This window comes from Marichromatium bheemlicum (assembly GCF_012276755.1).
Classification (GTDB): Bacteria; Pseudomonadota; Gammaproteobacteria; order Chromatiales; family Chromatiaceae; genus Marichromatium; species Marichromatium bheemlicum.
This window is the reverse complement of the sequence record NZ_JAAXKX010000002.1, coordinates 1-55500: the sequence shown is the minus strand read 5'-3', so window position 1 is coordinate 55500 and position 55500 is coordinate 1. Positions and strand designations below refer to the sequence as shown.

Here is a 55500-nt window from a genome sequence, read left to right as displayed (position 1 = left end):
ACGCCCGACGATGGCCACGCGCAGCGGCTGGGCGACCTTGCCCATCTTCACCTCGAGTTCCTCGGAGACGCGTTCGACCACGCGCTTGAGGTCGTCCGGCTGCCAGTCCTCGTAGGCCATCATCTCGAAGGCCGCGCGCAGTCGCTCCAGCGGTTCACGGGCGACCGGGCGAAGGTGTTTCTTCGCCGATGTCTCGTCGAATTCGTCGAAGTCCTGGTAGCAGAAGGTGCTGATCCGCGCCAACTCGGCGAGGGTCTTGGCGCGCGCGGCCTGGGCCTTGACCACATCGGTCAGCTCCGGGCCGGTGCTGGGGTCGACCCCCAGCTGTCCCAGGTGCGGACTGAGCAGCCGGGCGATGCGGGCCGGCTCGGCGTGGTGGAGATAGTGCTGGTTGAGCCAGTCGAGCTTGTCGGTGTTGAAGGCCGAGGCGGCCTTGTTGACCGCGCTGATGTCGAACAGCTCGATCATCTCCTCGAGCGAGAAGATCTCCTGGTCGCCGTGCGACCAACCCAGGCGGACCAGATAGTTGAGCAGGGCCTCGGGCAGGTAGCCTTGCTCGCGGTAGGACATCACGCTCACCGCGCCATGGCGCTTCGACAGCCGCGCCCCGTCGTCACCGAGGATCATCGGTACATGCGCATACTTGGGGATGTCGCAGCCGAGCGCGCGCAGGATGTTGATCTGACGCGGGGTGTTGTTGATGTGGTCGTCGCCGCGGATGACGTGGGTGATGCCCATGTCGGCGTCGTCCACCACCACGGTGAGGTTGTAGGTCGGGGAGCCATCGCTGCGACGGATGATGAGGTCGTCGAGTTCGGCATTGTTGAACGGCATCCGCCCACGGATCATGTCGTCGACCACCACCACGCCATCGGCGGGGTTCTTGAAGCGGATCACGTGCGGCTTGTCGGGGTCGACCTGGCGGTTGCGGCAATGCCCGTCATAGCGTGGTTTGACCTTGCGCGCCATCTGATCCTCGCGCAGTTGGTCGAGTCGCTCCCGGGGGCAGTCGCAGCGATAGGCCAGCCCCTTGTCGAGCAGCTCGTCGATGACCTGGTTGTAGCGGTCGAAGCGATGGGTCTGGTAGAAGGGCCCCTCGTCGTAGTCGAGCCCGAGCCAGGTCATGCCCTCGAGGATCGCGTTGACCGACTCCTCGGTCGAGCGTTCAAGGTCGGTGTCCTCGATCCGCAGCACGAACTGCCCACCGTGCCTGCGGGCGAAGAGGTAGCTGAACAGCGCGGTACGGGCGCCGCCGACGTGCAGATAGCCGGTTGGAGACGGTGCGAATCGGGTACGAACGGTCATGGGATTCCGGATCGGTTGTGATGGGAGTGAGCGCAGATTCTAGCAGAGCCGGTCGCCGTAAACGCGGATCGCCGGCCATTGGCCGCCTGGTCGCGCCGAGAGGGTGTCGTGCGCTCGGGAACGCGGCGATCGGTACGCCGGTGCCCGTCTGCGCGGCGGTGTCTCGTCCAGGCCACGCCCGCTGAGGATCGGCGCCACAATAGCGGCAGTCGGCCGTGCGACCAAGCTGACGCCCACGAGCGGGCGCGATAAAATGTACGGTTTGTCGTCCAACCCTTCGACTCCCTGAGACATCATGACCGACGCTGCCGAGCCGACCCGCACCAATTTCATCCGCCAGATCGTCGAAGCGGATCTGGCCGCCGGGACCCACGACCGGGTGGTGACCCGTTTCCCGCCCGAGCCCAATGGCTATCTGCACATCGGCCACGCCAAGTCGATCGTGCTCAACTTCGGGCTGGCCGAGTCGTTCGGCGGGCAGTGCAACCTGCGCTTCGACGACACCAATCCGCACAAGGAGAACGTCGAGTTCGTCGAGGCGATCCAGGCCGACGTGCGCTGGCTCGGCTTCGAGTGGGGCGGCCAGGCGTTCTTCGCCTCGGATTACTTCGAGCGGCTCTATGGTTTCGCCGTCGAGCTGATCGAGCAGGGGCTGGCCTATGTCTGCGAGCTCGACGCCGAGCAGATGCGCGAGTATCGCGGTACCCTCACCGAGCCCGGTCGCCCGAGCCCGTGGCGCGATCGTCCGGTGGCGGAGAACCTCGAGCTGTTCGCGCGGATGCGCGCCGGCGAGTTCCCCGACGGCTCGCGCACCCTGCGCGCGCGTATCGACATGGCCGCGCCCAACATCAACCTGCGCGACCCGGTGCTCTATCGCATCAAGCACGGGGTGGTCCATCACCAGACCGGGGATGCCTGGTGTCTCTACCCGACCTATGACTTCACCCACCCGCTGAGTGACGCCATCGAGGGTGTCACCCACTCGCTCTGCACCCTCGAGTTCGAGGACCACCGTCCGCTCTACGACTGGTGCGTCGAGCACGTCTCGGTGCCGAGCCGGCCGCGTCAGATCGAGTTCAGCCGGCTCAATCTCGAGTACACCGTCACCAGCAAGCGTAAGCTCACCGAGCTGGTCGCCGAGGGGCACGTCGAGGGTTGGGACGATCCGCGCATGCCGACCATCGCCGGGCTGCGTCGGCGAGGCTATACCCCGACGGCGTTGCGCGAGTTCTGCGAGCGTATCGGCGTGACCAAGTCCGAGAACCGGGTGGAGATGGCGATGCTCGAGAGCACCATTCGCGACGACCTCGACGCCCACGCGCCCCGGCGCATGGCGGTGCTGCGCCCGCTCAAGGTGGTGTTGACCAATTACCCCGAGGACGAGGTGCTGAACATCAGCGCGGCCAATCATCCCAAGGACGAGTCGATGGGTCACCGCGAGGTCCCCTTCGGGCGCGAGCTCTATATCGATCGCGCGGATTTCGCCGAGGTCCCGCCGAAGGGCTTCAAGCGGCTGGTGCCGGGCGGCGAGGTGCGGCTGCGCAACGCCTATGTGATCCGCTGCGACGAGGTGGTCAAGGACGCTGCCGGCGAGCTCGTCGAGCTGCGCGCGAGCATCGACCCGGCCACCCTCGGCTGCAAGCCCGAGGGGCGCAAGGTCAAGGGGGTGATCCACTGGGTCGCCGCCGCGCACGCGGTGCCCGCCGAGGTGCGTCTCTACGACCGTCTGTTCCGGGTGGCGATGCCCGGCGCCGAGGGGCAGGACTATCGCGACGACATCAATCCCGACTCGCTCGAGGTGCTGGTCGGCTGCATGCTCGAGCCGAGCCTCGGCGGGGCGCGCCCGGGCGAGCGCTTCCAGTTCGAGCGCGAGGGCTATTTCGTCGTCGATCCCGACTCGACGGCGCAGCGCCCGGTGTTCAACCGCACCGTGGGGCTGCGCGACAGCTGGGGTAAGGCCAACGGGTGAGTCGACGCGAGACCGACGCAACCGATCCGGCGGGGCTGCGCCTCCCGGTGCGCAAGCGCCTGGTGCCCGGTCTCGCCCTGCGCGCCTATGCTGCGCTGGCGTCGCCGGGGGCGGTGTTGCGTCTGTTCCGCCGCGAGGCCGAGCTGGCCTGCGCCATCGCCGTCGGGCTCGACGAGGCGCGGGGGCGGTGCGCGCTGCGTATCCGTCGCGTCGCCGGACTCGAGCCCGGTGGGCGGGACTGGTCGGTCTACATGGTGCTCGATCACCTGGTGATGGTGAATACCGCCGTCACCGCGCTGGTCCACGCCCTTTGCGCCAGTCCGGGCCATCGCGTCGAGATCACGTCGGTCGACGCCACCCCGCACCTCGATGCCGGACCCGATCGTATCGATGCACTGCGCGCGAGCGTCGAACACCACACCGAGGTGATCGAGCGGCTCGGTGTACTCCATGGTCGCGAGTCCTACCCCATACTTGGCTCGGTCCCCTCAGCGCCCGTCAGTGGCGCGCCCGTCTCCATCGCGTGCAGATCCAACGCATCGCACGTCGTCTCGACTGATTCAACCGCAGGATACCGATGTCAGCCTTTATCTCCGCCGTCCCCGCCGAGGCCTCCCCGGCCGACCGGCTCGCCGCCCTGACCCGTCTGCACCATGCGCTCGAGGGCTGTCGTCGCTGCCCGGCGATGTTCGGCCCCTCGGTGCACAGTGCCACCCTGATCTCACCGGTGATGCTGATCGGTCAGGCGCCGGGTACCCGCGAGATCGAGCAAGGGTTGCCGTTCTGCTGGACCGCGGGCAAGACGCTGTTCCGATGGCTCGGCTCGATCGGTATGGACGAGCCCATCTGTCGCGAGCGGCTGCTGATCAGCGCCGTGTGTCGCTGCTTCCCGGGCAAGAACCCCAAGGGCGGGGACCGGGTGCCCGATGGCGAGGAGATCGCGCGGTGCGCCGAGTGGTGGCGCGGTGAGCTGGCGCTGTTGCGCCCACGGCTGGTCATCCCGGTGGGCAAGCTCGCCATCGCCCAGCTGATGGACTTCAAGCGGCTCAACGAGGTGGTCGGTCAGCAGTGGCGCTATCGCGACCCGGCCGGTTGGGAGGCGGACATGATCCCGCTGCCGCACTCCTCTGGGGCCTCGACCTGGTTCAAGATGGAGCCGGGCAAGACCCTGCTGGCCGAGGCGCTGGCGCTGATCGAGGCGCACCCGGCGTGGCGCGCGCTGCGCGCCGATCACTCCTTGGTGGTGAAGTAGGGGAGACTGATCCCCCAGCGGATCGCTGCCATGCGCAGCAGGAAGACCAGGCTCCCGCCGGTGACGGCGGCGACGCTGGGGTTGATCTCCAGCTCGAGCATCGCCAGGAGCACCAGGGCTCCGAGCCAGGAGGCGGTGGCATAGAGCGGGCCCTGGAACACCAGCGGCTCCTCGTTGCAGAGTACGTCGCGGAGGATGCCGCCGACCACCCCGGTGATCACCCCCATGATACTCGCCACCAGCCAGGGCGCATCCCAGGCGAGCGCGGCCTTGGTGCCGGTGACGGTGAACAACGCCAACCCGAGCGCGTCGGGGATCAGGAACAACCGTGCCGGTAACGAGAACACCCGCGCCAGGAAGAAGGTGAAGAGCGCCGCGCCGAGAGCGACGATCGAGTAGGTCTGGTCGGCGATCCAGAACACCGGGCGATCGAGCAGCAGGTCGCGCAGCGAGCCGCCGCCGAGTGCGGCGGCGAGCGCCACCACCACCATGCCGAAGAGGTCGAAACGCTTGCGCCCGGCCTCCAGTACCGCGGCGGCGGCCATCATCGCCACCGCCGCGAGGCTGGTGCAGTACATCAGCAAGTCGAGCGGGATGTGCAGTTGGGTCATGTCGTGACGGATCTAGAGGGGGCGAGAGGACGGCTGCGGTGGGTCAGTCCGCTGTCTGGTCGAACAGCTCGGGCTCGACCGGGGTGCGGCGGCGCAGCCCGAAGTGGTCGTAGGCGGCCTGGGTGGCCATGCGCCCGCGCGGGGTACGCATCAGAAAGCCCTGCTGGATGAGATAGGGCTCGAGCACGTCCTCGATGGTGCCGCGCTCCTCGCCGATCGCCGCGGCCAGGCTCTCGACCCCGACCGGGCCGCCGTCGAACTTCTCGATCACCGCCTCGAGCAGGCGTCGGTCCATGTGGTCGAAGCCCTGGGCGTCGACCTTGAGCATCTCCAGTGCGCGATCGGCGACGGCGGCATCGATGTGGCCGTCGGCACGGACCTCGGCATAGTCGCGCACCCGGCGCAGCAGCCGGTTGGCGATGCGCGGGGTGCCGCGCGAGCGGCGCGCGATCTCGGCGGCGCCGGCGGTGTCGGCGGCGATGCCGAGCAGTCGCGCCGAGCGCTCGACGATGGTGGTGAGGTCGGTCGCGGAGTAGTACTCGAGTCGCTGGACGATGCCGAAACGATCGCGTAGCGGCGAGGTCAGCAGCCCGGCGCGGGTGGTGGCGCCGATCAGGGTGAAGGGCGGCAGGTCGAGCTTGATCGAGCGTGCCGCCGGGCCCTCGCCGATCATGATGTCGATCTGGTAGTCCTCCATCGCCGGGTAGAGCACCTCCTCGACCACCGGGCTGAGCCGGTGGATCTCGTCGACGAAGAGCACGTCGCCCTCCTCGAGGTTGGTGAGCAGCGCGGCCAGGTCGCCGGGCTTCTCCAGCACCGGTCCCGAGGTCTGGCGTAGATTGACCTGCATCTCCTGGGCGATGATGTGGGCGAGCGTGGTCTTGCCGAGCCCGGGGGGGCCGAAGATCAGCACGTGATCGAGCGCCTCAGCGCGAGCCCGGGCCGCGCCGATGAAGATCTCCATCTGGTCGCGGACCGCCGGTTGGCCGACATAGTCGGCGAGCGTCCGGGGACGGATGGCGCGGTCGAGCATGCCGTCGTCGGTGGCGGCCTGGGGGCTGATGATACGGTCTGGGTCGGTCATGTCGCGGTTGGGTTTGGGCAAGGGGTTGGTGTTCGATGCGCCTATGATAGGGGATGCGCGTGTCTGCCGGTGGCGCCGCGTGCCGTGGGTCGTGCCTGGATCGACGTCCGTCCCGGGGTGGCGTATGGTCCGCGCGACGATGAGCGGAACGCTTACAGTGATCGTAACGAGGAGCGAGCATGCCTAACGCAAACAGCCGACTGTTGCTGGAGATCGACGCCGCGATTCGCGAGATCAATCGTCGTCACATCAACCCCGCGATCTCGGAGCTGACCCTGAGTGATCTCAACCCGGTGATCGAGATGGTCGCGCGCGCGCGTGCCAGCTATCTGAAGGCCTTGTTCGAGATCGCCACCAAGTGCGACGGCGAGCTGCCGGGCAAGGATGCGGTGGCGCGGTTGCACGCGCTGCGATTGCGTTATGAGGAGTTGGTCAAGGGGATGCAGGCGTTGGAGACGGCGATCGAGCGCGAGTACCTGGACGTGCGCCAGCGCTGAGTCGGCGCGCCCGGTCGGCGCGCCCCGTACGCCTAGCTCAATCGTGGAGTTCGCGCACGAAGACCTCGGGGTGCTGGACCTTGAGGGCGCTGCCCGGGAAGTCCTCGGGGTTGGCGGTGATCAGATAGTCGAGGCCTTGGGCCCGGGCGCACTCATGGGCCAGTGCATCGTCGAGATAGTTCCAGCCGAGGCGCATCGCCGCGTCGATGACGTGACCATCGACCGGCGCGATCTCGAACAGGTTACAGAGTTGGCCGAGGGTGCCCCGGGCGAGCGACTGCCCCTGGGTACGGGCGAAGAAGGTGTGCAGCTCGTCGATCGCGCTGGCACAGACATAACCGCGCACCTGTCCCCTGGTGACCAGGGCGAGGGCGGCGTATGCGGCATCGTCACGGTCGTCGTCGGCGCTCATGGCCGCGGTCAGTACGGTGACATCGAAGAGTGCCTTGGGTGTCTCGGACATCGTTCATTCCCTGTGGTGTCTGTCAGCCGCGTCGGGCCGTTGGCAGCGGGCTGCTGCGCTGTCGCGTGATCAGGCAGGTCAGACTTTCCATGTCCGGTTTGCATCGTTGCGGACCGATGCAATGCGCCCGATCAAGCGTTCCTTATACGCAAGGCATTATCGTGTGACAAGCGTCACTTTTTGTGTTCGGCGGGCCTCTAGGTGGCCGTCCCTCCGTCTGGCTCGACCGGCATCGGCGCGATCTTCCAGATCCGTTCGGCATACTCGTGGATCGCCCGGTCGGAGGAAAACCGGCCCATGCGTGCGGCGTTGAGGATCGACATCCGCGTCCAACGGGCGCTGTCACGATAGACGTCGCTGACGTGATCCTGCGCCTCGAGATAGGCGCGATAATCGGCCAGCACCATGAAGGGGTCGTGATTGATCAGCTGGTCGGTGAGGGGGCGGAACAGGCTGGTATCGCCGTGCGAGAACAGCCCGGAGTTGATCAGGTCGATGTCGGCGCGTAGTTCCGGATCGTCGTGATAGTGCTCCCAGGGGTGATAGCCCTCGGCCTGACGGCGCGCCACCGCGGCGGCATCCATCCCGAAGAGGAAGAAGTTCTCGGCGCCGACGGCCCGGCGGATCTCGATGTTGGCGCCGTCGAGGGTGCCGATGGTCAGTGCCCCGTTCATGGAGAACTTCATGTTGCCCGTCCCCGAGGCCTCCTTGCCGGCGAGCGAGATCTGCTCGGAGAGGTCGGCGGCGGGGTAGAGGCGCTGCGCGTTCTTGACGTTGAAATCGGGCATGAAGGCGACCCGGATGGTGCCGTTGACCGCGGGGTCGTGGTTGATCACCTCGGCCACAGCGTTGATCAGCTTGATCAGCAGCTTGGCGGTGAAGTAACCGGGCGCGGCCTTGCCGCCGAAGATGAAGGCGCGCGGGGTGATGTCGTGATTGGGGTCCTGCTTGATGCGCTGATAGGTACGGATGATGTGCAGCACATTGAGGTGCTGGCGCTTGTACTCGTGGATGCGCTTGGCCTGGATGTCGAAGAGCTGCGCCGGGTCGAGGTCGACGTCGGCGCGGGTGCGCAGCCACTCGGTCAGATCGCGCTTGGCGGCGGTCTTGATCTCGCGCCAGCGGGCCTGGAAGGCTGGGTCGTCGGCATGTTCCTCGAGTCGGCGCAGCTGCTCGAGGTCGCGCGCCCAACCGGTGCCGCCGCAGACCTCGCTGATCAGCCGTCCCAGCCGCGGGTTGCTGACCATGATGAAGCGTCGTGGCGAGACCCCGTTGGTGACGTTGGTGAAGCGCTCGGGCCAGAGGTCGTGGAAGTCGCGCAGGATGGTGGTGCGCACCAGCTCCGAGTGTAGCTCCGCCACCCCGTTGACCTGATGACTGCCGACCACCGCGAGGTGTGCCATGCGCACTCGGCGCTCGCCGTCCTCGCCGATCAACGACATCCGCGCCACCCGCGCATCGTCGGCGAAGAAGCGCACCCGTACCTGATCGAGAAAGTGCTGGTTGATCTCGTAGATGATCTCCAGGTGACGTGGTAGCAGCCGCTCGAACAGCGCCACCGGCCAGGTCTCGAGTGCCTCGGGCAGCAGGGTGTGATTGGTGTAGCAGAAGGTGCGGTGGGTGATGCCCCAGGCCTGCTCCCAGTCCATCAGGTGCTCGTCGAGCAACAGCCGCATCAGCTCGGCGATGGCCAGGGCCGGGTGGGTGTCGTTGAGTTGGGCGACGAACTTCTGGTCGAACTGCTCGAGTGGGCCGACGGTATTGAGATGCAGTCGGATCATGTCCTGCATCGAGCAGGAGACGAAGAAGTACTGCTGCTTGAGCCGCAGCTCCTTGCCGGCCTCGGGCTCGTCGTTGGGATAGAGGATCTTGGAGATGGTCTCGGCCTCGATCTTGGCGTGGACCGCGCCGTAGTAGTCGCCGATGTTGAAGGCCTGGAAGTCGAGCGACTCGGCCGCCTCCGATTTCCACAGTCGCAACAGGTTCACGTTGTCAGTGCCAAAGCCGAGGATCGGGGTGTCATAGGCCATGCCCTGGATCACCATCGCCGGTACCCAGCGGGTGCGCCACTGGCCATCGGCGTCGCGATAGCGTTCGGTGTCGCCGCCGTAACAGACCGGGAAGCAGATCTTTGGCCGCGGGATCTCCCAGGGGTTGCCATTGCGCAGCCAGTTGTCGCTGACCTCGACCTGCCAGCCGTCCTCGATGCGCTGATCGAAGATGCCGAACTCGTAGCGGATGCCATAGCCGATGGCGGGGATGCCCAGGGTCGCGAGCGAGTCCATGTAGCAGGCGGCCAGCCGCCCCAGTCCACCGTTGCCGAGCCCCGGTTCCTCCTCCTCCTCGAGCACCGTGGTGAAATCGAGTTCGAGGTCCTCGGCCGCCTCGCGTGCGGCTTGGCTGATGCCGAGATTGATCAGGGTCTTGGCCAGGTGCGGGCCGAGCAGGTACTCGGCCGAGAGGTAGCAGACGGTACGGGCATGGCTCGATTTGAACAGCTGCGCCGAGCGCACCCAACGCTCGAGCAGTCGGTCGCGCGCGGTATAGGCCGCGGCCATGTAGAGGTCGTGAGGGGTGGCGACCTCGCGAAAACGCCCCTGGATGAAGAACAAGTTGTCGATGTAGGCCTGCTTCAACGCCTCCTTCGACATCCCGGTGCGGGTCGGTTCGCGGGGCTCACAGGGCTGCTTGGGGGGATGCGCCTTGCTCATCGGTGACTGACGCCTCGGTATGGAATAGGGGGATGGCGGGAAGGGGCGCGCCGACGCGCGCCCCGGCTGGCTCAATAGGGCCAGGTCCAGTCGTCGATATCGGGCTTGTCGACACCATGCTCGAAGGCATAGTTGCGGCACTCGATCTGCATGTCGCGTAGCCGTTCCTTGACATGGGCGCCGGCCACCTGCAGTCGCGGTACCCGGTCGATGGCATCGATGGCGAGGCTGAAGCGGTCGATCTCGTTGTTGATCGCCAGCTCCAGCGGGGTGTTGATATTGCCCTTCTCCTTGTAGCCGCGCACGTGCATGTTGCGGTGATTGGTGCGGCGATAGGCGAGACGGTGGATTAGCCAGGGATAGCCGTGGAAGTTGAAGATCACCGGCCGGTCCTTGGTGAACAGGCTGTCGAAGTCGGCGTCGTTGAGCCCGTGGGGGTGTTCACCGGCCGGTTGCAGGCGGAACAGGTCGACGACGTTGATGAAGCGGATACGGATGTCGGCGAAGTGCTCACGCAACAGCGCGGTGGCCGCCAGCGCCTCCTTGGTGGGGATGTCGCCGCAGCCGACCATCACCAGGTCGGGCTCGCCGCCCTGGTCATTGCTTGCCCATTCCCAGATGCCGATGCCCTTGGTGCAGTGCTTGATGGCCGCGTCCATGTCCAGGTACTGCAGGTGGTTCTGTTTGTCGGCGACGATGACGTTGATGTCGTCGCGGCTGCGCAGGCAGTGGTTGACGGTCGAGAGCAGGGTGTTGACGTCCGGGGGCAGATAGATCCGCGTGACCTCGGGGTTCTTGTTGACCACCACGTCGAGGAACCCCGGGTCCTGGTGGGTGAAGCCGTTGTGGTCCTGGCGCCAGACGGTGGAGGTGATCAACAGGTTGATCGAGGAGATGCGGGCACGCCAGGGGATGTCCTCGCAGATCGACAGCCACTTGGCGTGCTGATTGTACATGCTGTCGATGACGTGGACGAAGGCCTCGTAGGTGGCGAAGAAGCCATGTCGACCGGTGAGCACATAGCCCTCGTACCAGCCCTCGAGGGTGTGCTCGGAGAGCATCTCCAGCACCCGACCGTCGGGCGAGAGTTCACCGCCGTCGGCGTCCTCCTCGCGATAGTCGCACAGCCACAGTTTCTTGCTCACCTCGTAGATGGCGTCGAGCTTGTTGGAGGTGTTCTCGTCCGGGCCGAAGACACGGAAGTTGTCCGCGTTACGCGCCATCACGTCGCGCAGCATCGCCCCCAGCGGTCGGGTGTTCATCGCCCGCTCGGTGCCCGGCCGGCTGATCGGCTGGGCGTAGTCGCGGAAGTCGGGCAGGCGCAGCGCCCGTCGCAGCAGGCCGCCGTTGGCATGGGGGCTGGCGCTCATGCGCATCTCGCCCCGGGGCGCGAGTGCCTTGAGTTCGGGGCGCAACCGGCCCTGTTCGTCGAACAGCTCCTCGGGGCGATAGCTGCGCATCCACGCCTCGAGCTGCTCGAGATGGCCGGGGTTGTCGTGCATCCCCGAGAGCGGTACCTGGTGGGCACGCCAGAAGCCCTCGACACGCTTGCCGTCGACCGCCTTCGGTCCAGTCCAGCCCTTGGGGGTGCGTAGCACGATCATCGGCCAGTGACAGCGACTGGCCTGGCCGCTCTCGCGCGCCTGTTGCTGGAAACCACGGATCTCGGCGATGCAGCGATCGAGCGTCTCGGCCATGCACTGGTGCATCGCCATCGGGTCGTCGCCCTCGACGAAGTGCGGCGTCCAGCCGTAGCCGCGCATCAGGCTGGCCAGCTCCTCGTTGGGGATGCGCGAGAGCAGGGTGGGGTTGTTGATCTTGTAGCCGTTGAGATGAAGGATCGGCAATACCGCACCGTCGCGGATCGGGTTGAGGAACTTGCTCGAGTGCCAAGAGGTGGCCAGCGGACCGGTCTCGGCCTCGCCGTCGCCGACGGCGACCGCGACCAAAAGGTCCGGGTTATCGAAGGCCGCGCCGAAGGCGTGCGAGATCGAGTAGCCCAGCTCGCCGCCCTCATGGATCGAGCCGGGGGTCTCGGGGGTGCAGTGCGAGCCGATGCCGCCGGGGAAGGAGAACTGCTTGAAGAAGGCGCGCAGGCCTTCCTCGTCCTCGCTCTTGTTGGGGTAGACCTCGGAGTAGGTGCCCTCGAGATAGATCGGGGCGAGTACGCCGGGGGCGCCATGACCGGGACCGGCGAGGAAGATGGCCGGCTGGTCGTAGGCATTGATGATGCGGTTGAGATGGACGTACATGAACGACAGTCCAGGGCTCGCGCCCCAATGACCGAGCAGGCGCTGCTTGAGATGTTGCTCGCGCAGCGGTTCGCGCAGCAGCGGGTTGTCCCGCAGATAGATCATGCCGACGGCCAGGTAGTTACAGGCGCGCCAGTAGGCATCGATCTTCGTCAAAAGCTCGGGGGACAGACTCGCGTCGGGATGCGCGACGGGGGTGACCATTGCAGACTCCTCAATCGATGATTGTGTGAGCTCAGGGGATCACGATAGACGATGGCCAGGGGGATGGCTAGAGACGGTTGATGACCACACGACGGGAGCGCACGGCGGTGCTCGGGTGCTAGTGGCACCCGGCGAGGCACGGATTGTGGGCGGTAGGGATGGCCTCGTGTGGTGTGTCGAGGCGTGTCCCGGCGTCGATCTTAATGACGCAGCGGTGAGAGTGCCGTGACCATCAGGGCGCGGATGCGCGACTGGGTCCGGTCACGCCAACAGCGCCACACATCGGCCATGATCCAGCGCGCGGCCTGCAGCTTGAGTCGACACAGCGGACAGTCGCCCCGCAACCGGCTGCGGGGGCTGCGACGTGAGGGCGATTTGGCATTGGTCGTGGGTTTTCGTGTACGATGGGGCGCGAGGACCGCCGCCGGGCGTGATTGATGGATCAATGGAGTCAGAGTGGAAGATATAGCGTCTGCATCCAAAGGATGGTGGGGATGATGCTCGACCACCAGGCTGGCGCAGGCAGGATTGCAGCGCACCTCCATCACCCCGGGCAGATCGCGCAGCGCCTTGCTGAGCGTGCGCCCGGTCCCCGGCTCGGCGAGCAGCAATGGAACACGCAGCCGGAGACGCCCCGGCACCTGGTGACAGATCGAAAACGGGGGCAATTGCCCCTGGTGTGCAGTAGGTGCGGACGGCATCACTGGTTCCTCCGAAGGACACTCCAACCATCTCGAGACTCGTCGAGTCTAATCCCCAATCGGCCTCTCTGCAAACGTGAATCGTTATTGTTTGCGATGAGTGGCTGCGTTACCTTTATCCCCCAATCAGGATTGGCCGCCGAGGTGTCGCGGCCGTCCCCGGTGTTCCATCGCCAGCAATCTGGCCCGTACCCGGGGCGGTGTGTTGCGCGAGACCAGCGGGCGCGTCCAGCGGCACCGTTGCAGAGACGGCGCCACAATCCATCCATCCAAATGGAGTCACCATGAGCGAACACACGTCAGAGGCGCAGCAACGGCCGGGAATGTCCGGTGGCGGTCAAGAGGGGGCGCCGACACGACACGGCGAGACGGGCCAGGGTAGCGCTGGTCCCGCGCCGGCCGGGGGCGCGCCCTGGCCCCAACAGGGGGCTGATGGCGGCATGGGGATGCATGCCGCCCGTCAGCCCGACTGGGGTGCGCCGGCGCCGGGATATGATCCCTACGCGCCTCAGGGGTATGCCTATGGTCCTCAGGCGCAGGGCGGCTATGGCCCTCAGCCTGGGCCGCAACAGCCGCAGTGGGGCCCAGGCATGGTCCCTCCGCCCCCTGGTTTCTACCCCGGGGCGATGCCGCCGCATGGGTTTGCCCCCCAGCCTGCGCCCCATCCGGAGTGGGGCGGTTATGGGGCTGCGCCCGGCGCCCACCATCCCGGTGCCTACCCGGGACAGGGTGCGGGCGCGCAGAACGGGGCCGGACACGGCCATGGCGTTGCCGAGTTGGTCGAGGAGCTGGCCAGTGGTGGTAACGGTCTCAATAGTCTTTCCAAGCTGGTCGACTTCAATGACACCGACTTCTGGAAGGGGGCGTTGCTCGGCGCGGCGGCGGTACTGGTACTGAGCAATGGCTCGGTCCAGCGCACCCTCTTCGGTGCCGCCGGCAAGGGGCAGGGCGAGACCGGGGAGCAGGGCGGATGAACCAGCCCCCCCTTGTCTGGCCGGCCTCCTCACCTGTGGCCGCTCCCCAGGCGCCAGCCATCAGTAGCGACTGTGGTTCATTGGTGCGCCTGGCTACCCTGGGCGCGGTGATCGGTGGCAGCCTGGCCGCAGCGCGTCAGTTCGATCGTATCCAGGCCGGTGAGCAGCTCCCCAACCTGGCCCTGGTCGAGACCGGCAAGAGTGCCGTGGCCGCCGGGGTAGCCACGGCCGCCGCCGGGGCCGTGGCCTCCTCGGTCGCCGACCAGGGGGCACTGCGTCTGGGGCTGATGTTCCTGGCTGGTTCGGCGGTCTTCTACGGGCTGCGTCAATGGACCGAGGGAGAGGGTGATGAGTGATCAACGTCAGCGTCATCAGCATGGGGTCAGAAAGAATCTCGCCGAGGGCATCGGCGGGCTGGTCACCGGCGCGGCCGTGGTGATGTTGCTGCGCGGTCTTGCCAAGGCGCGTGGTAACCGCAACCGGCAAGCGGTGCCGGACAACGAACGAACGACGACAGGAGATTCGGCATGAACAATCCGTACGGCTATCCGGGGCAGGGCGGCCAGGGCCACCCGGCGGGTACGGCCCAGGGACAAGCCCAGGGTGGACAACAGTATCAGCAGTATCACCAGGGGGGTCTACCGCCGCAGGGGCAGGGCTATTACCAGGGCTACCATGTGCCGCCGCAGGCGATGGCGCAACCGCACTGGTATGCCCAGCAGAACCAGCCGGGGGCCTTGACGACGCTGTCGCGCGACCGCTTCCTCAAGGGGTTGGTGATCGGTGCCGCGGCCACCTATCTGCTCACCAACGAGCAGGTACAGCGTACCGCGATCAACGGTATGGTCCGCGCTTGGGCGATGGTCCAGGGCGGCGTCGAGGAGATCAAGGAGCGCTTCGGTGATGCCGAGGCCGAGTTGCGTCACGCCACGCAGCGCCAGGATCCCTGAGCTTCGCCCATCCCAAGCCCGCGCGAGCGGTGGTGCGCCACCGCTCGCGCCCACCCCAGGACCCCAACTCGTGACCCCTTCCTTGCCTGCGCTGCGCTATCACATCGTCCATCAATTGCCCGGTCGCCTGCGGCTGCGGTTGCCCGCCCTGGGTGCACCGGGATGTCGCCCGGAGGCATTCGAATGCTGGTTCGAGGCCCTGCCCGAGGTGCGCGAGGTGCGTGCCGCGTTGGCGACGAAGTCACTGGTGATCGTGTTCACGCCGACAACGGAGGCGCGTCTGCGCGTACTCGAGCGACTGCGGGCCTATGTGCCCCATGTCGCCGAGGTGTCGCAGCCGTTGCCCGAGGCCGCGCCGGAATCGGGGTTGGCGCCAGTGGCGACCTCGCTGCTCGCGTTGGCCCTGTTGCCGTTGTTGCCGGCATCCTGGCGTCTGGGCGTGGCGCTGGCCAGTGCCGCGCCGACGCTGGCGCGCGGGGTCGACACCCTGGTCAACGAAGGGGTCAAGGTCGAGGTCCTCGACGCCGTAGCGGTAGGGCTCTCGGCGGCGCGTGGCGAGGTCTATGCCGCCACCGTCACCGATCTGTTGCTGCGCCTCGGCGCCTATCTCGAGGAGCGGACCGCGCACCGCTCCGACCGCATGCTGGCGCGGCTGCTGCGTCCCGACCCGGCACCGGCCTGGGTCGAGCGCGACGGTGAGCTGGTGCGTGTGCCCGGTGATCAGGTTCGGGTCGGTGAGGTCATCCAGGTCGGCCCGGGGGAGCGGGTCGCAGTTGACGGCCGGGTCATCGATGGTGTTGCCCTGGTCGATCAATCGGCGGTCACGGGCGAGGATGTGCCGGTGCGCAAATCGGTCTATCGACGGGTGATCTGTGGCTCGGTGCTGGTCGAGGGACGGCTGCGTATCGAGGCCACGCAGGTCGGTACCGAGACCACCTCGGCGCGGGTGGCGCAGTTCATCGGCGAGGCGCTGGCCAAGCGCTCGGTCACCCAGAGCGAGGCCGATGAACTTGCCGATCAGCGCGTGGCGCTGACCCTGGGGAGCGGCGCGGCGGTCTACGCCGCCACCCGTGACCTGCGGCGGGTGCAATCGGTGTTCTTGGTCGATTATGCCTGCGCGCTCAAGCTCGGCACCCCGGTGGCGATCAAGTCGGGGATGGCGCGGGCGGCGGCGAGCGGGGTGCTGATGCGCGGTGGTGATGCCATCGAGCAGCTCGCCGGTGTCGACACTTTGGTGTTCGACAAGACCGGGACCCTGACCCACAGCGAGCTGGCGGTCACCGATGTCGAGGTGTTGGCCACCCACCCGGGGTGTGGCGAGTGCGATCTGCTCGCGCTGGTCGCCTCGATCGAGGAGCACGCCTCGCACCCGATCGCTAGTGCCGTGGTCGATGCCGCACAGGCGCGTGGGCTCAAACATATCAGCCATGGCGAGGTCGATTATCTGGTCGCCCATGGGCTCTCGGCCGATGTCGCCGGGGGGCGGATCATGATCGGCAGCCGGCATTATCTCGAGGAACACGAGGGTGTCGACTTCGCACCCTTCGAGTCACGCATCGACAGCTTCCACGACGCCGGTAAGATCCTGCTGTTCGTGGCCAATCGTGAGGGCCCAGTGGGGTTGATCGCATTGCGCGATACCCTCCGACCCGAGACCCCGGCGGCGTTGGCGCGACTGCGTGCGCTCGGGATCGAGCGGTTGGTGATGATCAGTGGTGACCGGCGCAGCAAGGCCGAGGCGTTGGGGCGTGAACTTGGCTTCGACGCGGTGCATGCCGAGGTCGCACCCGAAGACAAGGCCGCGATCCTGATGCGCCTGCAGGAGACGGGGGCCAAACTTGCCTTCGTCGGCGACGGGGTCAACGACGGGCCGGCGCTCGCTGCCGCCGACGTCGGTATCGCCATGCCGCGCGGCGCCGATATCGCTCGCGCTACTGCCGACATTCTGCTCACCGACGACCGTCTCGACGCGGTGGCCGACGCTCGTGCCCTGGCGCTTGGCACCATGCAGTTGATCCGCAACAACTTTCGCGCCGCCGTCGGTATCAATACCGCGATCCTGATCGGGGCGGCGAGTGGCCGGATCTCACCCCTGGCCAGCGCCGTCCTGCACAACGGCACCACCCTCGGGGTGTTGTTCAATGCCCTGCGGGGTGTGAACGTCGACCGTGTCGAGGCGACCCGGCGTGACTGAGGGCGGGATCAGCCGGGCGGGAGGTGGGCGCGGACCGGGGCGCCGAAGAAGGCCAGTACCGTGAGGTCTTCCTCGATATCGAAGAAGGCGTGGCTGCAGGCGGCGTGCACGTACATCAGGGTGCCCTTCTCGACCAGCCGCACGGTGTCACCGACCCGTAGCTGCGCGCGCCCCTCGAGCACCAGATAGAGCTCGTCCTCCTCGTGGGCGCTGGCCATGTCCTTGGAACCGGCCGGTAGATGATAGACCGAGCAGGAGAGCGACGGGGTACGCAGGAATTCCTTGAGTGCGACACCGTTGTGATCGACGCTCGCGATCAGGTCGTCGAGCTGGAAGAGGAGCCAGTCTGCGTCTTTCATGAAATCTTCAATGCTCCGGCAGGGATGGGAAGGGGACACGCGCGTACACGCCTCCCGCTGATCCGTCCGAAAATAGCAAGGTTGCCGGCAAGAAACAAACGCGTACCCCTTGTTTCTGGATTGATTGATAACTATTATCGATAACTGTTCGCGTTCGCGCCTTCGGGTCGTCCCGCGAGGTCGTCCCTCGTTGTCCGATCACCCCGACGGGATCTGGTGGTGCGCGACGTCGACATGGATGCGGTGGTTCCTGAACCGATGATCGCCGGCGCCGGGCCAGGCACATCGATGACCTTCCTGCGACAAGAGTTCCGAGGCTTCCATGCGTCATTACATCCATCATGTCCCTGGGCGATTGCGGGTCCGTTCGGCAGCATTGCGTTGTCGCTCGCTACTCGACGGCGAGGCGCAGCGCCAGCTGTTGGCGCTCGAGGGCGTGCGTGAGGTGCGCTTCAATCCGCGCGCATCGAGTCTGACCCTGCTTTACGATCCCGAACGGATCGGCCGCGCACAGTTGCTCGCGGCGCTCGAGCAACACGGCTGTGTCGAGGTCGGGCCGGGCACGGGCACGCTGACGAACACGGCCGGTCACCTGTTCGGCAAGGCCCTCGTCGGCGCCTTCGTCAACAAGGCTGTCGAACGCTCGGCCTACAAACTGGTGAGTGTTTTTATCTAACCCCGCCGTTTGGCGTCCGTCCCTGAGCGGGCGGGCGCTCGGCGTCGCTGCTCAGTCTGCCCGCATCGGTCGAGCGAGCAGGTCGTCGATCTCGCCATAGGGGATCAAGACCCGCTGCGCGCCGGCGGCATAGGGGGCGACCGCATAGGGTGGGAAGATCACCGTCAGTCCGTCGGGGCCGGGTAAGAGCCACTGATAGTTCTCCGACACGGGCGCGGTACCCTGATGGATCCAATCGCTGTCGGCGCCGAGCAGATCGCGTTCGGCGAGTGCCGCGCGGCTGTGTCGAGCCAAGCGCTGGAGCCAGGCGCTGTCGGTGCGGAACAGTGCTGCCGGGTCGAGCGGGCGGGCCGTGGTCAGGTCCAGCAGCAGCGGCGCGAGCAGCGGCATGCCGTGCGCCCCGCCGTCGTATTCGTAGCCCTCGAACACGATCACCTGAAGCCACTCGGTGCGATGCCCCGCCTCGCCCTCGAGCGCGAACGACCAGGCCGGACCGAGCGGTGGCTCGGGCTCGGCCAGGCGTTCCTCGGTCCTGGCGAGAAAGCCGTCGACCTGGTCCTGGACGTACTCGCGCACCGCGCGATTGATCGCCTCCGCCGCCCCGGCGAAGCGCGGATAGCTGGCCTCGAGTTGGTAGTGCGGACCGCTATGAGTGAGCTGCGCCCGCGGTGGTGCCAGTGCCTCGAGGCGTTGCTGATAGTGCTCGCGCAGGCAGGTCCGATCCGGACCGCAGCGGTTGCGCGCGGCCAGCCAGCGGCGCTGGGCCTGGCGCAACGCCTCGCGCTCGGCGGGCGGGCGCCCCGCCTGCGCGGCGCGGTAGTGATCCGCGAGCCGGGCATCGAGGGCATCGAGTTCGGTATCGGTGCAGATGGCGTGCTCGACCGGGGTCGAGGCGCGATCGCAATCGAACCCGGCGGCGCCGGCGAGCGGTGGCAGCAGTACGATCCCGAGCAGTGCGGCGGTGGCATGGTGGGTCATCGTCATCCGTTTGCTTCCTCATCTGAGTGCGTCGAGCGTCTCGCGGGCCCAGTCGATGGCTTGGAGGTAGCGCGTCGAGAGCCATCCGGCGGAGACGACGAGGTCATCGGGGGGGCGCGCGTCGGGCTGCTCGAACCCCTCGATGATCTCCAGCGCCAGCCCCATGCTCCCTTCATGATTGAGCAAGGCCGTACGCAACTCCGCTCCCAGGCGCATCTGTTCGACGATGTCCTCGAGGGCGATGCCGAGGAAGCGCTCGAGCGCTGAGAGCAGCCCCAGGGTGAAGTAGCGCTGTGCCTCGTTCCCGGGGGCGAGCACGGGGGCGAGCAACTCGCCCATGCGGGCGCGTATCAGGATCTGCTCGATCGCCACCGGTGAGCCCGGGGTGCGGCGCAACATCAGCAAGAGCGCCCAGTGACGGATGGTGGTGCGGCCGAGCACGAAGAGGGCGTGCTCGATCGATTCGACCGGCTCCTGGCGGCGGAAGCGGGGGCTGTTGGCGAGGCGTAGGATCTCGAGACTGAGCGCCGCGTCGCTGGTGATGGTCCGGCTGATCTCGGTCACCGAGGCGTCGGGTCGTTGTAGGAGTTCGATCAGGCGCACCAATGCGAGCGCCGCGCCAGCCAGGCGCTGTCCCTCGACCACGTTGGGATAAGAGAGGTAGAACCCCTGGAAATAATCGAATCCGAGCCTGCGGCAGCGCGCGAGTGTCGCCTCATCCTCGATCTTCTCGGCGACCAGGGGGCGGGCATGGGCGCTGAGGCGGGCGTACTGCGTCTCGAGTTGCTGTGCCGTGCAGGCCCGGGCATCGAGCTTGACCAGATCGATGGACGCGAGCACGTGCGCTGGCGGTATTCTCGTGTCCGGGCAGCGCAGCGCGATCCTAAACCCCTGCTCTCTGAGCAAGCGGATGCCGGCCAGGGTCTGGGGGCCGATTTCACTGGTTGCTGGCAGCTCCAGTACGGTGCGTTCGGCGGGTAAGGCGGCGATCACCTCGCGCCCGATGAAGCGTGGCGAGAGGTTGATGAAGGCGAGTCGATCGCCGACCAGGTTCTCGACACCGATATCGACGAAGGCGGTGCGCAGCAGCTCGGTGGTGGCCCAGTCGGCGTCGTTGATCTCGGCGCTGTCGGTGTGTCCGGCGCGAAACAGCAGCTCGAAGGCGGCGATCTCGGCATTGGCGTCGAAGATCGGCTGACGACCGACGAAGACCGGGCGCATGTCGCTTGCGCCGTGGGGCAATCTTGACATCAGGGCGCCTCGCGTAGCGCGCCGCACGCGCGCAATTCCTCCAGGGTGTTGACGGCCAGGGGGCGCAGGCACGCGCGGGCGTGAGCGGCCGCCTCGAATTCCCCGGCGCGGGCGGCCTGTTCGAGTGTGGTGGCGGCGCGGGCGAGGGTGGTGGCGCCGATGTTGCCGGCGCTACCCTTGATGGCGTGGGCCAGTTCGCCGCACTCGCTCAGTGGCAGCGCCTCCAGGCGCTCGAGCTGTACGGGCAGCTGTTGGGCGAAGGTGAGGACGATGGCGTCGAGCTCCCCACCGAGCAGGTCGCGTAGCTCGCTGAGCGCCTCGGGGTCGATATGGGCCATGGTGATCTCCTCATGCTGATGACGCTGGTGGATGCCGTGCGACCCGCGGTCGTTTGCTTCGACCTGTCCTGCCTCAACCTTGGATCGCGTGCGATCGGGTGAGACGGAGGACTAGATGGGGACGCAAGCGCACGATACGCAGGGGGCGGACGTGCACGGTCGGGTGCTGGTCGTCGATGACGATGCCCCGACCCGGGGGCTGATTTGCGGTGCGTTGCGACGCCAGGGGTTCGTCGTCGAGCCGGCGGTCAGTGGTGCACAGGCGCTTGCGTGCTTTGCGCGCAGCCCGCCGGATCTGGTGTTGCTCGATGTCCGCATGCCGGGAATGGACGGGGTCGAGGTCTGTCGGCGGATCCGCGCCCTCGAGGTCGAAGGCGTCACGCCGGTGATCATGGTCACCGGGGCCGATGAGGTCGAGACCCTCGAGGCTGCGCTGGAGGCCGGGGCGACCGATTTCATGGTCAAGCCGATCAACTGGTCACTGCTGATCCAGCGCGTTCGCTATGCGCTACACGCGGGTGCGCTCAGCCTGCAGGTGCAGCGCAACCATCAACACGAGCGCGTGGCGCGTCGCATCGCGCGTCTGGCCTTCTGGCAGTGGTCGCTGGCCGATGATGCCTTGTCCTGGTCGGATGACGCGCCGGCATTGCTCGGGGTTGACCCGGAGGCACTCGGGCGACTGTCCTCGGTGTTGGCGCTGGTCCATCCCGCAGACCGCGCCCGGGTCGAGCGCATGGTGCAGATGGCTGGGGGCGGTCGGGGACAGCTCGAGTTCGAGTTCCGATTGTGCACCGAGGCGGGCGAGCGCCTGTTGCGGGTGGTCGGGGAGCGGGCCGAGTACGACACCGATCGTGTCCTGGGGGTGCTCCAGGACCTCACCGAGATGCGCCGCACCGAGGCCCTGGTCGACTATCTATCGCTGCATGACGAGCTGACCGGCCTGGCCAACCGGCGGCTGTTCCTGCGCCAGGCCGACGCGATGCTGCATGCGGCGGCTGAGACCGGGGTGCTGGTCGGCTGGATCGATCTGACCGAATTCCATCGTCTCAATGACGCACTCGGCGAGTCGACCGGCGACCAGCTGTTGGGTCGGTTGGCGCGTCGGCTCGAGCTGGCGGCCCCCCCGCCCGAGGCCGTCGCTCGGGTCGGGGGGGATGAGTTCGCGGTGCTGCTGTGTGGCGCCGATCTACAGACGTTGCAGGCGCGCTTTGCCCAGTTGCTGCGCGCACTCGGGCAGCCCTATCCGGTCGAGGGGCGTGAGCTGGTGCTGACCCTGAGTGGTGGGGTTGCCTGTTATCCGCGCCATGCCAACGACGCCAAGCAGCTGCTCGCGTTGGCCGAACAGGCGCAGCGGCTGGCGCGGGTGCGTGGCACGCTGAGCGAGGAGGCGCTGGCGGAGCCGCAGCTGCGCCAGGGGTTGTCGGCTGCGCTGGAGCTGGAGCGGGCATTGCACGGTGCGCTCGAGCGCGAGGAGTTCCATCTCCACTACCAGCCGCAGCTCGAACTCGACTCGGGGCGGGTCGTCGCGGTCGAGGCGTTGCTGCGCTGGCGCCACCCGCGCTGGGGCGAACTCTCGCCGGCGCGTTTCGTCCCGCTGCTCGAATCGCTCGGGCTGATCCAGCCGGTCGGTGCCTGGGTGTTGGAGCAGGCCTGTCGTCAGTGTGTTGCCTGGCGCGACCTGGGGCTGGGGGTTGCGGTCAATCTCTCGGCGCGTCAGTTCCTCGACCCCGGGCTGTTCGGGTTGATCGAGCGGGTGCTCGGTGAGACCGGGGTCGATCCCGGACGTGTCGAACTCGAGATCACCGAGCGCTTGGCGATGCAGGAGCCGGAGGCGGCCGTCGAGCTGCTCGGTCGCTGTCGCGCGCTCGGGCTCAAGGTCGCGATCGATGATTTCGGCATCGGCTATTCGTCGCTCGAGTATCTGCAGCACTTTCCGCTCGACGTGCTCAAGATCGATCGTGCCTTCGTCGCTACCGTCACCCGCGGGCGACGGGCGCGGGCGATCGTGCGTGCGATCACGGTGATGGGGCAGAGCCTGGGGTTGACGGTGATCGCCGAGGGCATCGAGACCCAGCGTCAGTACGATTTCGTCGAGGCGCTCGGGGTCGATCAAGGGCAGGGGTATCTGATCGGACGGCCGCTCGCGGCCGCTGCGCTCGAGGCGCTGTTGGACGCCTTCGAGCCGCCGGGAGTGGCGCGATGAAGGCGGCCTCGCCGGGTGATGAGACCGAGGTGCTCTATGCGCTGGCGATGGCCATCGGCGAGAGTATTGACCTCGAGCCCATGGTGCGCCGCTTCCTGGTCAGCCTGGTGCGCCTGCTCGAGGGCAACGGCGCGGCCGTGCTCCAGCTCGAGCAGGTCTCCTCGGCGACACCGCCGTTGTGTTGTCTGTTGCCGCGCAACCTCGCGCGTACCCCCTGCTATGCCGATTTCTGGGAGCGCTGGACGCCGCAGCGGCTGTATCAGACGCTCGCTCAGCAACCCGGTGGTCTGCCGTTGGTGGCGGTCGATTCACGCTGAGCCCTGCATGCCTTTCGTCTCGATGGTTTCGGGGTGCTGTTGCTGCTGCGCGGGGCCGATGTCGGCGTGCTCTCGAGCCAGTTCCAACGCGCCTTCGTGCCATTGTCGCGCCGCCTCGCCAATGCCGCGCGGGGCTGCCTGTCCGAGGCCGAACTGCGTCATCAGCGCGCGCGTCTGGAGTTGGCGGCGGCCATCGCCGGGCTCGGGGTGTGGGAGTGGCAGCCGCAAGCCAATCGCCTCGACTGGGACCCGCGCATGCTGGCCCTGTATGCGTGCGATGCCGAGTCCTTCGGTGGACGGCTGGAGGATTGGTTGCAACGCATCCACCCCGAGGACCGGGCGCGAGTGGCAGCATCATTGCGCGCGGCGAACCCTTTCGAGACCGAGCTGCGGGTGCTGCTCCCCGGCGGGGAGCCGCGTTATCAGCGCGTTCAGGCCTCGAGCTGTGGTCATGCGGATCGAGCGATGCCGTGTCTGACCGGGGTCGCCATGGACATCACCTCGTGGAAACGGGTCGAGACCGAGCTGCGCGAGGCCAAGGAGATGGCCGAGTCGGCCAACGCGGCCAAGAGTCGCTTCATCGCCAACATGAGTCATGAGATCCGCACCCCGATGAACGGTATCATCGGCATGACCGAGTTGGCGCTCGAGACCGAACTAACCCCGACTCAGCGCGATTATCTCGCCATCGTGCGCACCTCGGCCGGGACCCTCCTGACCTTGCTCAACGACCTGCTCGACTTCGCCAAGATCGAGGCCGGTCGGGTCGAGCTCGAGCACATCTCCTTCGATCTCGTCGAACTCCTCACTGGTACCCTCAAGCCGCTCGGCACACAGGCCGCGGCCAAGGGGGTCGAGCTGGTGCTCGAGCTCTCGCCGAGGCTGCCCCGGCACCGCGTTGGTGATCCGGCGCGGCTGCGCCAGGTGTTGGTCAATCTCTGTGACAACGCGATCAAGTTCACTGCCGCTGGTGAGATCCGGGTCAGTCTGGAGACGGCCGTATCCGCGCCCGCCGAGTGGTTGGTGCTCACGGTTGCCGACACCGGCATTGGGATCCCGCCCGAGCAGGTCGGGGGGATCTTCGAGGCCTTCGGCCAGGCCGATGTCTCGATCACCCGCCGTTACGGTGGGACCGGACTGGGGTTGAGCATTACCGCGCGTCTGGTGGCGTTGATGGGTGGCCGGATCGAGGTCCAGAGCGAACCGGGGCAGGGCAGTTGTTTCCGTGTTGAGCTGCCCCTTCCGCGCGATGCCGGTGTCGGCGCCAGTGATGACGACGATGCACCGCGTCTCCACGGCCGGGCGCTGGTGGTCGAACCGCATCCGCTGGCGCGGCGTACTCTGAGCGGTTGGCTCGAGGGCTTGGGGCTGAGCGTGGTGGGCACCGCGACGGAGGTCGCCGAGGGCGATGCCCGTGGCGTGCCCCCTTGGTGTTGGCACTGATCGCGGCGCGTGAGGATGGTTTGGCGCTGGCCGAGCGACTGGTCGAGACCGGTCTAGTCGCGCGCCACCGGTTGGCGCTGCTCGCCTATGGGCTGCAGGGTGAGGAGGCGCGTCGCTGTGCTGGCGCCGGTTTCGCGGTATTGACCAAGCCGGTGAGTCCACGAGAGATCTTCGGGTTGCTGCGGGCGCTCGATGGGCCGCGTCCGGCGCCCTCGAGCACCGTCGCCGTGGCGGCGTTACCCACGGGGACGCGGGTGCTGCTGGTCGAGGACAACCTGATCAATCAACGCCTGGCGCGGGCCTTGTTGGAGCGCTGGGGGTGTGAAGTCACCCTCGCCGAGCATGGTGCCGAGGCGCTCGCGCGGTTCGTGCCCGGGCGCTTCGATCTGGTGTTGATGGACATGCAGATGCCGGTGCTCGACGGGCTCGGGGCGACGCGCGAGATCCGTGCGCGCGAGGCCGATCAGGGCAGACGGGTGACGATCGTGGCGATGACCGCCAACGCCATGGCGAGCGACCGCGAGGCCTGTCTGGCGGCGGGCATGGATGCCCATGTCCCCAAGCCGTTGCGTCCCCGTCAGTTGCTGGCGACCCTGCGTGAGCAGCTGGCTGCGGGGCGTGAGGGCTAGTGCACCCGTCGCCGCGCGTGTGGCCAGTGGTCTGCCCGGAATCAGCCGTCGCGTCCCGGTGCGCGTGCCTGCGCGATCAGGGTGTCGGTGATCTCGAGCAGGTCGCGATAGCTGCTCGCCCCCTGACCGAGTACGGCATAGCGGCCCGCCACCGTGATCCGAGGGACGGCGCGGATGCGGTAGCGTTGGACGAGGCGATCACTGCGCGCGATCTTGGCCTGGATGTCGAAGCCGTCGAAGAATGCGGCGAAGCGGTCGCGTTCGACCCCCTGCGCCTCGACCCAGTCGAGGATGGCCTCCGGGGTGTAGAGTCGGTGACGTTCATCGTGCAATGCCTCGAACACCTTCTGATCGAGGCGGGGCAGCGCCTCGCTCGCCTCCAGGGCGTAATAGAGTCGGGCGAGATTGGCCCAGGCGGTGCGACCGAAGGTCACCGGGACACGACGGAAGGCCACGTCCTCGGGTTGGCGCTCACCCCAGGCCTTGATCAGTGGGTTGAGGTGGCGGCAGTGGGGGCAGCCGTAGGAGAAGAACTCCAGGACCTCGATCTTGTCGGGATCGTCGCCCGGCTGGGGTGGGTCGATGGGGCGCCAGTCGTGGCCCTCGACCAGCGCGTTGGCCAGCGTCGGCGGGGACACGGTGAGGGCGCCGAGCCCACCGACCAGGGTGAGGTTGAAGTGTCGACGGCTGAGCGGCATCGCAGTGCTCTCCAGGCTCGAGGGGCGGGGACGGCGGTGGCGTCCGCACCCCGGGGTTCGGGGTCGCCGGGCGGTGCCCGGCACGATCAATCCTGCCCGTCGTCGACGGGCGGACGTGCGGCGCTCGCAATGAGCGCCCAGGTGGCGGCGAGGGCGCCGAGGATGAAGGCGATCGCCCCCCAGTTGGCCAACGACAGGCCGAGGATCTGCAGCCCCGGATCCTCGCAGAAGCCGGTGGCCAGGAACAGCCCCGGGGCGTATTGGCCGAGCCACTCGATCAGCTGCTCGATGGGGCCGAGTTCACCACCGATGCAACTGACCGCGCCGGGCGGTTGTAGTTGCAGCCAGCTCTGATAGAGCGCGCTCCAGGCCCCGCCGAGGGCGGTGATCACCGTCAGATAGCCGAGGACACGCACGCCCAGTGCCGTGCCGAGTGCGAGCAGGCCGGCGAGGGCGAACAGCAGGCGTTGGAAGATGCACAGATGACAGGGATCGAGCAGTAACCACTCGGTGAGCGCCACGCTGAATCCGGCCACGCCAAGTCCTCCGATCGCCAAGATGAACCAGATCGAACGGGGCTTAGGGCGAAACATCGCGATGACTCCTCGGCGTGTGAGAAAATGATGCGCTTGACCGGCCGTGCTGGCGCATCAGCGCCGGGGCCGGATCGAGAAATCATACCGAAAACCGGTCTGGGCGCGCGCGCGCCGCTGAGACGTTTGCGAGGTTTGAGAGAGACTGATGAGTTTGGCCTTTGTCGCTGTGATTGTCGGTCTGGTGCTCCTGGTCTGGAGCGCGGATCGATTCGTCGAGGGGGCCGCGGCGACCGCCGGTCACCTCGGGGTGCCGGTGTTGCTGATCGGCATGGTGGTGGTCGGGTTCGGGACCTCGGCCCCGGAGATGGTGGTCTCGGCCTTCGCCTCGGCCCAGGGCAATCCGGGGCTCGCGCTCGGTAACGCCTATGGGTCGAACATCACCAATATCGCGCTGATTCTGGGTCTCACCGCGCTGCTCAGCCCGATTGCGGTGCACTCGCGGTTGTTGCGCCGTGAGCTGCCGCTGCTGGCGCTGGTTACCGCGTTGGCGGTCTATCAGTTGTGGGATGGTGAGCTGTCGCGGTTCGATGCCTGGGTGCTGTTGGCGGTCTTTGCGCTGGTGATGGGCTGGACCATCGTCCAGGGGATGCGCGGGCGTGGCGATGCGCTCGGCGGCGAGATGGCGCAAGAACTCGATACCCACCCGCTACCGCTGGGTCGCGCCCTGGGGCTGCTGGCGCTGGGGTTGGTGGTGCTGCTGGGGAGTTCGCGGCTGCTGGTCTGGGGGGCGGTCGAGATCGCCCACGGCTTCGGTGTCAGCGATCTGGTGATCGGTCTGACCATCGTCGCCATCGGTACCTCGCTGCCCGAGTTGGCCTCCTCGGTGGCGGCGGTGCGCAAGGGCGAGCACGATCTGGCGCTGGGTAACGTGATCGGCTCCAACCTGTTCAACACCCTTGCCGTGGTCGGGATCGCCGGGGCCATCCATCCGGCCGCGATCGCCCCCGAGGTGCTCTCGCGCGACATGGTGGTGATGGTGGTGCTGACCCTGTCGTTGTTCGTGTTCGGCTATGGCTGGCGGCGCCAGGGGCGGATCAATCGCATCGAGGGCGCGGTGTTGATCGCTTGCTATCTGGCCTATATGGGCTATCTGTTCGCAAGCGTTAGCGCGGCGGCGGGGGTGGCCTGATCCTGTGACGATCGACGCCTCTTGCTGTCTGTCGCACCGATCCATTGCAGGGTTGCCGGGATCGGGGTCCTGTAGCCGATAGCGAGATAGCGGGAGAGTGATGTGCTGAGCCGAGTGCGTATCAGTGTGCAGCTTGCCGTCGCCGGGGTGGCGGCCATCCTGGTGACGGTGGCGTTGATCCTGCCCAGCGTCTTCCATCATTTCGGCGCGCTCTCCGAGCGCGCCGAACAGCGCCAGCTCCAGGACCTGTTCCTGACCTTGCGCTCGACGATCGATCAGGAGGCGGCGCGTGCCGTCTCGCTCGCTGCCGCCGTTGCCAACCTCCCGGAGGTACGCGCCGCCTTCGCCGCCGGCGATCGTGAGCGGCTGCGTGCGCTGACCCTGCCGTTGTTCGAGCGTATGCATGAGCCCTTCGGGCTGGTGCAATTCCAGTTCCACACCCCGCCGGCAACCTCCTTCCTGCGTCTGCACATGCCCGAGAAGTTCGGCGACGATCTCTCCGGGTTCCGCAATACCGTGCTCGCCACCAATCGCACCCGTGCCTCGGTCAGCGGGCTCGAGGAGGGCCGCGCTGGGTTGGGGATCCGCGGCATCGAGCCGGTGTTCGCGCCCGACGGGCGTCATATCGGTTCGGTCGAGTTCGGGCTCTCCTTCGGTGAGCCCTTCTTTGCCGCCTTCACCGAGCGCTTTGGCGCCCGCGCCCAGCTCTGGTTGCGTCGGGATCAAGGCTTCGAGCCCTTCGCCAGCACCCTCGAATCGGACTCGCAACTCACCACCACGGAGCTGCAGCAGGTCATGGCGGGGGCGCGCATCGAGCGGCAGATCCGCGTCCAGGGTAGACCGCTGGCGCTGTTGGCCACGGCGATCACCGACTATGCCGGTGAACCGGTGGGGGTCGTCGAGCTGCGGCTCGATCGCAGCGAGGACGCCGCGGCCTTCAGTCGCGCAATTCGCGATGCCCTGTTGTTCACCCTGCTGGCGCTGCTCGTCGGGGCCGGGCTGACCTGGCTGCTGAGTCGTGCCATTGCGCGTCCGATCCGCGTGGCCGCGGCGCGGATGCACGATATCGCCCACGGCGACGGCGGCCTCACCCTGCACCTTGATGAGCGCGGCGGCAATGAACTCAGCGAATTGGCGGCGGCCTTCAATGCCTTTGTCGACCGCATCCACGACCTCATCGGCGAGTTGGTCGGGGGCAGTGATCGGTTGAGCGAGGCCGCCGCCGGGTTGTCGGCGACCAGCGAGCATATTCACGCCCAGCTCGAGCGCCAGCGTTCGGGGACCGATCAGGTCGCTACCGCCATGACCGAGATGACCGCCACCGTCGCCGAGGTCGCGCGCAATGCCACGCGCGCGGCCGAGGCGACCCGTGACATGGAACGCGAGGCCGGCGGTGGCGCGACGGTGGTACGCGAGACGATCACCGCGATCGAGACCCTAGCCGTGGCGGTGGAGGATGCCGCGAGCGTGATTACGCGGCTCTCTGACGATGCCGAGGCGATCGGTCGTATCCTCGAGGTGATCGGGGGGATCGCCGAGCAGACCAACCTGCTCGCACTCAACGCCGCCATCGAGGCGGCGCGTGCGGGCGAGCAGGGGCGCGGTTTCGCGGTGGTCGCCGATGAGGTACGCAACCTCGCCGGGCGCACCCAGTCGGCTACCCACGAGATCCAGGGGATGATCGAGGCGCTGCAGGGGGGGACCCGCGAGGCGGTCGCGGCGATGGCCGACGGTCGGGCCAAGGCCGGCGAGAGCGTGGCCCAGGCCGGGCGCGCCGGGGCGTCGCTGGAGCGGATCACCGGCGAGGTGAGCACCGTCAACGACATGAACGCGCAGATCGCCAGCGCCGCCGAGCAGCAGCGCGCGGTGGCCGAGGAAATCGATCGCAATCTCTCCGGGATCAGTCACGAGGAGGATGAGATCGCCACCGTCTCGCGACGCATCGCCGAGGCCGCCGAGGCGATGGCCGCCCTCGCCGCCGAACAGCAGGCGCGGGCGCGTCGGTTCAAGGTCTGAGCCTCAGCCGAGCACCCCGAGCAGGGCACGGCCCACGCCGCTGAGGCTCTCCCCGGCGATCAACCCGGCGGCCGTGGCGAGCAGGAAGCGCTCGGCCAATCGTGGGCGGTAACGTGCGAGGGCGTGCCCGACCAGACTGCCGAGACAGAGGGTGAGCGAGAGCGAGGCCGGAATCACCATCGCCAGACCCAAGGCCGCCGCGCTCGGCACCCGGTGTGGCCCGTAGCGCGATTCGAGCAGGGTCAGCGTGATCCCGCAGCCGGTGGCGACGAGGAGCGCCGTGAGTGCACTCGGTGGCAGTGCCGCAAGTCCCTGGTCCAGGGTTTCGGCCACCACCTTCCAGGTCGCCACCGCCGGGGCCGGCCACTGCTCGGTGATCAGCATCGTCGCCGGGTCCGGGATCAGCTGCAGATAGACCAGACTGCCGACCAGGCTGCCGACGGCCACCCCCAGGCACTGTGCGATCACCTGATGCCCCGGGGCGGTACCGACGGCGTGTCCGGCCTTGAAGTCGTTGAGCAGGTCGGCGCTCTGACCCGCCGCGCCGCCGGCGACATTGGCGCCAATCAGGTTGGCCGTCTGATCACCTGGTGCGGTGATACCGCTGCTGAGTTGCGAGACCTTGCCGATGGCGCCGATCGGCGGGATGCCGGTCTCGCCGACCACCCGCGCTGCCACCATCGCCAGCACGAAGGCGATCGGTACCGTCAACAGTGCGAGCAGCCAGTGGATGTCGAAGAGCAGGGTCTGGGCGAGTACCACCAGGGCGCTGGCGAGCGCCAGCCCGAACCGGCGCATCCGTATCGCGCCATCGTCCTCGCTGGCGTCCTTCGTGCGGGCGTTGTGCACGGCGCGCAGCTGGATCACCAACCGGGTCAGGGTCGCGGCGACCAGCAGCGCCACGCCTGGCCACAGCAGCCACTCGATCATGGTCGCGAACCAGCTTGCCGTCGGGTCGTTCGCGCCCGGCAGGATGAATCCCCCATACAACCCCAGTGGGCCGAGCAGCGCCCAGGCGATGAGCGCGCCGAGCAATAGCGAGAGCCCGGCGCGTACCCCGATGATGGCGCCGAAGCCGGCGAGCATCAGCGAGGGATCGAGGCTGAGGGTGAGATTCTTGGCGCTGATGGCCGGTGCACCGGCGAGGGCGCCACTGGCCGGCAACTCGAACCCGAGCCCCGGACGCGGCAGCGGCCAGCGCCCGCTGTCGAGCCACTTGATCGCTGCGGCCAGCGCGCCGCTACCGAGCAGGATGCGTAGCCTGAGCCGCGTCTCGTGGCCATGGCGAAACATTTCTTGCAGGGTCTCGGCGGTCGCTCGGCCGGTGGGGAAGGGCAGTGGGGTGCGCACGATCAGTCCGGCGCGTAGATACCAGGCGACCCAGATGCCGAGGAAGCTGACCGCGAACACCCAGGCGATCAGTTCGCCGGCGGGCAGGTTGTCGCCGGAGAGCATCGCCAGCGCGGGGATCGGCGCGACCAATCCCCCCGAGATGATGTTGGCCGCCGAGGAGGCGGTGGTCTGGGTGATGTTGCCCTCGCCGATGGCCAGCGGTGCGCTCAGGCGCAACCGTGCAAACACGGCCCACAACCCGCTGGTGATCAACAGCGCCACGATCGAAACATTGAACGACCAGCCGATCTTCAGTCCGGCGTAGACGTTGCAGGGGGTAAGCAGTGCACCGAGCAGGGCGCCGCTGATGAGCGCGCGGGTGCTCAGTTGTCGTTGCGTGTCCATGTGACTCCCCGGTCCTGGTCAGGGTAGGCATGGTAACCATGGATGCGAATGGGTGCGATCCGTGTTCGTTGTGACGGCTCAGGCCCTTCGGCTGTGTTAGCATGGCGCGCATCCTATGCGATGACTTCCGTCCGGGGCCCGGCCCTGGATCCTCTGCGGCGCGCACGCGCCCGGCGCTGGCGAAGCGCACACGACGGGCACCGTCACTTCATTCGCCAACCCCTTTGGATAGCCGTACCCATTTGGTTCTGCGTCCTCTTCTGACTATCCACAGAGGAGCTTTGTCATGTCCTACAACAATGCCCAGCCCCAGCGGGCGGTGGCGGCCAAGCCCGCCCGTCCGTTCCGTGTCCATACTCAGCGTACCCTCGATCGTATCGAGGCGTTGCGTGGACTCCCCGCCGACCACCGCTTCGCGATGAAGGTGGTCTCGACCGTGTTGCCGTTTCGTGTCAACGACTATGTGATCGAGGAACTGATCGACTGGGACCGCATCCCCGATGATCCGATCTTCCAGCTGGTGTTCCCGCAGCAGGGGATGCTCAGCGAGCGCCACTTCGATCGCATCGCCGATCTGCTGCGCGCCGAGGCCGAGCCCGCCAGGCTTGAGGCGGCGGTACGCGAGATCCGCGCCGCGCTCAATCCGCACCCGGCCGGACAGCTCGAGAGCAATCTGCCCAAGCTCGACGGCGAGCGCCCGCTCGAGGGGCTGCAGCACAAGTATCGTGAGACCGTGCTGTTCTTCCCCAGTCAGGGGCAGACCTGTCACGCCTATTGCAGCTTCTGCTTTCGCTGGGCGCAGTTCGTCGGCGACAAGTCGCTGCGCATCGCCTCGAACGAGGCCTCCGGGCTGCACGACTACCTGCGCCAGCATCGCCAGGTCACCGATCTGCTAATCACCGGCGGCGATCCGATGGTGATGAAGGCGCGTCATCTCGAGGCCTATCTCGAACCCTTGCTGCGCCCCGAGTTCGACCACGTGCAGAGTATCCGCATCGGTACCAAGGCGCTGACTTTCTGGCCCCACCGTTTCGTCGACGATGCCGACAGCGATCAGCTGATGGCGCTGCTCGAGCGCTTGGTGGCCCATGGTAAGCATGTTGCGCTGATGGCCCACACCAATCACTGGCGCGAACTCGACACCAACATCGCCCACGAGGCCGTCGCGCGGTTGCGTGCCACCGGTGCCGAGATCCGCAGCCAGGGCCCCTTGCTCGCCCACATCAACGACAACCCCGAGGTGTGGGCGCGGATGTGGCGTACCCAGGTACGACTCGGCATCATCCCCTACTACCTGTTCGTGCAGCGCGACACCGGCGCCCAGCACTACTTCGAGGTGCCGCTGGTGCGTGCCTGGGAGATCTATCGCAAGGCCATCCAGCAGGTCTCCGGGCTCGCTCGTACCGCGCGTGGGCCGAGCATGAGCGCAGGACCGGGCAAGGTCGAGATCCAAGGCGTGACCGAGGTCGCCGGTGAGCAGGTGTTCGTGCTGCGCTTCCTCCAGGGGCGCAATCCCGACTGGGTCAATCGCCCCTTCTTCGCCCGCTTCGACCCCAAGGCGACCTGGCTCGATGACTTGGTGCCGGCCTTCGGCGCGGATCGCTTCTTCTTCACCGACGAGTATCTCACCCGTTGGCCCAGCGCTCAGGCGGCGCGGATCGCCGCGGTGCGGGCGCCCGAGCCGCTGTTGCCCGAGGTCTCCGGGCTCTGATCCGGGGCGGTGAGCGCTCCTTGCGAACGCTGCTGGCGCCGCCCTCGGCTTGATCCCGGTCAGTCGGCCTGTTGCAGAGTCGGGGTGGGCGTTGACTTGCCTCCGCCGATCGGACTTAATCGGCGCCCTCGATTCCGCGGTGGCCCCTGGACGCAGCTCCGGGGCTGAAACGGGAAGACCGGTGCGCCGATCCTCGTCGATCGGCCAGTCCGGCGCTGCCCCCGCAACGGTAGACGAGTCAGGATGCGACTGATGCCACTGTGTCGATCATGGGAAGGCGTCGTGTCCGGGGCCGGCGTGGCCCGCTCGTGAGCCCGGAGACCGGCCTCGGAATCAGGACTACGCCGGCGCAACCTGGCCGGTGGGTCCGTCAAGCCGGGGCTGCGTGGGGAAGCCGGGCGGGGGGCAGGGTCGGCCGCGCGTATGCGTGGCGCGATAGCGCCTGTCCGCTGCTCATCCAGCCCTTACCGATGATCGATCCCTGCGGGTGAGCAGGGGTGAGTGAGGAGCCTGAGATGAAGCATCCCTTGATGCTGGTGGCGCTGGCCGCGCCGTTGAGTACCCCGGTCTGGGCACAGACCGATTCCCAACTGCTGGAACCGACGGTGGTCACCGCCACCCGTACCGCCGAGCCGGCGGGCGAGACCCTGGCCACGGTGAACGTGATCGATCGTGCCGAGATCGAGCGCCGTCAGGCCCGCTCGGTCCCCGAACTGCTGCGTACCCTGCCCGGGGTGAGCGTCGCCCAGAGCGGCGGTCCCGGCCAGTCGGCCTCGGTGATGCTGCGCGGCACCAATTCCGACCACGTGCTGGTGCTGGTCGACGGGGTGCGCGTCGGCTCGGCGACCCTGGGTACGACCTCGCTGCACGATCTGCCGGTGGCCCAGATCGAGCGCATCGAGGTGGTGCGCGGGCCGCGTTCGAGCCTCTACGGCTCCGAGGCCATCGGTGGTGTCATCCAGATCTTCACCCGTCGCGGTGGCGGCGCGCTCACCCCGCGCTTCAGTGTCGGGATCGGTGAGTTCGGGACCGCTACCGTCTCCGGTGGGCTCTCCGGCGGTGGCGAGCGCGCCTGGTTCAACCTCGGCGCCAACTTCGAGCAGACCGACGGGATCAATGCCTGCGCCGGTCGCGCCGTCCCCTATGCCGGTTGCGGTGTCGATCAGCCCGATCGCGACGGCTACACCAGCCAAGGGGTTAGCGCCCGCGCCGGTTATGCCTTCAGCGAGCGCGCCGAGGTCGAGTTCCATCTGCTCAGCGCCGAGAGCGCCAACGATTTCGACGGCTCGGCCTTCTCCGGTAATCAGGCGCGCGCCTCGCAACAGGTGATCGGCGCGACAGCGACCCTGCGCCCGCTCACCGCCTGGACCCTGAGCCTCGCTGCCGGGCGTAGCTGGGACGACTACCGGGTGTTCTACGACGCTGCCGCTGCGGGTGCCTTCGATCGCTTCGTCGACCGCTTCCAGACCGAGCGCGACAGCCTCTCGCTGCAGAACGACGTGACCATTGCCCCGGGGCAACTGGTGAGCCTCGGGATCGACTACGCCGACGATCGTGTCGGCGGTACCGTCGACTATCTCGAGGAGGCGCGCGACAACCTCGGTGTGTTCGGCCAATACCAGGGCAGCTTCGGTGCCTTCGACCTCAAGCTCAGCGCGCGTCAGGACGACAACCAGCAGTTCGGCAGCCATACCACCGGCAGCGCCGCGCTCGGTTATCTGTTCGCCAACGACATCCAGGTCGCGCTCTCCTACGGCACTGGTTTCAAGGCGCCGACCTTCAACGAACTCTACTACCCAGGCTTCGGCAACACCGCGCTCGACCCCGAGCAGTCCGAGAGCGTCGAGCTGATGGCCAACGGTCGGCTGCCGCTGCCCGGGCGGATGATCGGCGACTGGCAGTTGAGCCTCTACCAGACCGAGGTCGACGACCTGATCGCCTATGACTCGGCCACCTTCGCCCCGGCCAACGTCGACTCGGCGCGGATCCGCGGCCTCGAGGCCGCCGCCGAGGTGCGCTGGGACGACTGGACGCTGGCCGGCAATCTCACCCTGCTCGATCCCGAGAACCGCTCCGAGGGTGCCAACGACGGCAACCTGCTGCCGCGCCGCGCCGAGCAGAGCCTGCAGCTCGACCTCGATCGCACGCTCGGACGCTGGCGCGCCGGCGCGACGCTGCAACTGGTCGGCGAGCGCTACGACGACCTCGCCAACGAGGTCGAACTCGACGCCTATGCGCTGCTCGATCTGCGCGCCGAGTACGCGTTCAACGATGCCCTACGGTTGCAGGGGCGGCTGGCCAATGTCCTCGACGAGACCTACGAGACGGCCTATCTGTACAATCAGCCCGGTCGTGCGTTCTATCTGACGCTGCGCTACCAGCCCTGATCCCGGTGGTCGCCCCGGCACGGGGCGGCCCGCCCCGTCGAGCAGATCCGCCATGTCCTCGATCCCTTTCCGCCGCCGCGAGCGGTATTCGACCCCGTCGCGCCGATGCGCTGCGACGGCCCTCGCTCCCATCCATGAGGTGCGCCCATGACCCCGACCCTCGACTGGCTCGCCGAGCCCTGTCCCCCGATCGACCAGACCGCCGTGCAGCATGCGCTCGCGCGCCAGGACCAGCTCACCAAGCCACCGGGCTCGCTCGGGCGACTCGAGGAGCTGGCCGTGCGCCTGGCCGGGCTGCAGCGCACCGCCACCCCGGAGGTCGATCCGGTGCGGGTGCTGCTGTTCGCCGCCGATCACGGGGTCGCCGCCGAGGGGGTGTCGCGCTATCCCCAGGCCGTCACCAAGCAGATGGTCCGCAACATCGCCACCGGTGGTGCCGCGGTTGCGGTGATGGCCGAGGCGATCGGGGCCGGGCTCGATATCATCGAGCTGGGGCTGGCGAGCGGTTCAGAGGTCGTCGAGGGGGTACGCTCCGACCCTCTCGGGCCGGGCAGCGGCAACATCGCCCGCGAGCCGGCGATGACCCCTGAGCAGCTCGCCCGGGCGCTCGATAGCGGGCGCGACGCGGTCGATCGCGCCGTCGAGGCGGGCGTTCGACTGATCATCGGTGGTGAACTCGGTATCGCCAACACCACCGCCGCCGCCGCGCTGGCCTGCGCGCTGCTCGATCGTGCCGCCTCCGAGGTGGTGGGGCCGGGCACCGGGCTGGACGCGGCCGGGGTCAATCGCAAGGCCGAGGTGGTGGCGCGCGCCCTGGCGCTGCACGCCAGCGAACCGCGCGAGCCGTTGGAGATGCTGCGCCGACTCGGGGGGTTCGAGATCGCTGCGCTCACCGGCGCCTATGTGCGCGCCGCCCAGCGTGGCGTGGCGATGCTGATCGATGGCTTCATCGTCTCCTCGGCGGCGCTCACCGCGGTGCGTCTCCAGCCCACAGCGCGCGACTGGATGCTGTTCTCGCACCACTCGGCCGAGCCCGGTCATCGGCTGATGATGGAGGCGCTGGAGGCCGATCCGCTGCTCGAACTCGGTCTCCGTCTCGGTGAGGCGACCGGCGCCTGTGCCGCGGTGCCGTTATTGCGTCTGGCCTGCGCGATACACCGCAACATGGCGACTTTTAGCGAGGCCGGAGTGAGCAACGCGTGCTGAGCCTGCGCGGCCGGCTGATCGACCTGCTGCGTCACGGCGATGTCGAGGGCGGGAGCCGCCTGCGCGGCAATTGCGATGATCCGCTGAGCGCTCGTGGCTGGTCGCAGCTGCGCGCGGCCACCGCCGGGCTCGACGAGCCGCAGCTGGTGGTCAGCTCGCCATTGCAACGCTGCGCGGCCTTTGCCCGTGAGCTGGCCGCCACGCGCGGGCTCGAGCTGGTGCTCGAGCCCGCGCTGGCAGAGCGTCACTTCGGCGATTGGGAGGGGTGCTCGGCCAGCGAGCTCCCCGCCGATGAATTATGGCGGCTGTGGGATGATCCGCTCGGTTTCACCCCGCCGGGGGGCGAGCCGATGCGCGACTTCCTCGCCCGCACCGGCGCGGCCTGGCGCTCGCTGTGCGAGCGTGGCGGGCCCGATACCCTGGTCGTCACCCATGGTGGCGTGATCCGCGCGATCCTCGCCGAGGTGTTGGAGATGCCGCCGCGGGCGATGATCCTGCTCGAGGTCGCCCACGCCGGGCGCAGCCGCATCCGTGTGCCACCCTCACCGGGCCGTCCCAGCCTGGTGACCCATCGAGGTCCTTGATGTTCTCTCTCTCCCCCTTCTATGCCGCCGGGCGGTTGTTGACCCGGCTGCCCTTTCCCGACCCCGGTGTGATCGATCCGGTCGACCAGGGACGCTCGGTGGCCTGGTATCCGGCCGTCGGGCTGGTGCTTGGCGTGCTGCTCGCGCTCGCCGCGCTCGCCGCGCAGCACACCGATCCGCTGCTCGGTGCGGCGCTGTTGCTCGCCTTCTGGACTTGGTCGACCGGCGGGCTGCACTGCGACGGCCTGGCCGATAGCGCCGACGCCTGGATCGGCGGGCTCGGTGATCGCGCCCGCACCCTGGAGATCATGAAGGACCCGCGCAGCGGGCCGATGGCGGTGGCGGTGCTGGTGCTGGCGCTGTTGCTCAAGTGGAGCGCGTTGCAACTGCTCCTCGATGCTGAGGCGGCCTGGTTGCTGCTCTGGGTGCCGCTGCTTGCGCGCGCGGTGCTGCCGCCGCTGCTGCTCACCACCGCCTATGCCCGCGAGCAGGGCATCGTCAGCGAGCAGGTGGCGCACCTGGCCCGTACCGGGGCCTGGGCGACGAGTGGCGCCGCCTTCCTCGGTTGTGTGCTGGTGCTCGGTGGGCTGGGATTGGGGTTGGTCGGCTGCGCCCTGGCGGTGTTGTGGCTGGCGCGGCGCGCCATGCGCGCCCGGCTCGGTGGCTTCACCGGGGATACCGCCGGTGCCCTGGTCGAGCTGACCGAGGTCGCACTGGTGTTGTTCGCAGCGCTGTTGCTGGTGCCCTGATCGCCGTTATGACGGCGATCAGGTGAGGTCCTCAGGGTTGCTGTCGAGGTGGTGGGTGAGCGGCGGCGCAGGCCTCACGACACTCGCGATGGCGGTTGGTGCAGTAACCATAGAGGTTCTCGGCGCAGGACCACCCGGGGTAGCCGCAGTCCAGGTCGCCGTCGATACCGCCGGCGTCGGTGAGGCACCAGCGGTAGTCGCGGTAGGCGCGGACATAACCGGCCTGACAGTCTCGATAATCGGCGCGTGCGTCCTCGCGGCAGCGATCACGTTCGGTGTCGCAGTGGCTGATACAGCCGGCGATGGCGAGCTGGCGGGGGAGGGGCTGGTCCTTCAGCAGCGGATCGCTGCAGGCACCGAGCAGACTCAGCGTCAGCGCCAGCACACCGCCGCGCGCCAGGCGACGGGGCAGGTGCGATGACGATAGGCTCTGTCTCATCGGGGATGGCTCCGGTGATTGGCGAACGCGCCTGGATCCTGGCGCGGATGGCCACACTGTAGCGGCAATCGCGCCCCAACGCATCCGCATGGCATACAATGTGCGCTCTGTGGGTGCCGTGCGCCACCGGCTGCGCGGGCTCGAGGATGGCGCGAGTCGCGCGCCGCTGTCGCCGAGGGAGATGCTTATGTCCAGGATCGTCGTACTCATGGTGTTGCTCAGTCTGCTGGCCGGGTGCGCGGCCCTGGTGCCGCCGACGCGCGTCGGCGGTATCGCCGTCGATGTGCCCGCCGAGGAGTACGGTCGGCGGCTGTGTCAGCATCTCGAGATCGAGGCCTACGCCTCCTGTGTCAGTCAGGTGCTCGATCATCTCGAACGACCGCGCCCGGAGCTGCCGGCACCAGGCCGCTCGACCTCCGGCCCGGTGGTGGCGGTGGTCGAGGGCGAGGTGTTTCACGGCGACTATCGCTCGACCCTGTTCTCCGGCTCGCTGCGTCTGGCCAGCCCGCAGACCCGTTGTCGCGGTGGCTATAGTGCCTTTGCCGGCGATGCCGATGCGATCTACGAGTTCCACTGCGAGGACGGGCGTAGCGGCTGGGCCGATCTGATGCGCGATCTCAGCGGTCGCAGTGGTATCGGTCGGCTCGCCTTCAGTGATGGTCGTGCCGGCGAGCTGGTGTTCGGTCACGCCCCGCTGGGTAGCGCCGAGCCCTATCCCTACCGGCCCTGATCGGTGTCGCGCAGCCGTTCGGTGAGGCGTAGCATCTCGCGCTCCATCTCCAGGTTCTCGAACGGGCGCAGCGCCGGGAGCTGGCGCTCCATCAGCGCCTCGAGCAGGCGCTGGCTGGCGCGCACCAGCCCCACCAACTCGCCCGAGAGGCTGACCGTCTGATAGGTGTTCCAGGCCGTGGCGATGTCGCCGGCGAGCTGCGCGCGCGCGGCACGGATCTGGCGCGCCTGGTCCTCGAGATAGCCCCGATAGACCGCCGCCGCCTCGCCGGTGACGCGCTGTGCTTCGAGGTTGGCCTCGAGCAGTGCGGCGCGCTCGGGGTTCTGCGCCTTGAGCGTGCGGGTCTCGGCGCCGAGCGTGCGGGCGCGCTCGGCGATGGCATCGATGCGCGGCAGGTAGTCGTCCTCGATCTGGCGCTCGATGCGGCGGTGGAGGTGCTCCAGGGTCTGCAGCAGCACCACGTAGAGCCCGTAGTAGCGCCGAGCGCTCTCCAGATCCTCGCCGCTCTCGGCGACCAGCGCCTCGAGCTGCTCGGTGAGGGTGCGGACGTTGTCGAAGAGGATGCCGAGCTCGACGACGTTGTCGCCGACCACGGTCGAGAGCAGAAAGCGCACCTGCTCGTCATCGATGTGCAGCCCCATGGCGCGCAGCTCGGCGGCGAAGCCGCGCTCGATGGCGGTGATCTCGGTCTCGATCGCAGCGATCTCGCGCTGGTCGCGTGCGATCGCCGCGGCGTGGTCGGCGCGGGTCTTGAGCAGGGTCGATTGCTCGGGGGCGGTGAGTTGCTGCTGTCTGGACTCGGCGATCTGGGCGCGCAGCTCGACGATACGCGAGTTGAGTTCGCGGATGTGCGCGCGCTGGGCGAGCGCCGGCGAGACCGAGAGCAGCGCGACGGCGCGCTCGAGCAGGGCGTCGATCTCGGCCTGGTTGGAGTCGCGGTCGGGGCCGAACCAGGCGCGCTCGGGCAGTGTCGCCTGGCGCTCGGTGAGGGTCAGCGCCTCCTCCAGCTCGGGGCGCGCCCGCTCCCAGGCACGACCGAGATCGTCGCCGTCGTCGCCGAGCAGTCGTCGGGCGTCGGCCGCCGCCTGATCGGCGAACTCGCGCGAGCGTTGCCACCACGCGGCGGCGGTGCTCTGGGCACGCTCCCAGGCATCGGTCTCCGCCTCCTGCGCCAGGCTCGGCGCGGGCAGGGCGAGTGCGAACAGCAGTGGGGTCAGCAAGATCGGGCGCATGGCGGTCGGGGTCGGGCGGTTGCGGAACTCGCCCCACTCTAGCAGCGCCGCGCGCGCTTGCCGAGGTGAGGGTGGGGAAGGTTGAACCACAAAGGCGCGAAGGGAAAAAGCCACTCGCCGTCAGCCTCCAGTGAAGAGGCGGCCGGCCGATGATGACGACGGTTGAAAGCAAGCGCCCACTGGCGGCTGATGACTGGAGGCTGACTGCCCTCACTCCTCTTTGCGGCCTTGGCGCCCTTGTGGTTCAACCCGTCGGCGTCAGCTGGGCGCTGGTATGCCGTTTGTCTTCCGTGGCGCACTTTGTTAATCTCTCGCGCTCTTGTCGTCATCGTCTGATGGTTGCAAGAGCGTTATGGTGACCCGTGTCGGTCCCCTCGCAACGTGAGATCGTGAACCCGGTCAGGCCCGGAAGGGAGCAGCCGCAGCGGTTGAAGCGTGTGCCGGGGTGTGGCTGGCACGGGTTGCCGCCCCAAATTCCGCGTCGATGCCGGTATCACCCGAGGTGTCAGACGCCATCCTTTAGGAAGCTCCTCGCGCTCGCCAGCGTGCGCGCCCTGCAACAGAGTTTCGGCCGATTCGAGTCGCGCATGTCCTACCAGGTGCTTGCCCGTAAGTGGCGCCCCAAGTCGTTCGACGATATGGTCGGCCAGCAGCATGTGGTGAGGGCGCTCACCAATGCGCTCGAGCGTGGCCAGCTGCATCACGCCTATCTGTTCACCGGGACCCGTGGGGTCGGCAAGACCACCCTGGCGCGTATCCTTGCCAAGTCGCTCAACTGCGAACAGGGCGTCGGTGCGCACCCCTGTGGCCAGTGTGCAGCCTGTCGCGAGGTCGATGCCGGGCGCTTCGTCGATCTGATCGAGGTCGACGCTGCCTCACGTACCAAGGTCGACCAGACCCGTGAGCTGCTCGATAACGTCCCCTATGCCCCGGCGCACGGTCGCTACAAGGTGTATCTCATCGACGAGGTGCACATGTTCTCGGCGCACAGCTTCAACGCCCTGTTGAAGACGCTCGAGGAGCCGCCACCGCACGTCAAGTTCCTGCTCGCCACCACCGACCCGCAGCGCCTGCCGGTAACCGTGCTCTCGCGCTGTCTGCAGTTCAACCTGCGCCGGCTGCTGCCCGATGAGATCGGCGCGCACCTGCGCCATGTGCTCGAGACCGAGGGGCTGGCGTTCGAGTCCCCGGCGCTGGCGCAGCTCGCGCGCGCCGCCGATGGCAGTATGCGCGATGCCTTGAGCCTGCTCGATCAGGCGATCGCCTTCGGTGGCGGTCAGTTGGTCGAGTCCGAGGTGCGTGCCATGCTCGGCACCCTCGATGGCGAGGTGGTGTTGGCGCTGGTCGAGGCGCTGGCCGATGGTGACGGCGCCGCGCTGCTCGCCGAGGTCGATCGCGTCGCCGCCCGGACCCCCGACTATGCCGAACTCCTGCGTGAGCTCATCGCGCTGCTCCACCGCTTGGCACTGATCCAGCAGGTGCCGCAGCTGCTCGCCGCCGACGACCCCGATCGTGACCGCCTCGGCGCCCTGGCCGGGCGACTCGGCGCCGAGGACGTGCAGCTCTACTACCAGGTCGCCCTGACCGGTCAGGGCGATCTCGCCCTCGCCCCGGATCCGCGCGCCGGGCTCGAGATGGTGTTGCTGCGCGCGCTCGCCTTCCGCCCCGCCTCGCCCGCCGGGCATCCCGGCGGTGCGCCCGCCGCGCGCCAGGCGCCCGATCCGCGCCCCGTCCCCTCGGGCGCACCCAAGCCTCCGTCCTCGCCGCGCCCGAGCGCGCCTGCGCCGAGCCGTGGTCCGGGGCCCTCTGGCGCCCCCCCCTGGGAGGTCGCCGACCCGGCGCCGCCCCCGGCTCCCGAGCCATCGGCGCCCGCGCCTGCCTCTGGTGTGCCGCCTTGGGAGGTCGCCGACCCGCATCCGGCCCCTGGTCCGTCTGCGGCTGTTCCCGTCGCGCCTGCGCCTGCCGCCGTCCGTCCCGACCTCGGCTCTCCGGCACAGTGGCAGCAGCTCGTCGCCGGGCTGCCGGTTCGCGGGATCGCTAGCGAGCTGGCGCACAACTGTGGTTTTCTCGACTGGGCCGATGGCCGGTTACTGCTGACGCTGGATCCCACAGTCGAGCACCTGCGTGTGGCCACGGCCGAGCAGCGGCTGCGCGAGGCGCTCGAGCACGCGCTCGGCGAGCCGGTACGGCTTGAGTTCCAGGTCGCGCGTCCCGAGCAGGAGACACTCGCTCAGCGTCGCGAGCGCGAGGCCGAGATGCGCCAGCGCACCGCCGAGGAGACGATGCGCGCCGATCCGGTGGCCGAGCGGATGCGTGAGCAGCTCGCCGCCGAGTGGGTCCCGGGCAGCATCGAGCCACAGGGCTGATCCATGCCGATGCTGGGTGCCGGTCGCTGTAACGCCTCCCCGCGTCCGCCCGAGCCATGTATCCTTGCGTCCGGTCGTGACGCGCACACCGCCCTCGGGTCAGTCGCCGTGTCATGCGGTGTGTCCCCCTCCCGGGGGGCGCAATGCCCCAATCATCCGTCAACGAGGTAGATCCAAGATGAAAGCTGGACTGGGTGGCCTGCTGAAGCAGGCGCAGAAGATGCAGGAAGAGATGCAACAGGCGCAGGCGCGCCTGGCCGAGGAAGAGGTGACCGGCGAGGCAGGTGGCGGTATGGTCAAGGTGACCATGAACGGCAAGTACCAGGCCAAGCGTGTCGAGATCGATCCCTCAATGCTCGGTGACGATAAGGAGATGCTCGAGGATCTGATCTCCGCAGCGATCAACGACGCCACCCAGCGCGTCGCCGAGAAGATGAAGGAGACCATGTCGTCGGTGACCGCCGGCATGCCGCTGCCTCCGGGCATGAAGTTCCCCTTCTGAGTCCGGCGGTGGAACGCGCATGAGCGAGCGGGCGCTGCTCGATCAATTGGTCGATGCGCTGCGCTGCCTGCCCGGGGTCGGGCCGAAGTCGGCGCAGCGCATCGCCTTCCACCTGCTCGAGCGTGATCGCGCGGGCGGGGAGCGGTTGGCGCGGGTGATGGCCGAGGCGATGACCCGTATCGGTCGCTGCGAGCGTTGTCGTACCCTGACCGAGCGCGCGCGCTGTGCGATCTGTGCCGATCCGAGCCGCGACACTGGGTTGCTGTGCGTGGTCGAGCAGCCCTCCGAGGTCGTCGCCATCGAACAGGCGACCGATTTTGGCGGGCGTTATTTTGTGCTCGGTGGACGGCTCTCGCCGCTCGACGGCATCGGTCCGGCCGAGCTTGGGCTCGACCGGCTCGAGGCCCTGCTCGCCGAGGGTGGGGTGCGTGAGCTGGTGCTTGCCATCAGCCCCACGGTCGAGGGCGGGGCGACGGCCCAGTATGTGGCCGAGTTGGCCGCGGCACAGGGGGTCGCGGTCACCCGGATCGCCCAGGGTGTACCCCTGGGGGGAGATCTGGATGCACTCGACAGCGGTACCCTGGCACTCGCGCTCGCCGGGCGACGCGCGTTCTAGAAGGGCACCGGCGGGCGCTTGCGTCGTGCCGGTCGTCTCGCCCCAGTGCGGGGCATCATCTCGATCTTGGGAGCGAATATCAGGATGACCGATACCATCTTCGGCAAGATCGCCCGCGGTGAGGTGGAGGCCGACATCGTCTACGAGGACGAGGATGTCGTCGCCTTCCGTGATCTCAACCCGCAGGCCCCCACCCACCTGCTGGTGATCCCGCGCAAGCCGATCCGTACCCTCAGCGAGGCCGGTCCGGAGGACGCCGAATTGCTTGGCAAGCTGTTGTTGGCCGCCGCCAAGGTGGCCGAGCAGGCCGGGATCACCAAGGGCGGTTATCGTACCGTGATCAACTGCAACGCCGGGGCCGGCCAGACGGTGTTCCACCTGCACCTGCACGTACTCGGTGGCCGTGCACTGCAGTGGCCTCCGGGCTGAGTCGCGCGGGCTGACGGGCCGGCTCGCCCGGCGTCGCCTCATCAATGGGGTGTGGGGTGGGTGACGGCTCGTCTGTATCATCTATGCCGGCGCGCGCCGAACGGTTAGCATTGCCGCTCGACAGGGTGGTCGTCCGCCCGTGCCGCAGCGACCGGTGAGATCACAGCATGGAGACCTGGGGGCGCGAGACGCTCGAGATCACACTATGGCAGCGAATCCACAATCGCTCGAGGGTGAGGCCACGGCGGCCTTCGAGCTCAAGGCGGCGGGCTTCACCCTGCCGATCTTCAGGTTGCTCGGGGGCGACATGGAGGCGGTGGCCAACCAGCTCAGTGCCAAGGTTGGTCAGGCCCCGGATTTTTTTCGTAACACCCCGATCGTCATCGATCTGAGTGATTTTGCCGATGGCGAGGTCGAGTTCCCGCTATTGGTGGGATTGTTGCGTGGTTACGGCATGATCCCCTTCGGTGTGCGCGGGGGCAGCAAGGCGCAGCATGCCGCCGCCGAGACCATGGAGCTGGCGGTGTTGGGGGAGAGTTACAGCACGCGTGGCCCGCGTCCGGCTGCACGTGAGCAGGCGGACGACCCCGAGGGGGCGACCGACGAGCCCCGTCCCTCGATGTTGGTGGCGCGTCCGGTGCGCTCCGGGCAGCGCCACTATGCCGCCTGTGGCGATCTCTCGGTGGTCGGGGCGGTCAGCTCCGGCGCCGAGCTGATGGCCGACGGCAACATCCATGTCTATGGCCCGCTGCGTGGTCGTGCGATGGCGGGCGTCAACGGCGATCTGGCGGCGCGGATCTTCTGCCAGGACCTGCAGGCCGAGTTGGTCGCCATCGCCGGGCATTACCGGGTGAGCGAGAACATCCCCGCCGAGCTGCAGGGGGTCCCGGTGCAGATCTTTCTCGATCAGAAGATCCTGCGCATCGAGAAACTATGAATCGACCCGGGGACCGGCGAACGGAACACTCCCCATTAGGAGGCTGCTACTTTGGCGAGAATCATCGTAATCACCTCGGGTAAGGGCGGGGTCGGCAAGACCACCACCGCCGCCGCGCTGGCCATGGGACTGGCCCAGCGTGGCAAGCGCACGGCGGTGGTCGATTTCGACGTGGGGCTACGCAACCTTGACTTGATCATGGGGTGCGAGCGACGCGTGGTCTACGACTTCGTCAATGTCATCAAGCAGGAGGCGACCCTCAATCAGGCGCTGATCCGCGACAAGCGTTGTGACCATCTCTATATCCTCCCGGCCTCGCAGACCCGCGACAAGGATGCCTTGGCCAAGGAGGAGGTCGGGCGGGTGCTCGAGGAACTCTCCGACGGCTTCGACTTCGTGGTCTGCGACTCCCCCGCCGGGATCGAGCACGGCGCGACCATGGCGATGTACTATGCCGATGATGCCATCGTGGTCACCAACCCCGAGGTCTCCTCGGTGCGTGACTCCGACCGCATGCTTGGTATCCTGTCGAGTAAGTCGCGTCGCGCCGAGAATGGTCAGGAGCCGATTCGCGAGCACCTGTTGCTGACGCGCTATGACCCGCGCCGGGTCGACAATGGCGACATGCTCAGTGTCGAGGACGTACAAGAGATCCTGTCGCTGACACTACTCGGGGTGATCCCCGAGTCCAAGGCGGTGCTGAGTGCCTCCAACGCCGGCATCCCGGTGATCCTCGATCGTGAAAGCGATGCCGGTCAGGCCTACTTCGACACCGTATCGCGTTATCTCGGGGAGGATATCCCACACCGCTTCCTGGAAGCGGAGAGGAAGGGCTTCCTGAGCCGGCTATTCAAGGGGTGACCCATGGGCCTACTCGACTACTTCCGCTCTTCGCAGCCGAAGGGTTCCGCCAACGTTGCCAAGGAGCGGCTGCAGATCCTGGTGGCGCACGACCGGGCCGCGCGCGATCGTCCCTCCTACCTGCCCAAGCTGCAGCAGGAGATCATCGACGTCATCCGCAAGTACGTCGATGTCGACATGAACGCTGTCTCGGTCAACTACGAGCAGGAAGACGCCCACGAGGTGCTGGAGCTCAACATCGTGTTGCCGGAGGCCGCGCAGCAGCGCTTCGCCCCCTGAGGGTGGCGGGCGCTGCCGGGCCCTGAGCCTCAGGCGTCGGTCCCGAGCAGGCGCTCGAGGATGCCGGCGTAGACGTCGCTGAGCTGGTCGAGTTCCGCCACGCCGACGCACTCGTTGACCTGGTGGATGGTGGCGTTGCGTGGACCGAGTTCGACCACCTGGGCGCCACTCGGGGCGATGAAGCGTCCGTCCGAGGTGCCGCCGGCGGTCGACAGCTCGGTGTCGATCCCGCAGTGTTCGGCGATCGCCGCGCGCGCGGCCTCGACTAGGGCGCCGCTGGGGGTGAGGAAGGGTTCGCCCGAGAGTCGCCAGTCGAGCGTGTAGTCGAAGCCGCCGGCGTCGAGGATGGCGCCGACCCGACGCTGGATGGTGGCGGCGTCGAGCTCGGTGGAGAAGCGCAGGTTGAACTGTGCGGCGAGTTCGCCCGGCACCACGTTCTCTGCTCCGGTCCCCATGTTCAAGTTGGCGAGCTGGAGGCTGGTCGGCGGGAAGTGATCGTTGCCCTGGTCCCAGGTCTCGGCGACCAGATCGGCCAGCGCCCGGGCGCTCTCGTGGAAGGGGTTGCGGGCCAGTGTCGGGTAGGCCACGTGTCCCTGCTTGCCGTGCACCTTGAGAAAACCGCTGATGCTCCCCCGTCGTCCGTTCTTGATGGTGTCGCCGAGCCGTGCGCTGCTCGAGGGCTCGCCGACCAGCGCATAGTCGATGCGCTCGCCGCGCGCCCCGAGTCGGCGCATCACCTCTACTGTACCCGCGGTCGCGGGTCCCTCCTCGTCACTGGTGATCAGCAGCGCGATCGAGCCGCGATGATCGGGGTGGCGCGCGACGAACGCCTCCAGGGCACAGACGAAGGCGGCGATCGAGCCCTTCATGTCCGCCGCGCCGCGTCCGTAGAGCAGGCCATCGCGGATGGTCGGCTCGAAGGGGGGCGAGTCCCACTGCCCGAGCGGTCCCGGTGGTACCACGTCGGTGTGCCCGGCGAAGCAGAATAGCGGCCCCTGGTCGCCGCGACGGGCCCAGAGGTTAGTGACGCCGTCGCAGGGCATCGCCTCGATCCGGAAACCGAGCGCCGCGAGCCGCTCGGCGAGCAGTTGCTGGCAGCCCTGGTCGTCGGGGGTGACCGAGGGGCGGGCGATCAGCTCGTGGGCGAGCTGTAGGGTGGGGGAGAGGGTCATTGCTGGAACCAGGTCTCGTAGTCCGTGGTGCTGAAACCGACCCGGATGGTCTCGTCGTGCTCGATCAGCGGACGGCGGATCAGGGTGGGATGAGCGAGGATCAGGGCGCAGGCGCGTGTGGTGTCGAGATCGGCGCGTTGCTCGGGTCGGAGCTGGCGCCAGGTCGCCGAGCGGCGGTTGATGAGCCGCTCCCAGCCGAGTGCGTCGAGCCAGCGCTCGACCCGTTCGGGGTCGAGGCCGTCGCGGCGCAGGTCGTGGAAGCGGTGGTCGATGCCGCGCGCCTGCAACCAGGCGCGCGCCTTGCGCACGGTATCGCAGTTGGCGATACCGTAGAGCACGATCGACATCGACTCAGATGTCGCGCAGCAGCTCGTTGATGCCGACCTTGCCGCGGGTGCGCTCGTCGACCTGCTTGATGATCACCGCGCAGTAGAGGCTGTGGCTGCCGTCCTTCGCGGGCAGGCTGCCGGGGACCACCACGGCGCCGGGCGGCACCCGGCCGAAGCTGATCTCGCCGGTCTCGCGGTTGTAGATCTTGGTGCTCTGGCCGATGTAGACGCCCATCGAGATCACTGCGCCCTCGCCGACGATCACGCCCTCGACGATCTCCGAGCGCGCACCGATGAAGCAGTTGTCCTCGATGATGGTGGGCGCGGCCTGCACCGGTTCGAGCACGCCGCCGATGCCGACGCCACCGGAGAGGTGCACGTTCTTGCCGATCTGCGCACAGGAGCCGACCGTGGCCCAGGTGTCGACCATGGTGCCGGAGTCGACATAGGCGCCGATGTTGACGTAGGAGGGCATCAACACGCAGCCGGAGGCGATGTAGGCGCCCTTGCGCGCGGTCGCCGGCGGCACCACTCGCACCCCGCCGGCGCGGAACTCGCGCGAGTTGGTATCGGCGTATTTCGAATCCACCTTGTCGTAATAGTTGGTGAAGCCGCCCTTCATGAACGTGTTGTCGGTGATGCGGAAGGATAGCAGCACCGCTTTCTTCACCCAGTCGTTGACCACCCAGTCGCCGTCACGCTTCTCGGCCACCCGCAGCTCGCCGCGGTCGAGTCGTTCGATGGTGTCCTGGATGGCATCGCGCACATGGGTCTCGACCGCGCGCGGGGTGATCTCGGCGCGGCGCTCGAAGGCCTCGACGATGATGGATTGTTGCTCGGTCATGGGCTCGGTTCTCTCGTTGCTGAAGGGTTGGAATAGATGCGGTTGGGCGCGCCGGCTCACAGCCGCTCGATGCAGCGGCGGATGCGACGGGCGGCGTCGACGCACTCGTCGAGTGGGGCCACCAGGGCGAGACGGATGTGGCGTTCACCCGGGTTGTGGCCATCGGCGGTGCGTGAGAGGAAGCTGCCCGGCAAGACGGTGACATGTTCCTCGGCATAGAGCCGGCGCGCCAACTCGGTGTCGCTGATCGGGGTCTCGGGCCAGAGATAGAAGCCCGCCTCGGGGAGGCGGAGCGGGAGCGCGCCGTCGAGCACCTCGGCGACGGCGGCGAACTTCTCGCGATAGCGCACGCGATTCTCGCGCACGTGCGTCTCGTCGCGCCAGGCGGCGATGCTCGCGTGCTGGTGGTGCAGCGGCATGGCGCAGCCGTGATAGGTGCGATAGAGGAAGAAGCGCTCGATCACCTCGGCGTCACCGGCGACGAAGCCCGAACGCAGCCCCGGTGCGTTGGAGCGCTTGGAGAGGCTGTGGAAGACCACGCAGCGCGAGAAATCGGGGTTGCCGATGGCCGCCGAGACCTCTAGTAGCCCCGGCGGCGGCGCCTGCTCATCGAGATAGAGCTCGGAGTAGCACTCGTCGGAGGCGATGACGAAGTCGTAGCGGTGCGCCAGGGCGATCAGCTCGGCGAGGGTCTCACGGTCGGCCACCGCGCCCGTGGGGTTGCCCGGCGAGCACAGATAGAGCAGCTGGCAGCGTTCCCAGGTCGCCGCATCGACCGCCGAGAAGTCGGGCAGGAACCCGGTCTCGGCGGTGCAGGGCAGATAGCGCGGCTCGGCCCCGGCGAGCAGCGCCGCGCCCTCGTAGATCTGATAGAAGGGGTTGGGCATCAGCACCAGCGGGACCGGCGTGGTGCGTGCCACGCAGGCCTGGGCGAAGGCGAACAGCGCCTCGCGGGTGCCGTTGACCGGCAGCACCTGGCGCTCCGGGTCGATCGTCGCGCCGAGGGCGAAGCGCTGGTCGAGCCAGTCGGCGATCGCCTCGCGCAACGCCGGCAGCCCGCGGGTGCTGGGATAGCCAGAGAGCTGGTGCAGGTGCGCGATCAGCGCCTCGCCGATCAGGCTCGGCGTGGGGTGCTTGGGCTCGCCGATCGAGAGCGCGATGTGGTCGCGATCGAGCGGCGGCTCCAACCCCTGCTTGAGGGCTGCGAGACGCTGGAAGGGATAGGATTGGAGACGGTCCAGATCCGGGTTCATAAGGGCAAAAGACCTGCTCGCCGACGGGTCGCGAGGACGCGCCGGGCGCTGGGAAAAAGCGTTTAGTATAGGCGAAGGGCGGGGGCGGCTCCATGGGGGCAGTCGTCGCCGTCAGCGGATTGAACCGCAAGGCCGCCAGGGATGCGAAGGGAAAAACGGCCAGCTATCAGCGGTCAGCCACCAGCCACCAGCCACCAGCCACCAGCCGACAGTGGCGAGCGGCGTCGGCGTCTTGCACACCCAACCCCCTTTGCGGTCTTCGTGTCTTGGCGGTTCAATCTTCTGGCCGCTGGCCGCTGGCCGCTGGCCGCTGGCCGCTGGCCGCTGGCCGCTGGCCGCTGGCCGCTGGCCGCTGGCCGCTGAACCCGCGATGGGCACGCTGCGCTTTGCGCCGCCTACGCCAGGGGCGTTTCGGGTGGTTGGGGAAGGAGTGGCCGAGCGGCGTCGATGTTACGCCGCTCGGTGGTGTCCTCGCCAGGTCGCCTGACCCTTCTTGCCTTTTTAGCCCTTGGTGTCCTTTGCGCCTTTGTGGTTCAAGCTCTCGCTGGCCGCTTGGGTCAGCGTTCGCCGCGGGTGTGTTGTTCGAGCCGGTCGCAGATCTCGCGGCGCAGGCAGGCGAGGGCGTTCTCGCAGGTGATCGGGGTGTCGTCGGTGTCGGTGATGAAGAAGACGTCGTCGACCTCGGCGCCGACGGTGGCGATCTTGGCGTTCTGCAACCGCACCCCGCAGTCACGGAACACCGCGCCGACCTCGGCGAGCAGGCCGGGGCAGTCGAGGGTGCTCAGGCGCATGATGGTGCGGCGGTTGGGCTCGTCGGTGGCGAAGCTCACCCGGGTGTCGACCGGGAAGCAACGGTGGCGGCGCGGTAGTCTGCGTGCCACTCGGATCTCGTTGTCCTCCTCATGACGCAGCTCCTCGGTCAGCGCGGTGCGGATCTCCTCCATGCGCAGGGCGCCGTCGACCGGGGTGCCGCCCTGATCAAGAACCTGGTAGCTGCTCACCGCCATGCCGTCGTCGGTGGTCATGACCCGCGCGTCCATGATGCTCAGGCCGAGCTGGTCGAGCATGGCGGTGGTGCGGCCGAACAGGTTAGTGCGGTCGGCGGTGTAGATGAAGATTTCGCTGGCGCCACGCGCTGTCACGGGGCGGATCACCGCCAGCGGTAGGGCATCGGGGTCGGCGCAGAGGATCTGTCGGCTCTGCCAGGCGATCTCGCCGGGCGAGTTGTGCAGGAAGAAGTCGAAGCTGAACTTGCGCCATAGTGCGCGACAGGCCTCGGGGTCGGCGCCGTAGCGAGCGACCAGGCGTAGTGCCTCGAGCTGTTTCTGCTGGATCAGTTCGTCCTGGGCCTGGGGGTTGTCGAGTCCGCGTAGCAGGGCGCGGCGGGTGGCGTGATAGAGCTCGCGCAGCAGTGCGTCCTTCCAGCCGTTCCAGCGCTCGGGGTTGGTGGCGCGGGTGTCGGCGACGGTGAGCAGATAGAGATAGTCGAGTCGGTTGGGGTCACCGATGCGCTCGGCGAAGGTCTGGATCACCTCGGGATCGCTGATGTCCTTGCGCTGGGCGGTCATCGACATCACCAGGTGGTTCTCCACCAGCCAGGAGACCAGACGACTGTCGAAGGCGCTGAGGCCGTGTTGTTGGCAGAAGTCCCAGGCGTCGTGGGCGCCGAGCTGGGAGTGGTCGCCGCCGCGCCCCTTGGCGATGTCGTGGAACAGCCCGGCGAGATAGAGCAGCTCGATCTTGGGGATACGCCGGGCAATGGCACTGCACAGCGGGAATTCGGCGTCGTGCTTGGGGATGGCAAAACGGCGCAGGTTGCGGATGACGGTGAGGGTGTGCTCGTCGACGGTATAGACATGGAGCAGGTCGTACTGCATCCGCCCGACGATGTTGGCAAAGGCCGGGATGTAGGCGGCGAGCACGCCGTAGCGGTTCATCCGGCGCATCGCGTGGGTCAGTCCGTTGGGTTCGCGCAGGATCTCCATGAACAGGCTGCGCGCGCGCAGGTCGGCGCGGAAGCGGGTGTCGATGCGGTGGTGGTTCTCGCGGATCAGGCGGATGGTGCTGGCGCGGATGCCCTCGAGTTCGGGGCGGGTCTGGAGCAGGTGGAAGACCTCGAGCAGCGCGAGGGGGTAGCGCTGGAAGACACGCGGATTGACGACCTCGAGATAGCCGCTGCGCGACTGGAAGCGGCGGTTGATCGCCACTGGCGGACCGAGGACGTCGCGTAGCAGGATCGCTTCACGAAACAGCTGCAACAGCATCTCGTTGAGCCGGTTGAGTTCCTGCACGGTGCGATAGTACTGCTGCATGAACTGCTCGACGGCGAGGTTGTTGGGGCCGTCGCAGAAGCCGAAGGCGTGCGCCAGGGCGCGCTGGTGATCGAACAGCAGTCGGTCCTCGCGGCGCCCCGCGAGCCGGTGCAGCGAGAAGCGGATGCGCCACAGCAGGGTCTGGCCCTCGATCAGGGTGTGGTACTCGGCCTCGGTGAGGAAGTCGTAGCGCACCAGGTCGTGGAGCGTCTTGGCGGCGAAGTGGCGCTTGGCCACCCAGGCGATCATCTGGATGTCGCGCAGTCCGCCGGGGTTCTCCTTGATGTTGGGCTCGAGGTTGTAGGCGGTGCCGCCGTACTTCTCCCAGCGTGCCTGCTGTTCGGCGGTCTTGGCGGCGAAGAAGCGGGCGCTGTCCCAGAGTCGCCCCGGCCCCGTGGCCTCGAGCATGCGGGCATAGAGTGCGGCGTCTCCGATGAGCAGACGCGCCTCGATCAGGTTGGTCATCACGGTGACGTCCTGATCGGCCTCGCGCACGCAGTCCTCGACGCTGCGCACACTGTGCCCGACCTCGAGCCCGATGTCCCAGAGCAGGGTGAGTAGGACCTCGAGCTGGCCGGAGAGGCGGGGTTCGGCGTCGGGGGCAACCAGGATCAGGATGTCGACGTCGGAGGCCGGCTGTAGCTCGCGCCGGCCATAGCCGCCGACCGCGACCAGGGTCGCGCCCTCGGCGTCGCCGAGGTGCTCGGCCCAGAGTTCGCGCAGCACGCCGTCGATGAGGTCGCTGTGCGCGAGGACCAGCTCGGCGACCGGGGCGCCTTGGTCGAAGCGCGCGTAGAGCGACTCGCGCCCGGCCTGGAGTCGACCCCGGTAGCTGTCGATGCGGGCGCGGTGCGGCAGTGGCTCGGGCGCTAGCGGGGCGGGGGGCGCGGTGTCGTTCATCGGCTCAGGCCTCGGCCTGCTCGCGTTCCTCGCGTCTCAGGGTGAGGATCTCCGAGCCCTCGGCGGTGACCAGCAGGGTGTGCTCCCACTGTGCCGAGAGGCTGCGGTCCTTGGTGACCACGGTCCAGCCGTCGGGGAGCTGTTTGATGTGGCGTTTGCCGGTGTTGACCATCGGTTCGATGGTGAAGATCATCCCCTCGCGCAGCTCCATACCGGTGCCGGGCGAGCCGTAGTGCAGTACCTGCGGGTCCTCGTGGAAGCCGCGGCCGATGCCGTGGCCGCAGTACTCGCGTACCACCGAGAAGCCCTTGCCCTCGACGAAGCGCTGGATGGCGTGGCCGATGTCGCCGAGGGTGGCGCCGGGGCGTACCTGGTCGATGCCGATGAACAGCGCCTCGCGGGTGACGTTGACCAAGCGCCGGGCGAGGATCGAGGGTTCGCCGACGAAGAACATCTTGCTGGTATCGCCGTGGAAACCGTCCTTGATGACGGTGACGTCGATATTGAGCACGTCACCCTTCTTGAGGCGCTTGTTACCGGGGATGCCGTGGCAGACCTGGTGGTTGACCGAGGTGCAGATCGACTTGGGGAAGCCGTGATAGTTGAGCGGGGCGGGGATCGCCTGCTGCACCTCGGTGATGTATTCGTGACAGATGCGGTCGAGTTCGCCGGTGGTCACGCCAGGCTGGATGTGGGGTTCGATCATGTCGAGCACATCGGCAGCGAGCCGGCAGGCGACACGCATCTTCTCGATTTCTTCTGGAGTCTTGATCGGCACACTCATCGGCTGGTCACAGGAGTTCAATGTTAAATGATAATCGGTTTCTGTTGGCAGGCCATTGGCTGGATACCGGGTGCGGGCTGATGTTTGCTGGAGGAGCCCGGGCTCGGACGAGCCGGAATGGCGAGACGCCGGGGATTGGCGTGCGTTCCCCGGGGGTGCCGCGGCGTCCCGAGAGCGCCGGATGGCTGTCGGGTAATTGCTCGCAGCAAGCCGCTTATGCTATAAAATGCAGCGCGTTGCCGCAAACCGCATGGGCCTTTTGCCCGTCCATGTGAGGATGCGAGGCAGGCTTGCCAAGCGGAAAACTGCGGTTTTTCGCTTTCGTTTTTCAGGTCAAACCTCCAAAATACGCGCCGGTCGCGCTGACCTCGCGCGCGGGCCCTTGCCCGCTCTACGGTCGCTCGCCAACCACTGCTCACACACGCGTCGACACATACGACTGGGTGCCTGCCTGGCAGGTTGTCGTGTGGGATGCGTGGAGGCCCAACCCGTTACAAATAGGAATCATACCTTGAGCAAGATCACGATGCGCCAGATGCTGGAAGCTGGTGTCCACTTCGGCCACCAGACCCGCTACTGGAACCCCAAGATGGCCCCGTTCATCTTCGGCCACCGCAACAAGATCCACATCATCAACCTGGAGAAGACCCTGCCCCTGTATCAGGAGGCGGTCAACTTCATGGGTTCGCTCACCGCCAACGGCGGCAAGATCCTCTTCGTCGGCACCAAGCGCGCGGCGCGCGACGTGCTCAAGGAAGAGGCTATCCGTTGCGGGATGCCCTACGTCAACCACCGTTGGCTCGGCGGCATGCTCACCAACTTCAAGACCATCCGCCAGTCGGTCAAGCGCCTGAAGGAGCTTGAGGCGATGTTCGAGGATGGCTCGATCGAGCGCTTCAACAAGAAAGAGGCCCTGGGGCTGTCGCGCGAGCGTGACAAGCTCGAGCTGAGCATCGGCGGTATCAAGGACATGGACGGGCTGCCCGATGCCATGTTCGTGATCGATGTCGGTCACGAGAAGAACGCGGTCAACGAGGCCAACAAGCTCGGTATCCCGGTCATCGGTGTGGTCGACACCAACAACGAGCCGAGCACCGTCGACTTCGTTATCCCGGGTAACGACGACGCCCTGCGCGCCGTGCGTCTCTACATCACCGGCGCAGCCGATGCCATCATCGACGGTCGCAACACCGCCGCAGCGATGGTCGGTCGCGACGAGGTCGAGCCGATGGCGGCCGAAGAGGGCGCGGCGGAGTAAGACCCGCGCGGTCGACCGACCGCGCGTCTGCGCATCCGCGCACCAGGCGTGTCGGCGTTGCGACGTCCGGCACGCCACAGATT

Annotated in this window: 52 protein-coding genes, 1 other RNA gene and 1 riboswitch (1 of these 54 only partly in view); of the genes, 31 read left to right on the top strand and 22 right to left on the bottom strand. The window is 67.6% G+C overall.

What is annotated here, in order from left to right; genetic code table 11:
* Positions 1-1305: the 5' portion of a glutamate--tRNA ligase gene (gltX, locus tag HF203_RS01835; protein WP_168666031.1), read on the bottom strand. Its footprint begins 114 nt before the window's first position; only the first 1305 of its 1419 coding nucleotides appear in the window; it begins with the start codon at positions 1303-1305; its stop codon lies beyond the left edge, outside the window.
* 295 nt (positions 1306-1600) lie between these two features.
* Here gltX and HF203_RS01830 point away from each other — a divergent pair, with 295 nt between their 5' ends.
* Genes HF203_RS01830 through HF203_RS01820 form a run of 3 tightly spaced genes read left to right on the top strand, consistent with a single transcriptional unit; the run spans position 1601 to position 4526 of the window.
* Entirely contained in the window at positions 1601-3274 is a 1674-nt protein-coding gene (locus HF203_RS01830) for a glutamine--tRNA ligase/YqeY domain fusion protein (protein ID WP_168666029.1), read from the top strand.
* Positions 3271-3915 (top strand): DinB family protein, encoded by a 645-nt coding sequence (locus HF203_RS01825; RefSeq protein ID WP_246221612.1) that lies wholly within the window; start codon positions 3271-3273, stop codon positions 3913-3915. Before HF203_RS01830 ends, HF203_RS01825 begins: the two co-directional genes overlap by 4 nt.
* Positions 3852-4526 (top strand): uracil-DNA glycosylase family protein, encoded by a 675-nt coding sequence (locus HF203_RS01820; protein WP_168666027.1) that lies wholly within the window; start codon positions 3852-3854, stop codon positions 4524-4526. The genes HF203_RS01825 and HF203_RS01820 overlap by 64 nt, the downstream gene beginning before the upstream one ends.
* On the opposite strand, the gene HF203_RS01815 is transcribed toward HF203_RS01820, so the two are convergent.
* Both HF203_RS01815 and ruvB read right to left on the bottom strand, forming a co-directional pair.
* Complete coding sequence (locus HF203_RS01815; protein ID WP_168666026.1) at positions 4505-5137, bottom strand: trimeric intracellular cation channel family protein; 633 nt, start codon at positions 5135-5137, stop codon at positions 4505-4507. The two genes, HF203_RS01820 and HF203_RS01815, sit on opposite strands and share 22 nt — an antisense overlap.
* 43 nt (positions 5138-5180) lie before the next feature.
* On the bottom strand, positions 5181-6221 hold the full coding sequence (gene ruvB / locus HF203_RS01810) for a Holliday junction branch migration DNA helicase RuvB (RefSeq protein ID WP_168666024.1): 1041 nt from the start codon (positions 6219-6221) through the stop codon (positions 5181-5183).
* A gap of 179 nt (positions 6222-6400) precedes the next feature.
* Between ruvB and HF203_RS01805 the strand changes: the two genes are divergently transcribed.
* Positions 6401-6718 carry a hypothetical protein gene (locus tag HF203_RS01805; RefSeq protein ID WP_168666022.1) on the top strand — a complete coding sequence of 106 codons (318 nt, stop codon included), beginning with the start codon at positions 6401-6403 and terminating at the stop codon, positions 6716-6718.
* Between the two features lie 37 nt (positions 6719-6755).
* Here the strand turns inward: HF203_RS01805 and HF203_RS01800 are convergent, their stop codons facing one another.
* From HF203_RS01800 to HF203_RS01785, 4 genes are all read right to left on the bottom strand, one after another.
* Entirely contained in the window at positions 6756-7181 is a 426-nt protein-coding gene (locus HF203_RS01800) for a type II toxin-antitoxin system VapC family toxin (protein WP_168666020.1), read from the bottom strand.
* 197 nt (positions 7182-7378) lie between these two features.
* Entirely contained in the window at positions 7379-9892 is a 2514-nt protein-coding gene (locus HF203_RS01795; protein WP_168666018.1) for a glycogen/starch/alpha-glucan phosphorylase, read from the bottom strand.
* A gap of 71 nt (positions 9893-9963) precedes the next feature.
* The gene (locus HF203_RS01790) at positions 9964-12348 is read right to left on the bottom strand and encodes a phosphoketolase family protein (protein WP_168666016.1); all 2385 of its coding nucleotides are present in this window, start codon (positions 12346-12348) and stop codon (positions 9964-9966) included.
* A 200-nt stretch (positions 12349-12548) separates the two neighbouring features.
* A complete protein-coding gene (locus HF203_RS01785; RefSeq protein ID WP_168666014.1) occupies positions 12549-13049 on the bottom strand; it encodes a hypothetical protein in 501 nt (166 codons plus the stop codon).
* Positions 13050-13333: 284 nt separating this feature from the next.
* Between HF203_RS01785 and HF203_RS01780 the strand changes: the two genes are divergently transcribed.
* The 5 genes from HF203_RS01780 (at position 13334) to HF203_RS01760 (ending at position 17167) form a co-directional block, all read left to right on the top strand.
* A complete protein-coding gene (locus HF203_RS01780) occupies positions 13334-14023 on the top strand; it encodes a hypothetical protein (protein WP_168666012.1) in 690 nt (229 codons plus the stop codon).
* Complete coding sequence (locus HF203_RS01775) at positions 14020-14379, top strand: magnetosome protein MamC family protein (RefSeq protein ID WP_168666010.1); 360 nt, start codon at positions 14020-14022, stop codon at positions 14377-14379. Before HF203_RS01780 ends, HF203_RS01775 begins: the two co-directional genes overlap by 4 nt.
* Positions 14372-14554 (top strand): carbon monoxide dehydrogenase, encoded by a 183-nt coding sequence (locus HF203_RS01770; protein WP_168666009.1) that lies wholly within the window; start codon positions 14372-14374, stop codon positions 14552-14554. Before HF203_RS01775 ends, HF203_RS01770 begins: the two co-directional genes overlap by 8 nt.
* Positions 14551-14973, top strand: a complete 423-nt coding sequence (locus tag HF203_RS16090) for a hypothetical protein (protein WP_210424589.1) — start codon at positions 14551-14553, stop codon at positions 14971-14973. The genes HF203_RS01770 and HF203_RS16090 overlap by 4 nt, the downstream gene beginning before the upstream one ends.
* A 70-nt stretch (positions 14974-15043) precedes the next feature.
* Positions 15044-17167, top strand: a complete 2124-nt coding sequence (locus HF203_RS01760; protein WP_343043860.1) for a heavy metal translocating P-type ATPase — start codon at positions 15044-15046, stop codon at positions 17165-17167.
* 8 nt (positions 17168-17175) lie between these two features.
* On the opposite strand, the gene HF203_RS01755 is transcribed toward HF203_RS01760, so the two are convergent.
* Positions 17176-17526, bottom strand: a complete 351-nt coding sequence (locus tag HF203_RS01755; protein ID WP_168666005.1) for a cupin domain-containing protein — start codon at positions 17524-17526, stop codon at positions 17176-17178.
* 322 nt (positions 17527-17848) lie between these two features.
* On the opposite strand from HF203_RS01755, the gene HF203_RS01750 reads away from it, so the two are divergent.
* The gene (locus HF203_RS01750; protein ID WP_168666003.1) at positions 17849-18202 is read left to right on the top strand and encodes an HMA2 domain-containing protein; all 354 of its coding nucleotides are present in this window, start codon (positions 17849-17851) and stop codon (positions 18200-18202) included.
* 51 nt (positions 18203-18253) lie between these two features.
* Here HF203_RS01750 and HF203_RS01745 read toward each other — a convergent pair whose 3' ends face one another.
* The 3 genes from HF203_RS01745 to HF203_RS01735 are packed head-to-tail and all read right to left on the bottom strand — an operon-like array spanning position 18254 to position 20769.
* The gene (locus HF203_RS01745) at positions 18254-19186 is read right to left on the bottom strand and encodes a DUF3298 domain-containing protein (protein ID WP_168666001.1); all 933 of its coding nucleotides are present in this window, start codon (positions 19184-19186) and stop codon (positions 18254-18256) included.
* A gap of 12 nt (positions 19187-19198) precedes the next feature.
* Positions 19199-20431: an EAL and HDOD domain-containing protein gene (locus HF203_RS01740; RefSeq protein WP_168665999.1), complete on the bottom strand. Its 1233-nt coding sequence runs from the start codon at positions 20429-20431 to the stop codon at positions 19199-19201.
* Positions 20431-20769 (bottom strand): Hpt domain-containing protein, encoded by a 339-nt coding sequence (locus HF203_RS01735; protein WP_168665997.1) that lies wholly within the window; start codon positions 20767-20769, stop codon positions 20431-20433. The genes HF203_RS01740 and HF203_RS01735 overlap by 1 nt, the downstream gene beginning before the upstream one ends.
* Before the next feature lie 115 nt (positions 20770-20884).
* Between HF203_RS01735 and HF203_RS01730 the strand changes: the two genes are divergently transcribed.
* From HF203_RS01730 to HF203_RS01715, 4 genes are read left to right on the top strand one after another with little or no spacing between them, the layout of a single operon-like run.
* On the top strand, positions 20885-22972 hold the full coding sequence (locus HF203_RS01730) for a putative bifunctional diguanylate cyclase/phosphodiesterase (RefSeq protein WP_168665995.1): 2088 nt from the start codon (positions 20885-20887) through the stop codon (positions 22970-22972).
* A complete protein-coding gene (locus HF203_RS01725; protein ID WP_168665993.1) occupies positions 22969-23289 on the top strand; it encodes a hypothetical protein in 321 nt (106 codons plus the stop codon). The genes HF203_RS01730 and HF203_RS01725 overlap by 4 nt, the downstream gene beginning before the upstream one ends.
* A gap of 33 nt (positions 23290-23322) precedes the next feature.
* On the top strand, positions 23323-24732 hold the full coding sequence (locus HF203_RS01720; protein ID WP_168665991.1) for an ATP-binding protein: 1410 nt from the start codon (positions 23323-23325) through the stop codon (positions 24730-24732).
* Positions 24720-25361 carry a response regulator gene (locus HF203_RS01715; protein WP_168665990.1) on the top strand — a complete coding sequence of 214 codons (642 nt, stop codon included), beginning with the start codon at positions 24720-24722 and terminating at the stop codon, positions 25359-25361. Before HF203_RS01720 ends, HF203_RS01715 begins: the two co-directional genes overlap by 13 nt.
* A gap of 41 nt (positions 25362-25402) precedes the next feature.
* Here HF203_RS01715 and HF203_RS01710 read toward each other — a convergent pair whose 3' ends face one another.
* Both HF203_RS01710 and HF203_RS01705 read right to left on the bottom strand, forming a co-directional pair.
* Positions 25403-26059, bottom strand: coding sequence for a thiol:disulfide interchange protein DsbA/DsbL (locus tag HF203_RS01710; protein WP_168665988.1), 657 nt, complete (start codon positions 26057-26059; stop codon positions 25403-25405).
* An 86-nt stretch (positions 26060-26145) separates the two neighbouring features.
* On the bottom strand, positions 26146-26652 hold the full coding sequence (locus HF203_RS01705; RefSeq protein ID WP_168665986.1) for a disulfide bond formation protein B: 507 nt from the start codon (positions 26650-26652) through the stop codon (positions 26146-26148).
* Positions 26653-26800: 148 nt separating this feature from the next.
* On the opposite strand from HF203_RS01705, the gene HF203_RS01700 reads away from it, so the two are divergent.
* Positions 26801-27784, top strand: coding sequence for a calcium/sodium antiporter (locus HF203_RS01700; protein ID WP_168665984.1), 984 nt, complete (start codon positions 26801-26803; stop codon positions 27782-27784).
* 102 nt (positions 27785-27886) lie between these two features.
* The gene (locus HF203_RS01695; RefSeq protein WP_168665974.1) at positions 27887-29800 is read left to right on the top strand and encodes a cache domain-containing protein; all 1914 of its coding nucleotides are present in this window, start codon (positions 27887-27889) and stop codon (positions 29798-29800) included.
* A 3-nt stretch (positions 29801-29803) separates the two neighbouring features.
* Here HF203_RS01695 and HF203_RS01690 read toward each other — a convergent pair whose 3' ends face one another.
* Positions 29804-31537, bottom strand: coding sequence for an OPT family oligopeptide transporter (locus HF203_RS01690; RefSeq protein ID WP_168665965.1), 1734 nt, complete (start codon positions 31535-31537; stop codon positions 29804-29806).
* A gap of 286 nt (positions 31538-31823) precedes the next feature.
* On the opposite strand from HF203_RS01690, the gene HF203_RS01685 reads away from it, so the two are divergent.
* The 5 genes from HF203_RS01685 to HF203_RS01665 all read left to right on the top strand — a co-directional run bounded on the left by HF203_RS01685 (position 31824) and on the right by HF203_RS01665 (position 38174).
* Positions 31824-33248, top strand: a complete 1425-nt coding sequence (locus HF203_RS01685; RefSeq protein ID WP_168665963.1) for a KamA family radical SAM protein — start codon at positions 31824-31826, stop codon at positions 33246-33248.
* A gap of 120 nt (positions 33249-33368) precedes the next feature.
* Positions 33369-33592, top strand: a riboswitch (cobalamin riboswitch).
* A 171-nt stretch (positions 33593-33763) separates the two neighbouring features.
* The gene (btuB, locus tag HF203_RS01680) at positions 33764-35635 is read left to right on the top strand and encodes a TonB-dependent vitamin B12 receptor (RefSeq protein WP_168665961.1); all 1872 of its coding nucleotides are present in this window, start codon (positions 33764-33766) and stop codon (positions 35633-35635) included.
* 147 nt (positions 35636-35782) lie between these two features.
* The gene (cobT, locus tag HF203_RS01675; protein ID WP_168665959.1) at positions 35783-36841 is read left to right on the top strand and encodes a nicotinate-nucleotide--dimethylbenzimidazole phosphoribosyltransferase; all 1059 of its coding nucleotides are present in this window, start codon (positions 35783-35785) and stop codon (positions 36839-36841) included.
* The gene (locus HF203_RS01670) at positions 36835-37425 is read left to right on the top strand and encodes a histidine phosphatase family protein (protein WP_168665957.1); all 591 of its coding nucleotides are present in this window, start codon (positions 36835-36837) and stop codon (positions 37423-37425) included. The genes cobT and HF203_RS01670 overlap by 7 nt, the downstream gene beginning before the upstream one ends.
* Positions 37425-38174: an adenosylcobinamide-GDP ribazoletransferase gene (locus tag HF203_RS01665; protein WP_168665955.1), complete on the top strand. Its 750-nt coding sequence runs from the start codon at positions 37425-37427 to the stop codon at positions 38172-38174. The genes HF203_RS01670 and HF203_RS01665 overlap by 1 nt, the downstream gene beginning before the upstream one ends.
* A gap of 31 nt (positions 38175-38205) precedes the next feature.
* Here the strand turns inward: HF203_RS01665 and HF203_RS01660 are convergent, their stop codons facing one another.
* Complete coding sequence (locus HF203_RS01660; RefSeq protein ID WP_168665953.1) at positions 38206-38613, bottom strand: hypothetical protein; 408 nt, start codon at positions 38611-38613, stop codon at positions 38206-38208.
* A 187-nt stretch (positions 38614-38800) separates the two neighbouring features.
* Between HF203_RS01660 and HF203_RS01655 the strand changes: the two genes are divergently transcribed.
* Positions 38801-39343 (top strand): hypothetical protein, encoded by a 543-nt coding sequence (locus HF203_RS01655; protein ID WP_168665951.1) that lies wholly within the window; start codon positions 38801-38803, stop codon positions 39341-39343.
* Here HF203_RS01655 and HF203_RS01650 read toward each other — a convergent pair.
* Entirely contained in the window at positions 39331-40575 is a 1245-nt protein-coding gene (locus tag HF203_RS01650) for a coiled-coil domain-containing protein (protein WP_168665949.1), read from the bottom strand. The genes HF203_RS01655 and HF203_RS01650 overlap by 13 nt on opposite strands.
* A gap of 363 nt (positions 40576-40938) precedes the next feature.
* On the opposite strand from HF203_RS01650, the gene ffs reads away from it, so the two are divergent.
* From ffs to minE, 8 genes are all read left to right on the top strand, one after another.
* Positions 40939-41035: signal recognition particle sRNA small type (ffs, locus tag HF203_RS01645), an RNA gene on the top strand.
* Positions 41036-41162: 127 nt separating this feature from the next.
* Complete coding sequence (gene dnaX, locus HF203_RS01640; protein ID WP_168665947.1) at positions 41163-42941, top strand: DNA polymerase III subunit gamma/tau; 1779 nt, start codon at positions 41163-41165, stop codon at positions 42939-42941.
* A 178-nt stretch (positions 42942-43119) separates the two neighbouring features.
* A complete protein-coding gene (locus HF203_RS01635; protein ID WP_168665945.1) occupies positions 43120-43443 on the top strand; it encodes a YbaB/EbfC family nucleoid-associated protein in 324 nt (107 codons plus the stop codon).
* A gap of 19 nt (positions 43444-43462) precedes the next feature.
* Positions 43463-44059: a recombination mediator RecR gene (gene recR / locus HF203_RS01630; protein ID WP_168665943.1), complete on the top strand. Its 597-nt coding sequence runs from the start codon at positions 43463-43465 to the stop codon at positions 44057-44059.
* Positions 44060-44143: 84 nt separating this feature from the next.
* Positions 44144-44488, top strand: coding sequence for a histidine triad nucleotide-binding protein (locus HF203_RS01625; RefSeq protein ID WP_168665941.1), 345 nt, complete (start codon positions 44144-44146; stop codon positions 44486-44488).
* 205 nt (positions 44489-44693) lie between these two features.
* Positions 44694-45425 (top strand): septum site-determining protein MinC, encoded by a 732-nt coding sequence (gene minC, locus HF203_RS01620; protein WP_168665939.1) that lies wholly within the window; start codon positions 44694-44696, stop codon positions 45423-45425.
* A gap of 51 nt (positions 45426-45476) precedes the next feature.
* Complete coding sequence (gene minD / locus HF203_RS01615) at positions 45477-46286, top strand: septum site-determining protein MinD (protein ID WP_168665937.1); 810 nt, start codon at positions 45477-45479, stop codon at positions 46284-46286.
* 3 nt (positions 46287-46289) lie between these two features.
* A complete protein-coding gene (gene minE / locus HF203_RS01610) occupies positions 46290-46565 on the top strand; it encodes a cell division topological specificity factor MinE (protein WP_168665935.1) in 276 nt (91 codons plus the stop codon).
* 29 nt (positions 46566-46594) lie between these two features.
* On the opposite strand, the gene dapE is transcribed toward minE, so the two are convergent.
* The 6 genes from dapE to map form a co-directional block, all read right to left on the bottom strand.
* Positions 46595-47737: a succinyl-diaminopimelate desuccinylase gene (dapE, locus tag HF203_RS01605; protein ID WP_168665933.1), complete on the bottom strand. Its 1143-nt coding sequence runs from the start codon at positions 47735-47737 to the stop codon at positions 46595-46597.
* Positions 47734-48084, bottom strand: a complete 351-nt coding sequence (locus tag HF203_RS01600) for an ArsC family reductase (protein ID WP_168665931.1) — start codon at positions 48082-48084, stop codon at positions 47734-47736. Before HF203_RS01600 ends, dapE begins: the two co-directional genes overlap by 4 nt.
* Positions 48085-48088: 4 nt before the next feature.
* Entirely contained in the window at positions 48089-48910 is an 822-nt protein-coding gene (gene dapD / locus HF203_RS01595; RefSeq protein ID WP_168665929.1) for a 2,3,4,5-tetrahydropyridine-2,6-dicarboxylate N-succinyltransferase, read from the bottom strand.
* Between the two features lie 56 nt (positions 48911-48966).
* Positions 48967-50163, bottom strand: a complete 1197-nt coding sequence (gene dapC / locus HF203_RS01590; protein ID WP_168665927.1) for a succinyldiaminopimelate transaminase — start codon at positions 50161-50163, stop codon at positions 48967-48969.
* Between the two features lie 557 nt (positions 50164-50720).
* Positions 50721-53375: a [protein-PII] uridylyltransferase gene (glnD, locus tag HF203_RS01585; RefSeq protein WP_168665925.1), complete on the bottom strand. Its 2655-nt coding sequence runs from the start codon at positions 53373-53375 to the stop codon at positions 50721-50723.
* 4 nt (positions 53376-53379) lie between these two features.
* Positions 53380-54159, bottom strand: coding sequence for a type I methionyl aminopeptidase (gene map / locus HF203_RS01580; protein WP_168665923.1), 780 nt, complete (start codon positions 54157-54159; stop codon positions 53380-53382).
* 526 nt (positions 54160-54685) lie between these two features.
* On the opposite strand from map, the gene rpsB reads away from it, so the two are divergent.
* Positions 54686-55417, top strand: coding sequence for a 30S ribosomal protein S2 (rpsB, locus tag HF203_RS01575; RefSeq protein ID WP_210424598.1), 732 nt, complete (start codon positions 54686-54688; stop codon positions 55415-55417).
* Positions 55418-55500 lie beyond the last annotated feature (83 nt).

Bases quoted from the DNA above. Each gene is read 5' to 3' on its own strand.
- HF203_RS01830 (WP_168666029.1), top strand. From the start codon at position 1,601: ATGACCGACGCTGCCGAGCCGACCCGCACCAATTTCATCCGCCAGATC.
- HF203_RS01820 (WP_168666027.1), top strand. From the start codon at position 3,852: ATGTCAGCCTTTATCTCCGCCGTCCCCGCCGAGGCCTCCCCGGCCGAC.
- HF203_RS01815 (WP_168666026.1), bottom strand. From the start codon at position 5,137: ATGACCCAACTGCACATCCCGCTCGACTTGCTGATGTACTGCACCAGC.
- ruvB (WP_168666024.1), bottom strand. From the start codon at position 6,221: ATGACCGACCCAGACCGTATCATCAGCCCCCAGGCCGCCACCGACGAC.
- HF203_RS01805 (WP_168666022.1), top strand. From the start codon at position 6,401: ATGCCTAACGCAAACAGCCGACTGTTGCTGGAGATCGACGCCGCGATT.
- HF203_RS01800 (WP_168666020.1), bottom strand. From the start codon at position 7,181: ATGTCCGAGACACCCAAGGCACTCTTCGATGTCACCGTACTGACCGCG.
- HF203_RS01795 (WP_168666018.1), bottom strand. From the start codon at position 9,892: ATGAGCAAGGCGCATCCCCCCAAGCAGCCCTGTGAGCCCCGCGAACCG.
- HF203_RS01790 (WP_168666016.1), bottom strand. From the start codon at position 12,348: ATGGTCACCCCCGTCGCGCATCCCGACGCGAGTCTGTCCCCCGAGCTT.
- HF203_RS01785 (WP_168666014.1), bottom strand. From the start codon at position 13,049: ATGCCGTCCGCACCTACTGCACACCAGGGGCAATTGCCCCCGTTTTCG.
- HF203_RS01780 (WP_168666012.1), top strand. From the start codon at position 13,334: ATGAGCGAACACACGTCAGAGGCGCAGCAACGGCCGGGAATGTCCGGT.
- HF203_RS01775 (WP_168666010.1), top strand. From the start codon at position 14,020: ATGAACCAGCCCCCCCTTGTCTGGCCGGCCTCCTCACCTGTGGCCGCT.
- HF203_RS01770 (WP_168666009.1), top strand. From the start codon at position 14,372: ATGAGTGATCAACGTCAGCGTCATCAGCATGGGGTCAGAAAGAATCTC.
- HF203_RS16090 (WP_210424589.1), top strand. From the start codon at position 14,551: ATGAACAATCCGTACGGCTATCCGGGGCAGGGCGGCCAGGGCCACCCG.
- HF203_RS01755 (WP_168666005.1), bottom strand. From the start codon at position 17,526: ATGAAAGACGCAGACTGGCTCCTCTTCCAGCTCGACGACCTGATCGCG.
- HF203_RS01750 (WP_168666003.1), top strand. From the start codon at position 17,849: ATGCGTCATTACATCCATCATGTCCCTGGGCGATTGCGGGTCCGTTCG.
- HF203_RS01745 (WP_168666001.1), bottom strand. From the start codon at position 19,186: ATGACGATGACCCACCATGCCACCGCCGCACTGCTCGGGATCGTACTG.
- HF203_RS01740 (WP_168665999.1), bottom strand. From the start codon at position 20,431: ATGTCAAGATTGCCCCACGGCGCAAGCGACATGCGCCCGGTCTTCGTC.
- HF203_RS01735 (WP_168665997.1), bottom strand. From the start codon at position 20,769: ATGGCCCATATCGACCCCGAGGCGCTCAGCGAGCTACGCGACCTGCTC.
- HF203_RS01730 (WP_168665995.1), top strand. From the start codon at position 20,885: ATGGGGACGCAAGCGCACGATACGCAGGGGGCGGACGTGCACGGTCGG.
- HF203_RS01725 (WP_168665993.1), top strand. From the start codon at position 22,969: ATGAAGGCGGCCTCGCCGGGTGATGAGACCGAGGTGCTCTATGCGCTG.
- HF203_RS01710 (WP_168665988.1), bottom strand. From the start codon at position 26,059: ATGCCGCTCAGCCGTCGACACTTCAACCTCACCCTGGTCGGTGGGCTC.
- HF203_RS01705 (WP_168665986.1), bottom strand. From the start codon at position 26,652: ATGTTTCGCCCTAAGCCCCGTTCGATCTGGTTCATCTTGGCGATCGGA.
- HF203_RS01700 (WP_168665984.1), top strand. From the start codon at position 26,801: ATGAGTTTGGCCTTTGTCGCTGTGATTGTCGGTCTGGTGCTCCTGGTC.
- HF203_RS01690 (WP_168665965.1), bottom strand. From the start codon at position 31,537: ATGGACACGCAACGACAACTGAGCACCCGCGCGCTCATCAGCGGCGCC.
- HF203_RS01685 (WP_168665963.1), top strand. From the start codon at position 31,824: ATGTCCTACAACAATGCCCAGCCCCAGCGGGCGGTGGCGGCCAAGCCC.
- btuB (WP_168665961.1), top strand. From the start codon at position 33,764: ATGAAGCATCCCTTGATGCTGGTGGCGCTGGCCGCGCCGTTGAGTACC.
- cobT (WP_168665959.1), top strand. From the start codon at position 35,783: ATGACCCCGACCCTCGACTGGCTCGCCGAGCCCTGTCCCCCGATCGAC.
- HF203_RS01665 (WP_168665955.1), top strand. From the start codon at position 37,425: ATGTTCTCTCTCTCCCCCTTCTATGCCGCCGGGCGGTTGTTGACCCGG.
- HF203_RS01660 (WP_168665953.1), bottom strand. From the start codon at position 38,613: ATGAGACAGAGCCTATCGTCATCGCACCTGCCCCGTCGCCTGGCGCGC.
- HF203_RS01655 (WP_168665951.1), top strand. From the start codon at position 38,801: ATGTCCAGGATCGTCGTACTCATGGTGTTGCTCAGTCTGCTGGCCGGG.
- HF203_RS01650 (WP_168665949.1), bottom strand. From the start codon at position 40,575: ATGCGCCCGATCTTGCTGACCCCACTGCTGTTCGCACTCGCCCTGCCC.
- dnaX (WP_168665947.1), top strand. From the start codon at position 41,163: ATGTCCTACCAGGTGCTTGCCCGTAAGTGGCGCCCCAAGTCGTTCGAC.
- HF203_RS01635 (WP_168665945.1), top strand. From the start codon at position 43,120: ATGAAAGCTGGACTGGGTGGCCTGCTGAAGCAGGCGCAGAAGATGCAG.
- recR (WP_168665943.1), top strand. From the start codon at position 43,463: ATGAGCGAGCGGGCGCTGCTCGATCAATTGGTCGATGCGCTGCGCTGC.
- HF203_RS01625 (WP_168665941.1), top strand. From the start codon at position 44,144: ATGACCGATACCATCTTCGGCAAGATCGCCCGCGGTGAGGTGGAGGCC.
- minC (WP_168665939.1), top strand. From the start codon at position 44,694: ATGGCAGCGAATCCACAATCGCTCGAGGGTGAGGCCACGGCGGCCTTC.
- minE (WP_168665935.1), top strand. From the start codon at position 46,290: ATGGGCCTACTCGACTACTTCCGCTCTTCGCAGCCGAAGGGTTCCGCC.
- dapE (WP_168665933.1), bottom strand. From the start codon at position 47,737: ATGACCCTCTCCCCCACCCTACAGCTCGCCCACGAGCTGATCGCCCGC.
- HF203_RS01600 (WP_168665931.1), bottom strand. From the start codon at position 48,084: ATGTCGATCGTGCTCTACGGTATCGCCAACTGCGATACCGTGCGCAAG.
- dapD (WP_168665929.1), bottom strand. From the start codon at position 48,910: ATGACCGAGCAACAATCCATCATCGTCGAGGCCTTCGAGCGCCGCGCC.
- dapC (WP_168665927.1), bottom strand. From the start codon at position 50,163: ATGAACCCGGATCTGGACCGTCTCCAATCCTATCCCTTCCAGCGTCTC.
- glnD (WP_168665925.1), bottom strand. From the start codon at position 53,375: ATGAACGACACCGCGCCCCCCGCCCCGCTAGCGCCCGAGCCACTGCCG.
- map (WP_168665923.1), bottom strand. From the start codon at position 54,159: ATGAGTGTGCCGATCAAGACTCCAGAAGAAATCGAGAAGATGCGTGTC.
- rpsB (WP_210424598.1), top strand. From the start codon at position 54,686: ATGCGCCAGATGCTGGAAGCTGGTGTCCACTTCGGCCACCAGACCCGC.